Origin of the sequence: Dolomitihabitans soli (genome assembly GCF_022213955.1) — a bacterium.
GTDB classification, from domain to species: Bacteria; Actinomycetota; Actinomycetes; order Streptosporangiales; family Streptosporangiaceae; genus Streptosporangium_A; species Streptosporangium_A soli.
Genome location: NZ_JAKNTW010000031.1, coordinates 57,672 through 114,728 on the forward strand (window position 1 = coordinate 57,672; position 57,057 = coordinate 114,728).

The 57,057-nt window shown below is 69.6% G+C and carries 51 protein-coding genes (2 of these 51 running past the window's edge); 25 read left to right on the top strand and 26 right to left on the bottom strand.

Annotated features, from left to right (window positions below):
* The 6 genes from MBA17_RS39260 to MBA17_RS39285 all read left to right on the top strand — a co-directional run.
* A protein-coding gene (locus MBA17_RS39260; RefSeq protein WP_238502878.1) for an amidohydrolase family protein crosses the window boundary here: on the top strand, window positions 1-168 show its 3' end. 711 nt of this gene lie to the left of the window's left edge; only the last 168 of its 879 coding nucleotides appear in the window; its start codon lies beyond the left edge, outside the window; the stop codon is at window positions 166-168.
* Between the two features lie 10 nt (window positions 169-178).
* Entirely contained in the window at window positions 179-1,681 is a 1,503-nt protein-coding gene (locus tag MBA17_RS39265; RefSeq protein WP_238502782.1) for an acyl-CoA synthetase, read from the top strand.
* Between the two features lie 28 nt (window positions 1,682-1,709).
* The gene (locus tag MBA17_RS39270; RefSeq protein WP_238502783.1) at window positions 1,710-2,165 is read left to right on the top strand and encodes a MaoC family dehydratase; all 456 of its coding nucleotides are present in this window, start codon (window positions 1,710-1,712) and stop codon (window positions 2,163-2,165) included.
* Window positions 2,166-2,338: 173 nt separating this feature from the next.
* On the top strand, window positions 2,339-3,841 hold the full coding sequence (locus MBA17_RS39275; RefSeq protein ID WP_238502784.1) for a HEAT repeat domain-containing protein: 1,503 nt from the start codon (window positions 2,339-2,341) through the stop codon (window positions 3,839-3,841).
* A gap of 288 nt (window positions 3,842-4,129) precedes the next feature.
* A complete protein-coding gene (locus MBA17_RS39280; RefSeq protein ID WP_238502785.1) occupies window positions 4,130-4,360 on the top strand; it encodes a DUF6289 family protein in 231 nt (76 codons plus the stop codon).
* Window positions 4,361-4,535: 175 nt separating this feature from the next.
* Window positions 4,536-5,102, top strand: coding sequence for an NADAR family protein (locus MBA17_RS39285; protein ID WP_238502786.1), 567 nt, complete (start codon window positions 4,536-4,538; stop codon window positions 5,100-5,102).
* Between the two features lie 197 nt (window positions 5,103-5,299).
* Here the strand turns inward: MBA17_RS39285 and MBA17_RS39290 are convergent, their stop codons facing one another.
* The 11 genes from MBA17_RS39290 to MBA17_RS39340 form a co-directional block, all read right to left on the bottom strand.
* Window positions 5,300-6,142: an SCO6745 family protein gene (locus MBA17_RS39290; RefSeq protein ID WP_238502787.1), complete on the bottom strand. Its 843-nt coding sequence runs from the start codon at window positions 6,140-6,142 to the stop codon at window positions 5,300-5,302.
* A gap of 61 nt (window positions 6,143-6,203) precedes the next feature.
* Window positions 6,204-6,551 (bottom strand): rhodanese-like domain-containing protein, encoded by a 348-nt coding sequence (locus MBA17_RS39295; protein WP_238502788.1) that lies wholly within the window; start codon window positions 6,549-6,551, stop codon window positions 6,204-6,206.
* On the bottom strand, window positions 6,532-7,734 hold the full coding sequence (locus MBA17_RS39300) for an ROK family transcriptional regulator (RefSeq protein ID WP_238502789.1): 1,203 nt from the start codon (window positions 7,732-7,734) through the stop codon (window positions 6,532-6,534). The genes MBA17_RS39295 and MBA17_RS39300 overlap by 20 nt, the downstream gene beginning before the upstream one ends.
* Window positions 7,735-7,753: 19 nt before the next feature.
* Window positions 7,754-9,568, bottom strand: a complete 1,815-nt coding sequence (locus MBA17_RS39305; protein ID WP_238502791.1) for a glycoside hydrolase family 9 protein — start codon at window positions 9,566-9,568, stop codon at window positions 7,754-7,756.
* The gene (locus MBA17_RS39310; protein WP_238502792.1) at window positions 9,556-10,533 is read right to left on the bottom strand and encodes an N-acetylglucosamine kinase; all 978 of its coding nucleotides are present in this window, start codon (window positions 10,531-10,533) and stop codon (window positions 9,556-9,558) included. The genes MBA17_RS39305 and MBA17_RS39310 overlap by 13 nt, the downstream gene beginning before the upstream one ends.
* On the bottom strand, window positions 10,530-11,792 hold the full coding sequence (locus tag MBA17_RS39315) for a 6-phospho-beta-glucosidase (RefSeq protein WP_238502793.1): 1,263 nt from the start codon (window positions 11,790-11,792) through the stop codon (window positions 10,530-10,532). Before MBA17_RS39315 ends, MBA17_RS39310 begins: the two co-directional genes overlap by 4 nt.
* On the bottom strand, window positions 11,789-12,616 hold the full coding sequence (locus MBA17_RS39320; protein ID WP_238502794.1) for a carbohydrate ABC transporter permease: 828 nt from the start codon (window positions 12,614-12,616) through the stop codon (window positions 11,789-11,791). The genes MBA17_RS39315 and MBA17_RS39320 overlap by 4 nt, the downstream gene beginning before the upstream one ends.
* A complete protein-coding gene (locus MBA17_RS39325) occupies window positions 12,613-13,557 on the bottom strand; it encodes a carbohydrate ABC transporter permease (protein ID WP_238502795.1) in 945 nt (314 codons plus the stop codon). Before MBA17_RS39325 ends, MBA17_RS39320 begins: the two co-directional genes overlap by 4 nt.
* A complete protein-coding gene (locus MBA17_RS39330) occupies window positions 13,557-14,912 on the bottom strand; it encodes an extracellular solute-binding protein (protein WP_238502796.1) in 1,356 nt (451 codons plus the stop codon). The genes MBA17_RS39325 and MBA17_RS39330 overlap by 1 nt, the downstream gene beginning before the upstream one ends.
* A gap of 204 nt (window positions 14,913-15,116) precedes the next feature.
* Window positions 15,117-15,350 carry a hypothetical protein gene (locus MBA17_RS39335; RefSeq protein ID WP_238502797.1) on the bottom strand — a complete coding sequence of 78 codons (234 nt, stop codon included), beginning with the start codon at window positions 15,348-15,350 and terminating at the stop codon, window positions 15,117-15,119.
* Between the two features lie 244 nt (window positions 15,351-15,594).
* Window positions 15,595-17,493, bottom strand: coding sequence for a cellulase family glycosylhydrolase (locus tag MBA17_RS39340; RefSeq protein WP_238502798.1), 1,899 nt, complete (start codon window positions 17,491-17,493; stop codon window positions 15,595-15,597).
* Between the two features lie 532 nt (window positions 17,494-18,025).
* Between MBA17_RS39340 and MBA17_RS39345 the strand changes: the two genes are divergently transcribed.
* The gene (locus MBA17_RS39345; protein ID WP_238502799.1) at window positions 18,026-20,422 is read left to right on the top strand and encodes a right-handed parallel beta-helix repeat-containing protein; all 2,397 of its coding nucleotides are present in this window, start codon (window positions 18,026-18,028) and stop codon (window positions 20,420-20,422) included.
* A gap of 302 nt (window positions 20,423-20,724) precedes the next feature.
* Here MBA17_RS39345 and MBA17_RS39350 read toward each other — a convergent pair whose 3' ends face one another.
* Entirely contained in the window at window positions 20,725-22,302 is a 1,578-nt protein-coding gene (locus MBA17_RS39350; protein WP_238502800.1) for a PQQ-dependent sugar dehydrogenase, read from the bottom strand.
* Between the two features lie 624 nt (window positions 22,303-22,926).
* Here MBA17_RS39350 and MBA17_RS39355 point away from each other — a divergent pair.
* From MBA17_RS39355 to MBA17_RS39365, 3 genes are all read left to right on the top strand, one after another.
* Window positions 22,927-23,772 (top strand): alpha/beta fold hydrolase, encoded by an 846-nt coding sequence (locus MBA17_RS39355; protein WP_238502801.1) that lies wholly within the window; start codon window positions 22,927-22,929, stop codon window positions 23,770-23,772.
* An 8-nt stretch (window positions 23,773-23,780) separates the two neighbouring features.
* The gene (locus tag MBA17_RS39360; protein ID WP_238502802.1) at window positions 23,781-24,386 is read left to right on the top strand and encodes a TetR/AcrR family transcriptional regulator; all 606 of its coding nucleotides are present in this window, start codon (window positions 23,781-23,783) and stop codon (window positions 24,384-24,386) included.
* A 214-nt stretch (window positions 24,387-24,600) separates the two neighbouring features.
* Complete coding sequence (locus MBA17_RS39365; RefSeq protein WP_238502803.1) at window positions 24,601-25,749, top strand: FAD-dependent monooxygenase; 1,149 nt, start codon at window positions 24,601-24,603, stop codon at window positions 25,747-25,749.
* Between the two features lie 45 nt (window positions 25,750-25,794).
* On the opposite strand, the gene MBA17_RS39370 is transcribed toward MBA17_RS39365, so the two are convergent.
* From MBA17_RS39370 to MBA17_RS39380, 3 genes are all read right to left on the bottom strand, one after another.
* A complete protein-coding gene (locus MBA17_RS39370) occupies window positions 25,795-26,421 on the bottom strand; it encodes a TetR/AcrR family transcriptional regulator (protein WP_238502805.1) in 627 nt (208 codons plus the stop codon).
* Between the two features lie 126 nt (window positions 26,422-26,547).
* Entirely contained in the window at window positions 26,548-26,877 is a 330-nt protein-coding gene (locus tag MBA17_RS39375; RefSeq protein ID WP_238502807.1) for a branched-chain amino acid transporter permease, read from the bottom strand.
* Between the two features lie 9 nt (window positions 26,878-26,886).
* Window positions 26,887-27,714 carry an AzlC family ABC transporter permease gene (locus tag MBA17_RS39380; RefSeq protein WP_238502809.1) on the bottom strand — a complete coding sequence of 276 codons (828 nt, stop codon included), beginning with the start codon at window positions 27,712-27,714 and terminating at the stop codon, window positions 26,887-26,889.
* A gap of 62 nt (window positions 27,715-27,776) precedes the next feature.
* Here MBA17_RS39380 and MBA17_RS39385 point away from each other — a divergent pair, with 62 nt between their 5' ends.
* Window positions 27,777-28,229, top strand: a complete 453-nt coding sequence (locus MBA17_RS39385; RefSeq protein ID WP_455432941.1) for an Lrp/AsnC family transcriptional regulator — start codon at window positions 27,777-27,779, stop codon at window positions 28,227-28,229.
* A gap of 336 nt (window positions 28,230-28,565) precedes the next feature.
* Here the strand turns inward: MBA17_RS39385 and MBA17_RS39390 are convergent, their stop codons facing one another.
* Window positions 28,566-29,738 carry a glycerophosphodiester phosphodiesterase gene (locus MBA17_RS39390; protein WP_238502812.1) on the bottom strand — a complete coding sequence of 391 codons (1,173 nt, stop codon included), beginning with the start codon at window positions 29,736-29,738 and terminating at the stop codon, window positions 28,566-28,568.
* A 151-nt stretch (window positions 29,739-29,889) separates the two neighbouring features.
* Between MBA17_RS39390 and MBA17_RS49945 the strand changes: the two genes are divergently transcribed.
* Window positions 29,890-30,018, top strand: a complete 129-nt coding sequence (locus tag MBA17_RS49945) for a hypothetical protein (protein ID WP_274386655.1) — start codon at window positions 29,890-29,892, stop codon at window positions 30,016-30,018.
* Between the two features lie 42 nt (window positions 30,019-30,060).
* On the opposite strand, the gene MBA17_RS39395 is transcribed toward MBA17_RS49945, so the two are convergent.
* The 3 genes from MBA17_RS39395 to MBA17_RS39405 form a co-directional block, all read right to left on the bottom strand.
* Entirely contained in the window at window positions 30,061-30,738 is a 678-nt protein-coding gene (locus MBA17_RS39395; RefSeq protein ID WP_238502813.1) for an alpha/beta fold hydrolase, read from the bottom strand.
* A 131-nt stretch (window positions 30,739-30,869) separates the two neighbouring features.
* A complete protein-coding gene (locus MBA17_RS39400; protein ID WP_238502814.1) occupies window positions 30,870-31,715 on the bottom strand; it encodes a class I SAM-dependent methyltransferase in 846 nt (281 codons plus the stop codon).
* An 8-nt stretch (window positions 31,716-31,723) separates the two neighbouring features.
* A complete protein-coding gene (locus MBA17_RS39405) occupies window positions 31,724-33,730 on the bottom strand; it encodes a PQQ-binding-like beta-propeller repeat protein (RefSeq protein WP_238502815.1) in 2,007 nt (668 codons plus the stop codon).
* 412 nt (window positions 33,731-34,142) lie between these two features.
* Between MBA17_RS39405 and MBA17_RS39410 the strand changes: the two genes are divergently transcribed.
* Window positions 34,143-36,140, top strand: a complete 1,998-nt coding sequence (locus MBA17_RS39410) for a fibronectin type III domain-containing protein (protein ID WP_238502816.1) — start codon at window positions 34,143-34,145, stop codon at window positions 36,138-36,140.
* Window positions 36,141-36,444: 304 nt separating this feature from the next.
* On the opposite strand, the gene MBA17_RS39415 is transcribed toward MBA17_RS39410, so the two are convergent.
* Complete coding sequence (locus tag MBA17_RS39415) at window positions 36,445-36,930, bottom strand: FBP domain-containing protein (RefSeq protein WP_238502817.1); 486 nt, start codon at window positions 36,928-36,930, stop codon at window positions 36,445-36,447.
* Window positions 36,931-37,010: 80 nt separating this feature from the next.
* On the opposite strand from MBA17_RS39415, the gene MBA17_RS39420 reads away from it, so the two are divergent.
* The 3 genes from MBA17_RS39420 to MBA17_RS50745 all read left to right on the top strand — a co-directional run bounded on the left by MBA17_RS39420 (window position 37,011) and on the right by MBA17_RS50745 (window position 40,198).
* Window positions 37,011-37,595 (top strand): TetR/AcrR family transcriptional regulator, encoded by a 585-nt coding sequence (locus tag MBA17_RS39420; protein ID WP_238502818.1) that lies wholly within the window; start codon window positions 37,011-37,013, stop codon window positions 37,593-37,595.
* A gap of 322 nt (window positions 37,596-37,917) precedes the next feature.
* Complete coding sequence (locus MBA17_RS39425; RefSeq protein ID WP_238502819.1) at window positions 37,918-38,313, top strand: hypothetical protein; 396 nt, start codon at window positions 37,918-37,920, stop codon at window positions 38,311-38,313.
* A 283-nt stretch (window positions 38,314-38,596) separates the two neighbouring features.
* Entirely contained in the window at window positions 38,597-40,198 is a 1,602-nt protein-coding gene (locus MBA17_RS50745) for an FAD-dependent oxidoreductase (protein WP_455432943.1), read from the top strand.
* Window positions 40,199-40,322: 124 nt separating this feature from the next.
* Here the strand turns inward: MBA17_RS50745 and MBA17_RS39440 are convergent, their stop codons facing one another.
* Entirely contained in the window at window positions 40,323-41,363 is a 1,041-nt protein-coding gene (locus MBA17_RS39440) for a pectate lyase family protein (RefSeq protein WP_238502820.1), read from the bottom strand.
* 761 nt (window positions 41,364-42,124) lie between these two features.
* Here MBA17_RS39440 and MBA17_RS39445 point away from each other — a divergent pair.
* The 6 genes from MBA17_RS39445 to MBA17_RS39470 all read left to right on the top strand — a co-directional run bounded on the left by MBA17_RS39445 (window position 42,125) and on the right by MBA17_RS39470 (window position 48,987).
* Window positions 42,125-43,399: an ABC transporter substrate-binding protein gene (locus tag MBA17_RS39445; RefSeq protein ID WP_238502821.1), complete on the top strand. Its 1,275-nt coding sequence runs from the start codon at window positions 42,125-42,127 to the stop codon at window positions 43,397-43,399.
* On the top strand, window positions 43,396-44,370 hold the full coding sequence (locus MBA17_RS39450; protein WP_455432942.1) for a carbohydrate ABC transporter permease: 975 nt from the start codon (window positions 43,396-43,398) through the stop codon (window positions 44,368-44,370). The genes MBA17_RS39445 and MBA17_RS39450 overlap by 4 nt, the downstream gene beginning before the upstream one ends.
* A 120-nt stretch (window positions 44,371-44,490) precedes the next feature.
* Complete coding sequence (locus MBA17_RS39455) at window positions 44,491-45,261, top strand: carbohydrate ABC transporter permease (RefSeq protein WP_238502881.1); 771 nt, start codon at window positions 44,491-44,493, stop codon at window positions 45,259-45,261.
* Window positions 45,262-45,282: 21 nt separating this feature from the next.
* Window positions 45,283-46,677, top strand: a complete 1,395-nt coding sequence (locus tag MBA17_RS39460) for a Gfo/Idh/MocA family oxidoreductase (RefSeq protein ID WP_238502822.1) — start codon at window positions 45,283-45,285, stop codon at window positions 46,675-46,677.
* Between the two features lie 151 nt (window positions 46,678-46,828).
* Window positions 46,829-47,728 (top strand): DUF6807 domain-containing protein, encoded by a 900-nt coding sequence (locus MBA17_RS39465; protein ID WP_238502823.1) that lies wholly within the window; start codon window positions 46,829-46,831, stop codon window positions 47,726-47,728.
* Window positions 47,725-48,987, top strand: a complete 1,263-nt coding sequence (locus MBA17_RS39470) for an ROK family protein (protein ID WP_238502825.1) — start codon at window positions 47,725-47,727, stop codon at window positions 48,985-48,987. The genes MBA17_RS39465 and MBA17_RS39470 overlap by 4 nt, the downstream gene beginning before the upstream one ends.
* A 17-nt stretch (window positions 48,988-49,004) precedes the next feature.
* Here the strand turns inward: MBA17_RS39470 and MBA17_RS39475 are convergent, their stop codons facing one another.
* On the bottom strand, window positions 49,005-49,955 hold the full coding sequence (locus tag MBA17_RS39475) for a helix-turn-helix transcriptional regulator (protein WP_238502827.1): 951 nt from the start codon (window positions 49,953-49,955) through the stop codon (window positions 49,005-49,007).
* An 89-nt stretch (window positions 49,956-50,044) separates the two neighbouring features.
* Here MBA17_RS39475 and MBA17_RS39480 point away from each other — a divergent pair, with 89 nt between their 5' ends.
* From MBA17_RS39480 to MBA17_RS39490, 3 genes are all read left to right on the top strand, one after another.
* Window positions 50,045-50,449 carry a VOC family protein gene (locus MBA17_RS39480; protein WP_238502829.1) on the top strand — a complete coding sequence of 135 codons (405 nt, stop codon included), beginning with the start codon at window positions 50,045-50,047 and terminating at the stop codon, window positions 50,447-50,449.
* A 360-nt stretch (window positions 50,450-50,809) separates the two neighbouring features.
* Complete coding sequence (locus MBA17_RS39485) at window positions 50,810-51,418, top strand: hypothetical protein (protein ID WP_238502831.1); 609 nt, start codon at window positions 50,810-50,812, stop codon at window positions 51,416-51,418.
* 213 nt (window positions 51,419-51,631) lie between these two features.
* Complete coding sequence (locus MBA17_RS39490; RefSeq protein ID WP_238502833.1) at window positions 51,632-53,164, top strand: glycosyl hydrolase family 18 protein; 1,533 nt, start codon at window positions 51,632-51,634, stop codon at window positions 53,162-53,164.
* 82 nt (window positions 53,165-53,246) lie between these two features.
* On the opposite strand, the gene MBA17_RS39495 is transcribed toward MBA17_RS39490, so the two are convergent.
* The 4 genes in view from MBA17_RS39495 to MBA17_RS39510 are tightly spaced (each overlapping or abutting the next) and all read right to left on the bottom strand, a layout consistent with a single transcriptional unit that may run on beyond the window.
* Window positions 53,247-54,623: an alkaline phosphatase family protein gene (locus MBA17_RS39495; protein WP_238502835.1), complete on the bottom strand. Its 1,377-nt coding sequence runs from the start codon at window positions 54,621-54,623 to the stop codon at window positions 53,247-53,249.
* The gene (gene eboE, locus MBA17_RS39500) at window positions 54,620-55,747 is read right to left on the bottom strand and encodes a metabolite traffic protein EboE (protein WP_238502837.1); all 1,128 of its coding nucleotides are present in this window, start codon (window positions 55,745-55,747) and stop codon (window positions 54,620-54,622) included. The genes MBA17_RS39495 and eboE overlap by 4 nt, the downstream gene beginning before the upstream one ends.
* On the bottom strand, window positions 55,747-56,598 hold the full coding sequence (locus tag MBA17_RS39505; protein WP_238502839.1) for a TatD family hydrolase: 852 nt from the start codon (window positions 56,596-56,598) through the stop codon (window positions 55,747-55,749). Before MBA17_RS39505 ends, eboE begins: the two co-directional genes overlap by 1 nt.
* On the bottom strand, window positions 56,598-57,057 hold the 3' portion of the coding sequence (locus tag MBA17_RS39510) for an EboA domain-containing protein (protein ID WP_238502841.1). It continues 113 nt past the right edge of the window; only the last 460 of its 573 coding nucleotides appear in the window; its start codon lies off the right edge, out of view — the gene reads right to left on this strand; its stop codon occupies window positions 56,598-56,600. Before MBA17_RS39510 ends, MBA17_RS39505 begins: the two co-directional genes overlap by 1 nt.

Sequence of the window (57,057 nt, forward strand, 5' to 3'; positions counted from 1 at the left end):
AACACCCTGCTGAAGGACAAGGTCCTCTTCGGCTCCGACTACCCCGTCCTGACCCCCGACCGGTGGCTCGCCGACTTCGCGAAGCTGCCGATCAAGGACGAGGTGCGGCCGAAGATCCTCAAGGAGAACGCCGCCCGGCTCTTGGGGCTCACCACATCCGGCTCGTGAAGGGCAACCGATGCGCAACGAGGGACTGGGGTCGTGGCCCGCACGCCGAGCCCGCAAGACCCCGCACCGTACCGCCTTGCTCCACCACGGCACAGAGACCACCTACGCCGCGCTGCACGAGCGCACCACCCGGCTCGCCCACGTCCTGCGTGCGGCGAACATCCGGCGCGGCGACCGGGTCGCCTATCTCGGCGCGAACCACCCGTCCTACCTGGAGACCCTGTTCGCCGCGATGGCACTCGGCGCGATCTTCGTCCCGCTGAACACCCGGCTCGCCGGACCCGAGATCGCCTACCAGCTCAAGGACTCGGGCCCCAAGGCACTGATCCACGCACCCTCGCACTCCGCCATGGTCGAGGGAGTGCGCGGCGAGACGGACGTGCCGACCCACATCGTCGTCGGCCCTGACTACGAGAACATGCTCGCCGCCGCCTCCGCCGAGCCGATCGACGAGCCGATCGGGCTCGACGACATCTGCATCATCATGTACACCTCCGGCACGACAGGGCGTCCCAAAGGGGCGATGCTCACCCACGGCAACCTCACCTGGAACGCCGTGAACGTGATGATCGACCACGACCTGATCGCCGACGACGTCGCTCTGGTCTCCGCCCCCCTCTTCCACACCGCCGGGCTGAACATGCTGACCCTGCCGGTGCTGCTCAAAGGCGGCAGCTGTGTCCTGGTCGAGGCGTTCGACCCCGGCGGCACCTTCGACCTGGTCCAAGAGCACCGGGTCACGTTCATGTTCGGGGTGCCGGCGATGTTCGAGCAGGTGGCCCGCCACCCGCGCTGGGCGGGCGCCGACCTGTCCTCGCTGCGCATCCTCACCTGCGGCGGCGCGCCCGTGCCACCGTCTCTCATCGCGACCTACCAGTCGCGAGGGCTGACCTTCCTGCAGGGGTACGGCATGACCGAGGCGTCGCCGGGCGTTCTGTTCCTCGACGCCGAGCACGCCGTCGGAAAGGCGGGATCGGCGGGAGTGCCGCACTTCTTCAGCGACGTGCGGGTCGCCCTGCCCGACCTCAGCCCGGCCGGGGTGGGGGAGACCGGCGAGGTGCTGGTGCGCGGCCCGCATGTGATGCCCGGGTACTGGGGGCTGCCGGAGGAGAGCGCCGCGGCGTTCGCCGACGGCTGGTTCCGCAGCGGAGACGCCGCCCGCATCGACGAGGACGGTTACGTGACCGTCGTCGACCGGCTCAAAGACATGATCATCTCAGGTGGGGAGAACATCTACCCGGCCGAGGTGGAGAACGCCCTGCTCGCCCACCCCGACATCGTGGAGTGCGCCGTCATCGGCGTGCCCGACGAGAGATGGGGGGAGGTCGGCCACGCGGTGGTGGTGGTCCGCGAGGGCGCCTCGCCCGACCTCGACGACGTGCTGTCCTCGCTCGCGGGGCGCCTCGCCAAGTACAAGATCCCGAAGTCCGTCGTGGCGGCGGACCGCCTGCCCCGGACGGCCTCGGGCAAGCTCCTCAAGACCCAGGTGCGCAGTCTGTACGGCACCCCCTGACACCTCTCGGAATAGGAGACACCCCCATATGGGTATCACCGTCAACGGTCTTGCCGAGCTCGGCAAGCTGGCCGGTGCCGACCTCGGCACCAGTGACTGGATCGACGTCACCCAGGAACGCGTCAACACCTTCGCCGACGCCACCGGTGACCACCAGTGGATCCACGTGGACGTGGCGAAGGCCAAGGAAGGGCCGTTCGGTGTGCCCATCGCGCACGGGTATCTGACGCTCGCCCTGTTCATCCCGCTGTTCACCGAACTGCTGGAAGTCGAGGGCGTCACCACCAAGGTCAACTACGGTCTGAACAAGGTGCGTTTCCCCGCCCCGGTGCCGGTGGGTTCCCGGATCCGGCTGGCCGCAAGGCTCGCCGCCGTCGACGAGGTGCCTGGAGGCGCGCAGATCACGGTCGACGGCACGATCGAGATCGAGGGCGGCGCCAAGCCCGCCGCCGTCCTGCAGAGCGTGTCGCGCTTCTACGCGTGAAACCGCCCGTCTGGAGCCTTCCTGCCTGCGCCAGGGCTGCCGCCTGCCGATCCCCCTGAAACCGCGCTGATCTGCTGCCGGATATCCAGTCGAAAGCGCCGTTCGTCGCATGGAACGATGTGCGGATGACGGGCGTTCGGGAATGGTTTCGGCAGTTCATTGGACATGAGGACATGTCCGGTGACCCGGTCGTGGACTCGATCGAGCGGCTGGTGCTCACAAGCGCCGAAGGCCGCCGCGCCGCCTTCGACGACCTCGCCAGCGCCTTGTTCGGTGTCGTTTCCGATGTCCGACTGGCCGAGCGGGCCCTCGATGTTCTGACCGCAGCCGGGCCGACGGTCTGGATCGAGCTCGATTCGGCGCTGCGGCCCTGGCTGTACGGCCACCGCGACCCCCGCATCACGCCGGCGCCCGCCGTACGGAGGATGAGCAACCCGCTCGCGGTCGCGCTGGCCGCCTGCAGCCGGGATGGCCGCCAGCGCGAGGAAGGGATCCGGCATCCGCTCATGGCCACGGACGTGCGGCTGCTTCCTGTGCTGGTCGTCCGCACCGTGGACTGGGCCGCAGCCGTGCAGCGCCAGGCTCTGCGAGTCCTGTCGGAGGTGCTTTCCCGCTCCGACGCGGCGGTGCTGCAGGCCGTCGTCCCGGTGGCGGTGCGGCTCGGAGACCGGCGACGCGGAAATCCCGCCACCGAACTGGTCCGCCAAGCCCTTCTGCGAGCCGACGACGACACGCTGAGCGCTGTACGGCGTTGTGAGGACCTGCGCGGGCGGCGGTTCGCCTTCGAGGTTTCGCTGCGCGCCGAGCGGATGGATCGGCGGCAGCTCGCCGCGGCGGCGCGCCACGAGTCCGACATCATCTCCCGCACCCGATGCGCCGAGGCGCTGGCCGCACAGGCAGTCACCGGCAACCAGCCCGAGCTGATGGAGGAACTCCTGGACGCGGGTTCGGCGCGGGTCCGTGTCGAAGCGTTGACCACCCTGGTACGGTTCGGTCGTACCGACTTCGGGCCGCGTTACCTGGGCGATCACGCATCCATGGTGCGGCTGACCGCGCAGTGGTCGGTCCGCCGGGCGGGTGGCGACCCGGCCGAGCTCTACCGGCGGCTCCTGGCGGCCCCCGCAGACCGGGGTTCGCGCGGACTGCTGGCCGGGCTCGGCGACTGCGGCACGCGCGCCGACGCAGAACTGGTCCTTCCCTACCTCAGGGATCCGCGACCACGTGTCCGGGCGGAAGCCGTACATACGCTGCGCCGTCTGGGCGCGCAGATCGACGTCGCCGACCTGCTGGAGGATCCCGCGCCGGTGGTGGTCCGCAACGTGCTCACCACCCTGCGGGCCGCGGGACCGAACGTGCTGGTCGAGCGGCTCTGGGCGCTGCTCGGCGACGACCATCCCCGCCACGTACGGCAGGCCGCTCACCGGCTGCTCGCCGACCGGGACGCCTGGACCCGGGTCAGGGCAGATCTTCTCCTGGCTGTGGACCCTGATGAGGCTCTGAGCCTGCGGGCTCGCACCGATCTGAGCAGCTGGTGCGCACATGACTCGTCGAGCATCTATTCGGCCTGTCCGGCCGGGCTTCGGGACGAGCTGGAGGACCTGTTGTCCACGGCGGAGGAGAGGGTGGGCGTGGCCAACGCCCGCCTGCTGCGTTGGCTGATCAGGACCAGCGGATGACCGAGTTCGCGGGCGTCTTCCAGAGTCCTGATGGGCCCCCGGGTGAGCCGTCCGTCGGAACGCTGAGGAGGTCCTCGCCAGCGGTAACGGCTACGCCAAGGTGACGAAGACGCGCTACAAGTGCACTCAGGCCGCGGTCACCGACCGTTACCTACGAGCTCGGCAGCGCATCGTTCGGCCTGACAGGCGTTTTAACCCCTTGAATACCGATATTGACATTATTGATCTGTTCGCTTCGGCGATCGATCATCGAGAGCAGTAGCGCTCCTCGCCTCGGGAAGGATCTTCATGATTCGCCGCGCATCGCTGGCCGTCCTGCTCGCTCTCGGCACCCTCACCGTTATCAGCTCGCCCGCGCACGCCCGCGCCTGCAGGATCGACTTCCACTGCGAAACGTACTACTACACCGACTCCGACCGCACCACGCTGGTGGGGGTCAAGTACGAGAACTGTGTCGGGGATGAGACGTGGGTGGGCAGGCGCGGGTCCTATCCGGTGTTCAACGAGAACCCCTGCTGAGCGTCCGCTCAGCAGAACAACGATAGTGGCCCCATGATCACGAAGGTGATCATCCCGAGCGCCGACAAGGTGCCATCCGGGCGGCGACGGTGGCTTCGATCAGGTGCCACGGTGAGGTCCTGCCCGCCGACATAACCCGTTGGTCACGTCAGGTCGCCTGTGGCACGGTGGCGGGGTGGTCAACAAGCTTCCGCACACCGTGAACGAGGCGATCGCTGCCGAGCAGGCGGGTCAGGTCCTGCGCTGTCTGTTCTTCTGGGGCCACCGGCCCGCCCGCGACGGGAGCGTCGGCCCGGGGTGCCTGTCGCAGTGGTGGCCGGTGTCCTTCACCGAGGACGGGCACGTCTTCGCCTCCGCCGAGCACTACATGATGGCCCACAAGGCGTGGTTGTTCGACGACCACGACATCGCCGCCCAGATCCTCGAAGCAGGCCATCCGGGAGAAGCCAAGAAGCTCGGCCGGGCCGTCCGGAACTTCGACGCAACCCTCTGGAACGCCCACCGCTTCGACATCGTGGTCCGCGGCACCCTCGCCAAATTCGGCCAGCACCCCGACCTGAAGCAGTACCTGCTCACCACCCGCAACCGGGTCCTGGTCGAGGCCAGCCCACGGGACCGGATCTGGGGCATCGGCCTGACCGCCACCGACGAGCGCGCCGCCTCCCCGGCGACCTGGCAGGGGCTGAACCTGCTCGGCTTCGCGCTGATGGCCGCCCGGGACGCGCCGGAACCGGGCACCTGAGCGTCTCCGCTGGTCGCGGAGCGCGTCACGTGCCGTTCGCGGGCACCCGAGCGATCAGTCCACGAGCATGCGGCTGCCCGGCGCGTGGCCGCAGCAGTGCGACCGCCTCGTCGGCTGCCCCGCGTTCGGCCGGGGTTTCCGCAGGGGCCACATCGCCAGTAACCCATGACCGGTTTGCCGGGGCGGCGGTTTCCGGACTACGCCGAGGGCAGCCGGAGCAGGCCGGCATCGACGACGCCGCGGCCGAACTCGCGGGCGAGCTTGGCCAGGCGGTCACAGCCGCCTTCGCCGAGGGCTTCGTAGGCGGGCAGGGCGAGCAGATCGGTGTGGCTCTCGATCCGCTCGCGCAGGGCAGTGCCCTCGGCGGTCAGGGTGAGTCCCTCGCCGAGCAGGCCGCGGGAGCGGAGCCGGTCCTCGGCGGTCAGCCAGTCGCGCTCCGGCCAGCTTCTGCTCGCCTTGAGGAATCTCACGGGGACCTCGCCGGTGGCCGCGTGCAGGACCAGCGCCTCGGGCGGCGTGATCCCCTCGCTCAGGAGCAGTCCGACGTGGCCGTCTCCGCGGAACTCCCGTAGCAGGGTCTGGGCATGCCAGAGCACCAGAAGCGGATCATCCGGCCAGGGCAGTGCGGCGTGGGCGGCGAACAACGGGCGGCCATGAAGGTGATCGCAAGCCGCCTCGGCCGCGTGCCTGGCAAGCGTGGCCGTCTCCGTCAGATCGGGGTGCTCGTGCAGCTTCGCACGTCGCAGCGCCGCGTCGGCCGCCTCCAGCCGTGCGGCCAGGACCTCCTCCGGTGTGGTGATCTCCCAGGCTGCCGGGATCACCTGCCGCACCAGCGCGGGGGCGAAGTTGTAGAAGGTGGCGATGACCAACTCGGCCGAGGCCCGGCCGAACGGGGCGGCGCGCGAGGCGAAGTATCCCGACATGCGCGCGGTGAGGCCGAGCGCCGCGAATCGCTCCGACGCCTCGGGCACGAAATAGATCATCCCGTGCACCGGCTCCAGACGCCTCCAGGCTTGCCGGGCGGCTTGCACACTGACCATGGGGCCTCCTCAGGATATCCAATACCGACCGGTCGGTTTCTGAAAGCTACGCGTAACCGTGTCAACGACGCAAGAGCCCGGCACCCGGTGTACGGCCGGCCGCGCGAGGGGGAGGGTCGGTCCTTGGGGATGATCCAGCCGACTCCACCCACAATCCGATGGAACCCTTCCGGTCCGAACGCAAGCTCCGATACAACCCGCCGGTCCCCAAGCAGAGGCCGCGGGCGATGGCCGACGAGCAGCATTCGCCGCGGCAGTACACGACGATCTTGCAGCCCTCGGGCAGCTCGTTGATCCGGTCGGCCGGTTCGGCGACCGGGATGCAGAAGGCTCCGGGGATGTGGCCGGCCGGGTATTCCTCCACCGGACGCACAACCGATCTCACTCGTTTAGGAGCGGCTGACGGCATTGTAGAAGACCTCTTCGCGCACGGTGGTGAGCGCGAGGTCCATCGCACCGGCGAGAACCGGATTTCCCTCAAGGGCTGATAGCCGGACCTGAGGATGGGAGTGCAGGAGCGCGTGCAGTTCCCGCTCGACGAGGTCTCGCAAGTGCTCGCCGCCCGCCGCCATCAGCCCGCCGGTGAGCACGATGAGTCCGGGGTCGACGACTGAGGCGATGGCTGCTAGGCCGACGGCGAGCCGGGAGGCCACCAGCCGTAGCCCGGCGCCCGCCTCCTCGGCCGTCCGGCCGGCACCATGCCGGGCGAGGTCGACTGCGGATGTCATGGCCTGCCGGAAGTCAGGAGCTTCCACTCCATAGGTGCGCAGCAGGTCGCGGACCGCCGGGCCACCCACCAGGGCTTGGTAGCCGTGATGAGCGAACCGGCCGCCGTCGCGGGCGGTGGCGGCGCCGGGGATGGGCATGTAGCCGACCTCGCCGGCGCCGCCGAAGAAGCCGCGGTGCAGCCGCCCGCCGATCACCAGGGCGGAGCCCAGCCCTTCGTCGGCCCACAGCAGCACGAAGTCGGGGCAGCCGGCCGTCGCACCGTGCGCCTGCTCGGCGAGGGCGACGAGGTTGACGTCGTTCTCCACGTCGACGGTGACGCCGAGCCCGCTGGACAGCGTGGGCAGCAGGTCGGGAATGTGCCAACCGGGCAGTTCCTCATCTGTCGCGTAGCACAGGACGCCAGTGGTGGGGTCTACGGCGCCCTGCACACCTATCACAATCCGGCGCAGGGGCCCGGGTGGATCGGCTCCCGCGATGGCGGTCCTGAGCCGTTCGATTAGGGGGGCGGGTGCCCTATAGGGGACGGCGATCGTGTGCTCGCCTCTGATTGCCCCGGTGATATCGGCCACTCGGACGCCGATCCGGTCCTGGGTGACGTCGAGGGCGGCAACGTAGGCGGAGTCCGGGTTGATTCGATAGGTCTCGGCCGTGCGCCCGGGCTGGCCCGCCCGGACGCCGTCGCTGATCACCAGGCCGGCCTCCTGCAGCCGGGCCAGGAGCTGGAAGGCCGTCGGCTTGGACAGGCCGGTCAGTTCGCCGATCTCGGGCCGGGTCAGGGGGCCTTGCTCGAGCAGGACCCGCAGAGCTTTGCCGTTGTTGATGGCGCGCATCAGGCTAGGTGTCCCGTTAGGGGCGGTCTTCACTTCGCCTCCCGTGTCGGCGTCACGTTGACGACAACGTGAGAGCGTACAGGGCGATCGCCGCGAAATCGTCGGCCGGCTCGGACGCCTGCCAGGAGCGTACGTCGTCGACGAAGCGGCTGCCGTGCCCGGTGAACTCCGCGTAGCGGTCCACGCCGTCGGGCGGGCAGGGCGGCATCTCCTCGAAGTGCCCGCCGAGGCCGCCCTCGAACAGGCTCGCGCTGTTGGGCCCGTTGACGACCGCGCCGATGGCCGGTTTGCCGGTGATGTTGGCGATCTGGTGGTGCGGGCAGCCGATGGAGTTCTCGCCCGCCCCGGCGACGAAGGACACGCCCCACGGGTTCGCGCCGAGTGCCCAGTTGCGCTGCTGGGTGCCGAAGACGTCGTAGGCGCGGTCGCGGGTCACCGACCGGTAGAGGCGCGCGGTGGCGGCCAGGCCGAACGCGTGCGGCACGGAGTCGAACGTGTCGTAGCGCGCTCCGGCCCGGAACGGGTCCGTGGCGGCCCGGCTCGCGCCGAGGTCGAGCTGGGCCTTGAGCCCGGCGATCAGGTCGGCCTCGGTGACGGCGAGCCCGCCGGTCCTGGCGGCGCGCATGGCCTTGAGGAGGTCGGCGTGGGCCAGGGCGCTCACGTCGTACAGGTTGAGCGTGTCGCCCTGCTCCTCGTCGAGGTAGCCGCGCGCCCAGCCGGCCGCCTCCGCCAGCCACTGCCCGGCGCGCGGGTCGCGCAGGCGTTGCGCGGCCAGGGCGAGTTCGGCGCCGCCGAGCTGCATGTCGTCGCGCCAGACGCTCTCGGGGTAGAAGGCGTGCGGCAGGGAGGTGACCAGTTCGCCCACGTCCGTGGTCTTGGCCATGGCGTAGATGGAGGCGGCTTGGTCGAGTAGTTTCCTGGCGCGCCGGTGGGACGGTTCGAGCTGGGCGGCCAGGGCGAAGGCGGCGGCGGTGCGCCCGGCCAGGTTGGGGCTGATCGGCTCGCCGGGGGCGGCGGCGCGGAAGACCGGGCGGTTGCGGATGAACTGGTGGCCTTCGGCGTCGTCGCCGTCGTCGGCCTCGGGCAGCCGCCAGATGTCGTGGTCGCCGACGAAGGCGCCTTCGACGTTGCCGACGCCGATGCCGACCTGGATGTAGAGGGTCTTCGACTCCTCGTCCCACATCTTGTCCAGATATTTCAGGCCGTGGGCTGCTTCCTTCCGCAGGGCGTGGTTCGGCGCCCTGCCGTCCCGCTGCGCGGCCCACAGCAGCGTGTCCACGTACGCGAGGATGTGGGTGAACTTGAGATAGTCGCCCGCGTCGAACCAGCCGCCCTCGACGTCGACCGGACCGCCGACCTTCGTCAGTTCGCCCTTGATCTGGTCGGTGTCCGGGCCGGTGAACTCCGGCCACTCGTAGACGGACGCGGCCCGGTCGTTGAGGTGGCTCGGCTTGCGCGTCGCGTCGGCGCCGTCGCGCTGCAGGCCGAAGAAGCCCAGCATGTCGGCCGCCGGGGTACGCGTCGGCGCGATCGCGAACTCGGCCGACGTCGCCCCGCCGGCCTTGATCCGGTAGCGGCCGGGGGTGCGCAGCCGGGTCAGGTCGAGGTCGTGGACGTGCGGGTAGCGGCTGTTCCAGACACCCCGGTCGGGCCCGGCCCGCCCGGTGAGCACGACCCGGCCGCGCCGGTCGACCACGGTGAAGCGCCCGGCCCGGCCGCTCGTCATCAGGTACGCGTGCTTGGTCTCGCCCGGCCAGTAGCCGACCTGGTCCACCCGGACGAGCCCGGGGGCCGCGCCGGCGTGGGCCGGCGCGTTCATGGTCGCCAGCAGCGCCAGCGCGAGCGTGGCAGGGATCAACCTTCGCATCTGCTCCTCCTGAAGTGTTCACGTACTCGGGTCCGCGCGGTCTCGGCCGCGTCGAGCAGGTCCAGTCCGGCCAGGGCGGCGCCCGCGACCGGGGGGAGGGCGCTGACCACGACGCGCGCGTCCGGCGCGCTCGCGCCGATCGCGGCCTCGATCAGGCCGTGCATGTACGGGTCCCGCGCGGTCAGCACGCTCCCGCCGAGCACCACCTCGGCGGGCGTGCCGAGCAGGCCGAGCCGCTTCAGGCACACCGTGGCCATCACGGCGACCTCCTCGGCCTGCCGCGCGACCACGCCCCTGGCCACGGCGTCGCCGTCGCCGGCGACGGCGAACAGGCCCGGCACCAGCTCGTGCAGCCGGGCCGGGTCCAGTTCGCCGAAGTGCAGGGCGAGCACCACCTCCGTGACGCTCGCCGTGCCGAAGTGCGTGACGACCAGGTCGGCCAGCGCCGTGGCCGGGCCGCGCCCGTCCTCCATCCGGGCGGCGTGCCACAGCGCCCAGTCGGCCAGGTCCTCGCCGCCGCCCCAGTCGCCGCTGCGCCTGCCGAGCGCGGGGAAGCGCGCCACCTCGCCGGACGGCGACACGCCGGCGGCGTTCATGCCGGCCCCGCACACCACGACGACGCCCCACGGCCGGGAGGCGCCGGCGCGCAGCACGGCGAAGGTGTCGTTGGCCACCGACACCTCGCCCGCGCAGCCGCGCGCCGCGAACTCCGCGCGCAGCGCCTCCTCCTCGGCGGGGAAGTCGGCCCCGGCCAGGTAGGCGGCCATCACGTCGGCGTACGGCGCGGCCATGCCGTCGCGCAGCGCCCTGGCCCCCCGCTCCACCACGTCGGCGGCGGCGACGACTCCTGCGCTCTGCGGCACGAACGGGCCGGTCCGGCCGGTGGCGAGCACCGTGCCGTCCTCGGCGACCAGCGCGAGGTCGGTCTTGCTGTTGCCGCCGTCCACCGCCAGGATCGTCCTCACTGCGTGCCCGCCCAGGGCAGGTGCGGGCGGTTGGCCTCCACCAGCAGCCCGGTCAGCTCGCGGGCCAGGTGCTCCTGGCCGATGAGCGGGTGGGCGAGCAGCGCGTCGGCGACGCGGTCGCGCCCCCCGTGCAGCGCGGCGTCGAGCGCGAGCGTCTCGTACGCCGACACGTGCGCGACGAGCCCGGCGTACAGCGGCTCGACGGGAGGCACGGGCAGCGGCACGGCCCCCGAGGCGGTGATCCTGGCCGGCACCTCGACCACCGCCTCGTCCGGCAGGAACGGCAGGACGCCGCCGTTGCGCACGTTGACGACCTGGGTGTCGCCGCGGTCGCCGAGCAGCGAGGCGATGAGCGCCACGGCGGCCTCGGAGTAGAACGCGCCGCCCCGCTGCTCCAGCAGCTCCGGCTTGGCCGTCACGGCCGGGTCGGCGTACATCTCCAGCAGCTTCTCCTCCATCGCCGCCACCCGCGACGCCCGCGACGGCTCCGTGCGCTGCTCGGCCACCACCAGGTCGTGGGCGTAGAAGTAGCGCAGGTAGTACGACGGCACCGCGCCGAGCCTGGTGATCAGCTCGGCCGGCAGCCCGACCTCGGCGGCGAGTTCCTGGCCGCGTTTCGTGATCAGGTCCGGGAGCACGTCCACGCCGTCCAGGTGGACCGACCGTACCCAGGTGAGGTGGTTGAGCCCGGCGTGCCCGAGCGACACCCGCGACGGCGCGACGCCGAGCAGGACGGCGAAGCGGCGCTGGAAGCCGATCGCCACGTTGCACAGCCCGATCGCCCGGTGCCCGGCGTCCAGCAGCGCCCGGGTGACGATGCCGACCGGGTTGGTGAAGTCGACGATCCACGCCTCCGGCGCGTGCTCGGCGATCACCTCGGCGAGGTCCAGCACCACCGGCACCGTGCGCAGCGCCTTGGCCAGGCCCCCGGCGCCCGTGGTCTCCTGACCGACGCAGCCGCAGCGCGGCGGCAGCGTCTCGTCCACCTCGCGGGCGGCCTGCCCGCCCACCCGGAGCTGCAGCAGGACGACCGCCGCCCCGGCGACGCCTTCGCGCACGTCGCCGGTGGCGGTCACGGTGGCCGGGTGCCCGGCCGCGCGCAGCATCCGGCGGGCCATGCCCGCCACCAGGTCCAGCCGCTCCGCGGCCGGGTCCACCAGGGCGAGCTCCGTCAGCGGCAGTTCCTCTCTCAACCGCGCGAACCCGTCGACCAGCTCAGGCGTGTACGTCGAGCCGCCCCCGACCACGGCGAGTTTCAACCCTTTACTCCCGTCAATGTCACGCCCTCGATGAAGACCCGCTGGGCGAAGAGGAAAACGATGATCACCGGCGCCGTCACCAGCAGGGTGGCGGCCATGGTGAGGTTCCACTGCACGCTGTGGAAGGCTTTGAAGGTGGCCAGCCCCAGCGACAGGGTCCAGCCCTCCTGGTCGACCCCGGCGTACAGCAGCGGCCCGTAGTAGTCGTTCCAGCAGTAGAAGAACGAGAACAGCGCCACCGCCGCGATCGCCGGGCGGGCCATCGGCAGGATCACGGTGAACAGGATCCGCACGTCCGAGCAGCCGTCCACCCTGGCCGCGTCGGTGTAGTCGCGCGGGATCGTGATGAGGAACTGGCGCAGAAGGAAGATCGAGAAGGCGTCGCCGAAGAGCATCGGCAGGATCAGCGGCCACAGCGAGTCCGTCAGGTCCAGCCGCGCCCACACCAGGTAGATCGGCACCGCGACGACCTGCGGCGGCAGCATCATCGCGCTGATCACCACGAGGAACGCCAGCTTGCGCCCGCGGAAGCGGAACCGGGCCAGCGCGTACGCCGCCGGGACCGACGACACAAGCATGAACAGCGTCGCCAGGGACGCGTACACGAAGGTGTTGACCGTCCAGGTGAGCAGCTCGGAGCGGGCGAAGACGTCGCCGAAGTTGGCCCAGTTCCACTGCTCGGGCCACAACCGGCTGGTGAGCGCCTGCTCGTCGGTCATGAGCGCGGTCAGCGCCACGAGCACGACGGGGCCGAGGAACATCAGCGCGAGCGCGATCGCCAGGGCGTGCTGCGCGATCCACATCAGGCCGCGCCTGCGCGTCACGACACCACCTCCGCCCGGCTGAACTGGCGCAGCAGCACCAGCGTGAACAGCATCGCCACCACGAACAGCAGCAGCGCGTGCACGGAGGCCAGCCCCATCGACCAGTCGCGGAACCCGGTGTGAAACAGGTGCTGCGGCAGCGTGAGCAGCGAGCCGTCCGGATAGCCGGGGGTGAATGTGGTGCCCGCCGAGTCGGTCGCGCCGGAGGCCACCCGGGAGGCGATCATCGCCTGGGTGAAGTACTGCACGGCGTAGATCACCCCCGTGACCGCCGAGAACATCAGCACCGGGGAGATGACGGGCAGCGTGACGCTGCGGAACTGCCGCCAGGCGCCCGCGCCGTCGATCGCGGCGGCCTCGTACAGGTGCTTGGGCACGTCCAGCAGCGCCGCCAGGAAGATCATGATGGCGTTGCCGGCGCCCCACAGGGCGAGCAGCGTAAGGCTGGGCTTGGCCCACGCGGCGCTGCCGAACCAGTCGGGGCCGGTGATCCCGAACCGCGCCAGCAGCTGGTTGACCGGACCGGTCGCCGGGTTGAGCAGGTAGACGAAGGCGACCGTGCCGGCCACCATCGGCACCAGCGACGGCAGGTAGAAGATCGTCCGCAGGAGGCCGCCGCCGCTCTTCAGCTTGGTCAGCAACTGCGCCACGCCGAGCGCGAACAGCACCTGGGCCGGGACCATGAACACCACGAGCCAGAGGGTGTTGAGAGCCGACTGCAGCACGCGGGCGTCGGAGAAGGCGTAACGGTAGTTGTCCAGGCCGATGAACTCCAACGTGAACAGGTCATAGCGGTGGAAGGAGAAGTACACCGTGGACAGCAGCGGGTAGACGAAGAAGACCGCCACGCCGACGATCCACGGCGACAGCCACAGCAGGGCGCGTCCGCCCTCGCCGCGCCACCGGCGCGGCGCCGGCGCGACCCGGGGGGAGACCATCATCAGCCCCCGGCGAGCTTCAGCTTGTCGTTGATCCGCTTGTCCACCCCGGCCAGCCCGGCGTCGAGGTCCTCGACCGCGCCCTTCTCCCACTGGATGAGGAAGGTGGAGAAGGCGTCCTGGTTGAGGACGCTGTTGACGTTCGGCGGCAGCGTCGAGGTCTTCGGGTGGGCGAAGATGTCGAGGAACGTGGCGAAATTGTCGTCCCTGGCCAGGTCCGGGTGTTCCATCGCGGCCTGGGTGGTGGGCACGTTGCGCAGCGCGTTCGACAGCGTCACCAGCGACTCGGTGTCGGTGGTGAGGTGCTTGACCAGCTCCCAGGCGTGCCGCGGGTGCTCGGCGCCTCTCGGCACGCCGATCACGGTCCCGGCGGTGAAGCCGCTGCCGTACAGCTCGGGCTGGTCGTCGGCGACGGGCAGCGGGGCGGTGCCGTAGTCCAGCTCCTTGGCCACCGGGTCGTTGGCGATCATGGCGTTGCGCCACTCGCCGTCGAGCACCATAGCGATCTTGCCCCTGAAGAACGGGTGCTCGGCGCCCCACTCGTCACCCAGGCCCTTGCGGAACTTCTCCAGCTTGTCGTAGCCGTACCAGTCGACCAGCTCCTTCTGCCAGCGCAGGAGCTGCTTCCACGCCGGGTCGGAACCGATCGCCGAGGTGCCGTCGTCGTTGTACCACCTCGCGCCGACCATGGGGCCGAGGTGGCTGGGGGAGTTCTCGTAGTACTGGAAGCTCGGGACGAACCCGGCGACCTCGATGTTGCCGTCGGCGTCGCGGACCGTGAGCTTCTTGGTCAGCTCGGTCAGCTCGCTCAGCGTCTTGGGCGGCTGCTCGCCCTTCATCAGCGCCTTGTTGTAATACAGCCCGTACGCGTCGGCCAGCAGCGGCATCGTGCACCGCTTGCCCTCGAACTCGGTGTAGGCCCGGGACGCGGCCGGCAGCACGGTCAGGTCGATGCCGTCCTGCTCGATGACCGGGGTCAGATCCTGGAACGCGCCGGACTTGCACCACTGGGCGACGTTGTCCGTGGTGAACGAGGCCGCCACGTCGGGCGCCTTACCGCCGCGGATCGCCTGGGTGATCTGGTCGTCCTGGATGCCCTTCTTCGTGGTGACCTTGATCTGCGGGAACTTCTTCGTGAAGCCCGCGACCGCCTCCTCGAACGCCTTCGTCTCGACGTCGGTGGAGAAGCCGTGCCACAACTCCAGCGTGGCGGCGGGCAGCGCGGCGGCGGCCGGGCCGGTGCCGCTTGTCGTGGCCTTGGGCTGGGCGCCGAGCGACGGCGGCGCCTCCTTGCCCGCGGTGCATGCGGTCAGCGACAGGGCCAGTAACCCGGCCGCCGCGAGAGAGACGAAGCGCACGAGGATTCTCCTTAAGACCAGGGCGAGATGGGGGGCGCACGGGTCACCACGCACGCAAAGTTAGTAAGTATTCCTAACTTTTAGTGGAACATAGGTCGCGCTGCTGCGGCGGTCAAGGGACGAAATCAAGTCGTGACCCGGAAATCGGGCGTCTCTGGCCCTGGGGCTAACGGGATCTGCGCACGGTACCGGTAACGTTCCTAACTAACGATCGGCGTCGTACAGCGTGCGGTCCACGCCGGCCGGCCCGGCCAAGATGATCACCAAGTCGTACGGTGCACCGCGCCAGATACCGACGGCCATCACTGACCACAGCGCACTGTCGGTGCCGTCGAGGAACTGGGAGGGTGCCAGGCCGACCCAGCCGAGCACGCTGTTGACGGCTCCTTCCCGAGCTGGGTGATAGAGGATGCGCCAGACCTCGGTGACTACTGCCAAGGCCACCACGAACTGGAGGTGATCGCCGCCGTCGGCAAGGACGCCGCCAGAGCGACCGCGAGTGCGAAGATCCTCGCGCGTGCAATTCGCTTCACGAACGACTCCGATCTTTCCGGCGCGCTATGGGCGCGTCGTACTGTGCGGCCCCCACGCGGAAACCCGGAACCCGGTTTCCGCGTGGGGGGCCGCGAGGGCGCGTCCATCGCAGGACGCACCCTCGCGCGTTCTCAGGTGGACTCCTCGATCAGAAGTCGTCGGCGGTGCGGATCCGGTCGCGGACCCACACGCCGGCATCCTTGAGCCTGCTCGTGCCGGCGAACGGCCCGCTCGGGCAGGTCCCCGAGTCGAAGACCGCGCCAGTGCGGGAGTCGTCGGAGTAGTTCCAGTTGACCCAGCTGATCTTCTTCTGTGCCATCAGGTCGATGTACTGCTGGGATCGGCTGAAGTTGTTGCCGCCGTCGCCGGAGGCAGTCTGGGTGCCGAACTCGGTGACGAACATCGGCAGCAGGTCGGCCGCGCGCGACAGCGTGTTCAGGTATTCGGTGCCGTGCGAGGCGGCGTAGAAATGGAAGGTGTACATCAGGTTCGTCCCGCTGACCGGGTTGGCGCGGATGGTGTCGGTCTGGTCGCCCGGACCCGACACCCCCAGCGACGACCAGGCAGGCGTGCCGACCAGGATCGGCGCGTCAGGGTCACGCTGGCGGATCACCGGGACGAGCTGGTTGGCGTAGTTCCGGATGACCGACCAGGTGACGGAGTCGCCGTTGGGCTCGTTGGCGATCTCGTACAGCACGTTCGACTTGCTGTTGTGCCGCTGGGCGATCTCAGTGAAGAACGTCTTGGCCCGAGACAGGTTGTAGGTCGGGTCGCCGGGAGTCAGCATGTGCCAGTCCACGATCGCGTACATGCCACGCGCGGTTGCCATCTCGATCAGCTGATGCACCCGATCGGTGAACCGGCGGGGGTCGGTCTCGTAGCCACCCTCCTGGATGTACATCGAGATCCGGAACACGTCGGCCTTCCAGTCGACGGCCAGCGCGTCGAGTGAAGCGGCATTCAGGCACTGGTCGTACCACTGGATCCCGTGACTGCTCATGCCGCGCAGCTGGATCTGCTTGCCGTCCTCGTTGCAGAGCTTGGTCCCGCACACCCTCAGCTGGCCGTTGGCCTCGACGGGTGTGCCATTGCCGCCGCTGTCGGTTGTGGTGCGGGCGGTGGTGGGTGTGCTGGCGGGTGAGCGGTTGCCGGCGGCGTCGATGGCGCGGACGGTGTAGGTGTAGGAGGTGTCGGCGTTCAGGCCGGTGTCGGTGTGGCTGGTCCCGGTCGCGGTGGCGATTCGGGTTCCGCCTCGGTAGACCTCGTAGCCGGTGACGCCGACATTGTCGGTGGCGGTGTTCCAGGCCAGTGAGATGCTGCTGGCGGTGGTGCCGGTGGCGCGCAGGTTGGCCGGCGTGGAGGGTGGGGTGGTGTCGTCTTCGCCGTTGTTGGGGTGGCCGTAGACGTCGAGCTCGTGAAGGGAGTAGCCGTAGTCGGTGCCGCGGGCGGTGCCGTACATGCGGATGTGGCGGCCGGTGCCGGTGACGGTGAGGTCGTCGATGTCACCGTCGGCTGTGGTGGTGGTGTGGATAGGGGTCCAGCTCGTGCCGTTGGTGGACACCTCGATGCGGTAGGCCTGCCCGTAGGCGACCTCCCAGTTCAGCCGCACACGCGAGATCGTGTGCGTGGCGCCCAGGTCGATCTGGATCCACTGCGGATCGCTGCCCTCGGCCGAGGCCCAGCGGCTGCTGGTGTTCCCGTCCACCGCCAAAGCGGCCTCAAAACCCGGCCCCTCGACAGAGGAAGCGGTGGCCGGCTTCCCTCTGGAGACGAGCTGATCCTCCTGGGCACCGTCGTCAGCTGCGGAACGGGCGGTGGTGGGTGTGCCGGCGGCGTCGATGGCGCGGACGGTGTAGGAGGCGTTCAGGCCGGTGTCGGTGTGGCTGGTCCCGGTCGCGGTGGCGATTCGGGTTCCGCCTCGGTAGACCTCGTAGCCGGTGACGCCGACATTGTCGGTGGCGGCCGTTGTGACGGTCTCGGCCTGAACGGTCCCGGCATGGCTGGCTGCAGCGCTTACCGGCTGCACGGCCAGCGTGAGTGCAGTCACGCCGGCCGCCACGAGCAAGCGGCGACGTCCAGGACGGTTGGGCACAGGAGGTGGTTCGTGCACCACAGGTAGCATTGACGCTCCTGACATGGGGGATGTGAGCGAGAAACCGCGCGGTAAACGCCTTCCGCCCGGCTAGTCAATCGTTAGGATAGTTTCCTAACTTAACGCGGAGCGTAGGTGGGCCGGCACGGGTCTGCAAGACCCAAAATCGAGAAGCGTCCGAAGATGAGGCATGCCCCCAGGTCGACGTAGTTTCGGTTTAGTGCGGCAGGGCGTGGCTCTGGCACCTAGGGCATGACGGTGCCCGCTCGTAGGTTAGGAACCGTTACTAAACCGCGGCTGTCGTGACCAGTTCCGTGGGCAGGTGCTGCGACTCGGTGTCGTGACCTTCCGCCAGGAGGAGTTCGCATCTCTCCCGTATGCCGCGGACTTCTTCTCGTGGCATCAACACTCTTTACGGTTCACCGCAATTCGTGTTGTGATCTGTCGTGTTTCTACCGTTCAATCGATTGACGAGGGATGCGGGAGTATGCCGAGAAGAGTGCTGGGCGTCCTGATGGCGGCGGTGCTGGCAATGGCCGCCACCGGGGCGCCGACGGCAGCGGGTGCCACGCCCCGGAAGAACATCGTGTACGTGTCACCGGACGGCAAGGCCGGCGCCACCGGCACGCGGACGGACCCGTTGGCGACGGTCGAACAGGCCCGCGACATGCTGGCAGGCCGGACCAGCGAGCGCGATCCGGGCACCGTCTACATCCGGGAAGGCGTTTACCAGACGTCTGAGACGATCGCGCTCAGCGGCAAGGAGAACTCGTATGTCACCTACGCCGCGTACCCGGGCGAGCAGGTCGAGTTCGCCGGGGTCACCACGCTCGCGCCGGACAGGTTCCGCAAGCTGAGCGAAGTTCCCGAGGGGGAGGCGAAATGGTCGTCGAGGTCCCGCGTCCCCGCCTCGGCGTACGCCGACGTCCACGTCTACGATCTGGGGGCCGAAGGCATCCCCGCCGGGCAGCTCAACAAGAACGGGTTCAACTGGAAACCGCAGCCGTTCGCACCCGAGTTGATCACCGACGACGCGGCCCAGACGCTGGCGCAGTATCCGAACGGCCAGGAGAAGCTGGACCGCGCCGCCCTCGGCGTCAAGGAGGCTCCCAAGGGTGCCCGCGACTACTTCTCGGACAAGACCGCCGACGGCACCACCCTGCCCTATGAAGACATGCTCAAGTTGCCCGGCCCCGTCTACACCGTCGTCGCCCCCGCCGTCGCGGACCGCTACACCACCTGGTCCAAGCCCGTCGGCACGCCGGAGGAGGACATCGACAACACGGCGTACGAGACCGACGGCTGGCTGGCCGGCTACTTCGGCAACAACTACGCCAACGATCGCGTGCGCATCGACTCCATCGGCAAGGACCAGCTCGACCTGAGCACCCGTTATCCCACGATGTACATCGCCACGGACAAGTGGACGTCGTTCGTGGCCCAGAACGTGCTGAGCGAGCTGGACGCCGAGGGGGAGTACTACATCGACCGCTGGCAGGGCAACAACACCCTCTATTACTACCCGCCCGGCGGGACGGTCGCAGGAAAGGAGATCAGCCTCACGTCCTTCGACGCGCCCTTCTTCGAACTGGAGAACGTCAGGGGAGTGACCCTCAAAGGACTCAAGCTGAACGGGACCACGGGCACCGGTGTGCGACTGCTCGACGCTGAGTCGTGCACCGTCGACGGCGTGGAGATCCTCAACGTCAGCATGGACGCGATCGCGATCGGCGAGGCGAACGACGCGATCACCGCGATCGCCGAATACCGCACGAGCAGGGGCGGCCACCGTAACAAGGTGATCAACAGCAGGCTGCACGACCTGGGCGGCGGCGGAGTCTTCGCGGCCGGCGGCGACCGCGACTCGCTGGAGCGCGGCGACCATGTGGTCGAGCACAACGAGATCTACGACTTCTCGAAGCTCGCCACCTACACCCCGGCGGGCTACATGTACGGGGTCGGCAACACCTTCAGGTACAACTACGTCCATGACGCGCCCCACATGGCCGTCCAGATCATGGGCAACGACATGGAGATCAGCCACAACAGATTCGAGAACCTCGTGACCTACGCCTCCGACCAGGGCGTGATCTACGCGGGCCGCGACTACACGTATCTGAACAACGTGATCTCGTACAACCTCTTCAAGGACGTCGGAGAGGACGGCAACCAGGCCGTCTACATGGACGACGGGGTGTCGGGCATGGTGATCCACCACAATTTCATCGACAACGCCCAGCACGGTCTGTTCTACCAGTCGGGGCACAGCAACGTCGCGACGGACAACGTGTTCAAGGACGTGACCTACATCGGGCACGACAAGCTGTACCACGAGGAAGGCCGGCGATTGCCGGTGGCCAACTCGAAGGTCGTGGTCGAGCGCTTCAACGACATGTTGAAAGTGGGCGACGGCACCGGCTTCACCAACACCCGGAAGAACGTCGAGAAGTGGTACCAGCGCTACGGGAAGCAGTATCCGAACATCCGGGACTGGTACCTCCCGGCCGACTCGAAGGGTGAGATCTGCACCTCGATCGGAACCACGGAATGCACGGAGTCGTACGTGTGGAACGACCCCGACTCCTTGTACGTGCCGTCCCACAACGTGCTGACGCGTTCGGTGAGCATCGCCTCGGGTGACTTCGCCTACACCGACGACGCCGACGGGCTGAGCGTCAAGACGTTCAACCCCGGCTTCGACTCCCACAACGTCAAGAAGAGCGCCGCCGCCGACTTCGCCTTCGATCCCGCCACGGGAAAGTTCGACGCGAAGACCACCCCGCTGAACTCGGCCGACGGCTTCGGCCGGAAGTGGGTCGAGGAATGGAACGCGAAATTCACCCTGGAGGGAATCGGACCGCGCGGTTCGGACACGCGACCCTGATCACCGCTCGGCCCTGTTGATCGGGGTGCGGGGTGGCAGCCCGACCGCGGACGGTCAAGTTGATGGAGAAGGCGCCGGGAGGTGCGATTCACCCGACTGCGGCCGGACGGTGGGAGCCGGGTAACGGGAGACCGTTATGCACGGATCTGCGGGAGCCCGGGGGTGTGATTCCCCCGGGCCTCCCGTCCTGCTTCTCACGGAGCATCTTGTTCTCGCGGCGCGGGTGCCGGGTGCGGGCAGCGCGCGCCTGCCGTCAAGGACCTTGCCGCCGAGTTGCGCCGCCCCGCCCGGTGGGGTGCCGGTCAGCTGCCGGCGGCACAGGTGTCTCCGTTGAGGGAGAACCGGGTCGGCAGGGACGCGTCACCCGTGTGGTTGGCCAGGTAGCCCATGGTGACGCTGCGGCCAGGGGCGATGGAGCCGTTGTACGCGGCGTTGACCGCGGTGACGATGTCACCGCCCTGGGTGAGGTCGGTGTTCCAGTCCGAAATGATGGTCTGGCCCCGGGACATGGAGAAGGTCAGCGTCCAGCCGTTGATCGGTGTGGTGCCGGTGTTGGTGATGGTGAGGTCGACGGTCATGCCGGTGCCCCAGGTCTGCGTGATGTGCTTGATCCGGCAGGTCGGCGCGGCCCGCTCGAACGACACGCGGTGCAGTCCGCCGGGAAGGTCGTTGACGACGTAGAACTCGCCCTCCGGGGTGCTGCCGAACGCGGTGACCTGCGTGGGCATTTCGCCGATCTCGGCCCGGAGGTAACCGCCTCCGCCGTCCTCGCGCAGCGCCCACACGGTGGAGGAGCAGTAGTCGGTGGCGATGTAGGTGCCCCCGACCAGGTCGGCGAACTCCTCGCCGCGGTACACCTCGCCGCCGATGACCGCGCAGCCGCCGGTGTACGGGGAGTAGGTGAAGACCGGTTTGGTGTACACGGCGCCGGACCGGCACTGGGTCTGGTCGAACACCTCCAGACCCTCGTAGCAGGACCAGCCGAGGTTGGCGCCCGCCTGCTGTCCGGTCTTGATGTGGTTGATCTCCTCCCACCTGCCCTGGCCGACGTCGCCGATCCACATCGAGCCGTCCGCGTGGTCGATGGAGAAGCGCCAGGGGTTGCGCCCGCCGTACATCCAGATCTCCTCGCGGGCGCCCGCGACGCCGACGAACGGGTTGTTCCTGGGAACGCAGTAGGCCAGGTTTCCGCAGCTTCGGTTCACGTCGACGCGCAGGATCTTGCCCAGTAGGGTGTCGAGGCGCTGCCCGGTGTCGAGGGGGTCTCCGGAGCCGCCGCCATCGCCGATGCTCATGTACAGGTAGCCGTCGGTGCCGAAGGCGAGCTGGCCGCCGTTGTGGTTGTTGTACTCGGCGTGCTCCTGGGAGAGCAGCGGCTCGAGGCTCGCGCTGTCCAGCCTGTATCGGGCCAGGGTCACCGCGCCGTCCGGCAGCGCGGTGTACGCCAGGTACAGGTCCTGGCTCTGGGCGAAGTCGGGCGCGAGGGCGATGCCGAGCAGGCCCCGCTCGTTGCCGGATTCGTCCACTGACGCCGTGATGTCGATGATCGGGGTCGGCGCGAGACCGGTGTCCGGGTGGTAGACCCGTACGGTGCCGCGCTTCTCGATGATGAACAGCCGGTCTGTCCCGTCGTCGGGTGCGGCGATGGCGGTGGGGCGGCGCAATCCGAAGGCGACCTGGGTGGTGGTCGCGTTGATCTCTTCCAGCGGCACCCTGGAGGCATCCTGTCGCCCCGCGCCGCTGTCCGCGACGGACGAAGACGCGGCCGCGACGGATGAGGGTGTCGTCGCGGCGGCCGGTGGGGTGAGGGCGGTCAGCGGGGCGAGCAGTGACAGGGACAAGGTGAGCAACGCGGGGGCGGTCCAGCGTCTTCCTGGCATTCGGGCTCCAGAGGCGGGGCTTCGTCGGGGTCCGGAGGACAGCGGTTCCCCGGGACCGGAGCGCGTCCGGGCTCGCGACACGCCCGGCCCGGTCACATCCCGCCCCGAAGCGAGCGGAGTACGACGCCGACCAGGCAGGTCCGTGCTCTGACGTGCCCGACCGGACGGTATCCGCTTGCCCGCCGTCACAACCAGGCCGCGACCGCGACTTCCGTCCTGAGCGGCGACCCCAGGCCGTTGCGGCCATTTTCTTCCCCTCTGACCAGGGGCGATACGTAAGCCCTTCGGCGAGGCCCGCCACCGGCCCAATGAAACGTACATCGTCATGGACCCGGCTGACCGCAGGCTGGGCAGGCGTGGAGGGGTTGGCGCCAAGCCGCGAACCTCGCGCCACATCCGGCACGGTCATCGCCCCGGAACCGAGAGCGTAAGGCCCGGCCTGCCGCCGAACGAGGACGCCGACATGGGCCTCGTCTTCCAGCTCCACCGCGCCTGACCGCCCCCGGACGGTGGTGGGGCTCCCCCCACCATCGTCCAGGGGGCGTCCTTCATGGTGTCCTCCGCCGGGCGCGGCCAGACTGATCAAGAAAGTTGGCCAAGCGCCCAATTGACTGGAGGACCCCCATGCGTGTTCAGGTGAACGGCACCTCGCTGTACGTGGACGTCGAAGGCGCCGCCCTGGAGCCCGACGGCGGTGCGATGCGCGAGAAGCCGACCCTCCTGCTGCTGCACGGCGGCCCCGGCCACGACCACTCGATCTTCAAGCCCGCCTACGGTCAGCTCGCCGACCTGGTCCAGATCGTCTACGTCGACCAGCGCGGCAACGGCCGCAGCCAGAACTCCGACCCGGACACCTGGAACCTCGACCAGTGGGGCGACGACGTGCGCGCTCTCTGCGACACTCTCGGCATCGTCAAGCCGATCGTCCTGGGCTGGTCCTGGGGCGGGGCCGTGGCCATGAGCTACGCCTCACGCCACCCCGACCACCCGGCCAAGCTGATCCTGCAGAGCACCGTCGCCCGCTGGGACCTGGACCGGATCGTCGAAGGCTTCCGCGCCGAGGCCGGTGAGGAGGCCGCCACGGCCGCCAAGGCGTTCCTCACGGAGGGAACCCCGGAGACGTTCGCCGCCTTCGGACAGCTCTGCGCCCCCGCGTACAGCCCCGACCCGGACTTCCCGGCGGAATCCGACATCCAGGCCATGGCCCGCATCATCCCGAACCCCGGGCTCACCATGAGCTTCATGTCCACCGCCCGGTTCGATCTGACCGCGCGCCTGGCGTCCATCCGGTGCCCGGCGCTCGTCGCGGCCGGTACCCGCGACCCCATCACGCCGCTGTCCACGGCGCAGGAGATCGTGGACGGCCTGCCCGGGGCGCACCTGGAGGTGTTCGAACGCTCCGGCCACTTCATCCCCGACACCGAGGGCGAGCGGTTCTTCTCCCTGCTGCGCTCCTTCATCACCGGCTGACCGGCGCCATGACGTACCTGCCGGTCGGCGAGCGGCGACGCGCCATCATCGACGCCGCCATCGAGGTGATCGCGGAGGAGGGACTCGCCCGCGCCACCACCCGCCGCATCGCCGAACGGGCCGGCACGCCGCGCGCGACCATCCACTACTGCTTCCGCGACAAGAATGAGCTGATCCTTCTCATCGTGGCCCAGGCCCGCTCCACCATGCACGTCGCCTTCGCCCGGTTGTCACCCGGCGCCGGATTCGAGGCGACGGTCCGGGCCGTCGTCGCCGCCTACTGGCAGTGGATCCGCGACGCCCCCGGCCTGCACCTGGCGCTCCTGGAGCTGACCCTGTGGGTGATCCGCAACCGGGAGAACGTGGTGCCCGGCGGTGACGTGTGGGCCACGGTGAATGCTCCACTCGGCGGCGATCTCATCGAGGACGCCCTCTCCGCCGCCGCCCGGGCCGACGACCTCCACCCCGCCGTCCCCGTATCCGACCTGGCCCGCTTCCTCATCCACCGCATGGACGGCCTCGTACTCGAACGCGCCGAAACTCGTGACGAGGCAGTCTGCGAGCGTCAGACGCACCTACTCGCCAACGCCCTCCTCGCCCTCGCCACCCCGTGACCCAGAGCTGGACGGCGTCTTCCGGGCAAAGCCTCCGGATGTCGCTCGGCGGCGTCGTCCACGAGTCCTCGCATACCGCTTGAACTGGATGGAGGGGGTTCCGGCAAGCGCACGATCTCAAGGCTCGGCGACGGGCCGAAATCGGGGGCGGTAAACGGCCGTGCTATACCAATAGCCGTATTAGTACGATCGTAGTGAATTGGTGAGGAGTCCTATGAGGGTCGCAGTAGTCGGTGCCGGGCTCGGGGGAGTGGCGGCCGCGGTAGGACTCCATCGCCTGGGTCACGAGGTGACGCTCTTCGAAAGGGGCGCCGAGCTTCGGGAGGCGGGCACCGGGATCGCGGTCATGCCCAACGGGATCCGGGCACTGGACGGGCTGGGCCTGGCCGAAGGCTTTCGCGGCTACGTCATGTCCGCCGCCAGCGCGGGATTGCGGGACTGGCGCGGACGGGCGCTGCTGGTAACCGACGCGGCCCAGGCTCAGCGGGAGGTCGGGGCGCTGGCCATCATCGACCGGGCGGAACTGCACCGGGCGCTGCGCGCCCCGCTGCCGGTCGAACTGGTGCGCACCGCGACACCGGTCGAGCGCTTGGAACCCGACCCCACCGGGGTCACCGTGATCAGCGACGGCACCCCCGTCGCGAGGGCCGACGCCGTGATCGCGGCCGACGGCATCGGCAGCAGGCTGCGCGGGCAGCTCTTCCCCCGGCACCCCGGGCTGCGGCGGACCGGCCGGGTGGACCTGCGCGGCATGCTGCCCAATCCTCCCGGCCTGGATCCGGCAGACCTGCTGGCCAGCCAGTTGGTCGACCGCCGCAGCGGGGCGATGTTCGGCCTGTTCCCCGTCGGCGGGAACCACCTGTACTGGTTCACCGACTCCGCACTCCACGGCCCGCCGCCCGGGGCGGATGAGGCGCGCCGGCAGATGCTGTCCCTGATGGCCGACTGGCACCCCCTCGTCACGACGTTGATCGAGGCCACCCCGCTCGCCGACATCTACGTCGACCCGATCGCCCGCCTGGCCGAACCGCTGCCTTCGTTCGCGGCCGGAAGGATCGCGCTCCTCGGCGACGCCGCGCACGCCATGACCCCCGACCTGGGCCAGGGCTCCAGCCAGGCCTTCGAGGACGCCGCCGCGGTGACCCGGCACCTGACCGACGCCGAGCCTGCGGATGTCGTCCGGTGCTTTCACCGCTACGACGCGGAGCGTCGGCCCCGTGCCAACCGCATCATGCAGGCGGCGTCCCGGCAATCGTGGCTTACCTCGCAGACGGGCGCGACCGCGTGGCTGCGTGACGCGCTGCTGCGGGCGATACCGTCCCGGCTCGCCACTCGGCGGCTCGCCGCGCTCTGGCATGCCTGATCTGGCATGCCTGATCTGGTGTGGCGATCTCATCGTCGGCGACGGTCAGGCACCGGACAGCGCGCCCCGCACGATGGCATCGGCGATGCTTCGGACGGCATCTTCGCTGATGTGCTGGGGCGGTGTGGATATCAGGACGAACAGCGCACCACCGTACAGAGTGATCAGGATGGGGATCTTCTCGGCGGGGATGGGGAGACCGCGCTGGGTGTGGTAATCGGCGGTGAGTAGCGTCGAAGCATCCCGCAAGCCGGCCAGCGCCGAGGCCAGCGCCGGCCGTCGTACCGCTTCCAGCTGGAGTTCGAAGATCGCGAGGTAGCGGTTTCGGAGAGTGGTCGCCGCTTCGAACAATGATTCGGTCAGAAGGTCGACGACGTGTCCGATGATGTCCGCCGGGACGCTCGCCGTACGCGCCGCGGTGCTCTGCTGGTGCTGATCGGCCTGGTCCATGTCGGCCTGGTCCATGTCGGCATGGTGCAGCTCGACGATGCGCTGCGCGGCGGCCACCAGCAGCGCCTCCCGGCTGCGGAAGTAGTTCGAGGCTGTTCCCTGCGGGAGCCCGGCGGCGTTCTCGACCGCACGGTGGGTCAAGCCGTGTACGCCAGAGGTCGCCAGCAGATCTATGGCGGTATCGGTCAAGGCTCGGCGACGGGCCGGATTGGTGGGCGGCACGCGACCATGATATAGAACTATCTGTACTAGGACGATCGTAGTGCCTCGCCCGGCGTGGCCCCGCTGTTCTGGAGGCATGTGCGCACCAACGGCGAGGGAGCAGATGCCGGCCGGTCGCGGAGGTCCTCAGCTCGGCCAGAAGGTCGACAGCGCCACATGGAGGGCGGTCGCGCCCAGGACGCTGACGACGGCGTTGCGGGTTTTCAGGTGCAGCCCGATCGCGGCCGCCAGGGCCAGGGCCGTGGGTGCGACGGCGGGCAAGGCCGTGAGGCGGACGTCGCGCAGGGTGTACAGGGTGAGGATCAGCATGATGCCGACGGGCATCTGCCCGGCGAGGTACTGCAGGACGGCAGAGCGGCGCAGCGGAGTCGACACGACGAAGGGCAGGGCGCGCAAGCCCCAGGTGATGACGGCGCTGACGGCCACGGCGGCGGCCAGATAGAGCGGGCTGGACATGGTGGGGTTCTATCTTTCCTGGGTCGGTGCGGTCGGTGCGGTCGGTGCGGTCGGTGTGACCCGTGCGGCCCGTGGGGTCGGTGTTGCGGCCCGTGTGGCCGGAGTGAGCACGGGACGATCGCCGTGGCCGTCGGGGACGGGCGCGGCGGTGCGGTGGCGCAGGGCGTAGCGGGTCAGCAGGCTCGCGGTGAACACGGCCATCGCGATCGGCAGCACCTGCCCGGGAGCCAGGAGCGCGGCCAGGGCGAAGCTGGCCACGGCCAGCAGAGGGGCGGGCAGGTCCCGCCGGGCGCGCCAGGCGTCGATCGTCAGGACCACGAACAGGGCGGTCAGCGCGAAGTCCAGCCCGCGCAGGGTGAACGGGATCAGCGAGCCGGCGAGTGCGCCGACGGTGGCCCCACTGACCCAGTAGCCCTGGCACAGCACCTGCATCCACAGGATGCGGGCGCTGCTCCAGGAGCGGGCGCGTCCGCCGGTGGTCAGGGCGTAGGCCTCGTCGGTGAGGGCGAAGGTGGCGTAGACGCGGCCCAGCGGCCGTACCTGATCCAGGGGGAAGGACAGGGCGTAGAAGACGTGCCGGAGGTTGACCAGTAGCGCCGTCACCGCGATCTGTCCCAGCGGTGTCACGGCGGCGGCCAGGCCCAGCAGCAGGAATTCCAGCGATCCGGCGTAGATCACGGCGGTGAACACCGGTGCCCACCACCAGGCCAGGCCGGTGTGCACGACCAGAACACCGAAGCTGATCCCCAAGGGGAACAGGCTCAGCCCCACGGAGGCGGTGTCGTTTGCGGCCGCGGCGAAGTCCCGCGACACGCCCCTGCCTTGCTTTCTACTCATTGAAGCAATTTTAGTGCGAATGTCGCATAATATGGTTTCAAATATTGTCAGGAGCGAGGCTCGTGAGTAATTCTATAGCCCTTGATCGCGTCGATCGTGAAATATTGTTTCATCTGGCTCAGGACGGACGTCTGTCGAACGTGGAGTTGGCCCGCCGCGTGGGACTGACGCCGCCGCCGTGCCTGCGCCGGGTCAAGCGCCTGGAGGACGCCGGCGTCATCGCCGGCTACCGGGCGCAGATCTCGCCCGCGGCCCTGGGCCGCTCCCTGGAAGTGGTCGTCTCAGCGGAGATCGCGGTCAACGACCTGCAGACCGTCGAGGACTTCGAAGCCCGGGTCGCGGCGCTGGATGAGGTCGTGGAGTTCCGGCGCATGTTCGGGCGCCCTGACTACTACATCCGCGTGGCGGTCGCCGACCAGATCGCGTACGAGAAGTTCCTCACCCAGCAGATCCTGCCGCTGCCCGGGGTCTCCCGGGTCGACTCCCACCTGACCATGAAACGTATCAAGGACTGATCCGGCGGATCCGGGCGCCCGCTCCCACCGGCCTTCCCTGACGGGCGTGATGACAGCTCATCCGCGGCGGTCGCCTCATGAGCTCGGCGGCGACCGCACCTGGGACGAGACGGAAACGTACGTCAGCCCCCGCTCTCCGAAGACGATCACGCGTCATCGGTGAGCGGGCTAAACCGGCTCAGCGTACGTTTCCGTTCCGTCACACTCCGAGGGCCGGGTTCAAGAGGGCTTTCCGCTGGGGGTCGTCGCGGTCTTCCCGCCGCCGTCTGGCTCCTCATGCATCGGGCAGACCCGGGCCCGGCCCTCCGTCACCCCGCCGAGCGGAATCAGAGCCCTCTAGTGACGGCCTTCCTCGGCCACGCCGTTCTCCAGGGGAGACGGCTGCACCAGGCCGTGGCCGCGCGGACGGTCACGCTCGCTCCTCGCCAGCGCGGCGGTGTCCGGGTAGTCGGTCACGAAGGCGTCCACTCCCAGTTCGAGGTGTGCCCGGTATTCGGCCAGCGCGTCACCGTGATCGGTCGGTACCGCGCCGCGCCGCAGCCCGAGCGGCAGGTACTGGTTCTCACTGCGGAAGGTGTACACCCCGATCTTCAACCCGGCCTTGTGCGCGTCGGCGACCAACGTGGTCGGCGTACCCGCGGAGCCGTCCGGGTTCAGCGGGATGGCCGATGACTTGTCCGGCCCGATCCACTTGGCGTACTTTGCGATCTTCGCAAGACCCTCGGGCTTCATCATGTCGGCATACGTCGTGGGATCCCCGCCCGCCTTCAGGTCGTACGGCTGGCCTGTGGTCCCCAGCGCCTGCCATAGCGGGACCTGCAGTTCCTGAGCCACTCGCTTCAGGCTCGACGGCTCGAACGACTGCACCACGACCGGTCCGTCAGGCCGGTTCAGCCCGTTGCGCTTGACCGTCTCGATCAGCGGCTCCTCCAGCGGCAGCCCGATGGACCTGAAGTAGGTCGGGTGCTTGGTCTCGGGGAACACGCCGACCGCCTGCCCGCGCTGCCGGGACAGCCGCTTGGCCAGGTCGAGCACCTCCTGGAACGTCATCACCTCGTAGTAGCCGTTGTAGACGGTGTTGCGCTGCCGGATCGCGGGCAGCCGCTCCACCGCGCGCAACGTCTTGAGCTCGGCCAGTGTGAAGTCCTCGGTGAACCACCCGGTCACGTTCCGCCCGTCGACGACCTTGGTGGTCTTGCGCGCGGCGAACTCGGGACGCAGGGACACGTCGGTGGTGCCGGAGATCTCGTTCTCGTGCCTGACGACCAGCACGTGGTCCTTGGTCGGCACCAGATCGGGCTCGATCCAGTCGGCGCCCATGGCCACGGCCAACTCGTAGCCGCCCGCGGTGTGTTCCGGGCGGTGCGCTGCGGCGCCGCGGTGGCCGATGACGACGGCCTGGCCGCGGACGCCCTTGTCCGCCGCCTCCGGCTGGGGTTCGGCGCCGGCGGTGCCGGTGCCCGCGACGGTGGCGACTACGGCGAGCGCCAACGCAGTGATCTTTCGCAAGTGAGACTCCCTGCGGCACCAGCACCGGAGACTCTCACCGGTCGATCACCGCGGCGATTATGGTAATGACCGAAATCCACCAACGGCTACACAGCAGTGAAATTTTCGGTGATTTGTTGAAGTAGCGGACATATGGGGCGGCTGAACGGAGATGGGGCCGCCGGTTCGGATGTGGTGGGCGCACTTCGCCTACACCGACCTGGAGCCCGTCTTCGAAGAGTGCCTGCGTGACCTGGTCGCCATCCTCGCCCTGGACCACTCTGACCAGCCGACCGCCTGAGACGTCGCCACGTCGCGCATGATCTTCGGCCGGCTGATGAGATCACCGTCCGAGGTAGGCGACCAACCGGTCTGCGAGTTCGTCCGGTCGGCTCAGGGCGAGGAGGTGGCCGCCGGGCATCTCGTCGATGTCGTGGATGCCCAGCCGTTCCCTGGCGATTCGACGCTGGAACTCCAGCGGGAAGAAACGGTCGTCGCGACCCTGCAGGAAACGGATCGGCACGTCCGGCCAGGCTGTCAACGGCCAGGGCCGGCTGAAGAGGGTGTCGAGCGCCGCGCCTTCGCCGACGAACGCCTGCTCCGTCACGTCCGGTGGAACGTCGTGGAAGAAGTCCGTTCGCAGGTCGAATTCGGGCGACCGGCCGTCCCGCTCGGCTTGCCGAACGCGAGCCTCGCTCTGACCGGTGTTGGCCCACCAGTCGCCGGGCGACTCGCCGGGCGTGGGAACCATCGGGTTGAGCAGCACCAGCAACTCCATCGGCAGCCGCTCGCAGACGAGCGGTGCGGTGTAGGCGCCCAGCGAATGGCCGACCAGAACCAGGTCGGTCCGGTCACGGAGCGCTTCGACGGCGGCGTCGGCGTACTCGGTCAGTCCTGCGGTGCCCGCCAGCGGGAGGTCGACTGCCACGGCGTCGTGGCCACGGCTGCGCAGGGCGGGCACGAGCAGATGCCAGAACCAGGCCCGGCCGTCGGCGCCTGGGATGAGTCCGAACGTCGTCATGGTCACCAGTCTCTCTCCGGACCGCGCGGGCCCAGTCGAGCAGGCTAGCCGACTACTCCGACATTCCCTGCGGTCATGGGAAACGGGCCGCCATGTCCTTAGCCGTGCGCTGTTTCGTCGCGAAGTCGCCGTCAGCGCGCACCGCGCGGCTTGCGCCAGGTCATCATCTCGGTCGCCGGAAGACGCTCCGCGAAGCGGTTGCCGGGTGCGGCCTGCCGCAGCACCGCGCGCAGGTCCCGCTCGAAGTCCTCCAGCCTGTCGCCGAAAAGATGAGGGGCGGAGTCGGACCGGGAGAACGTCCACGCCACGATGTCGTCCGCGGTGCGGTCGACCACCTCCCCGGCCGCCACGACATGTCGTTCGAAGTCGTCGAATCCGGCCCGCGCCAGGACCAGGTCCTCCCGGTTCGGCGTGCCGTTGACGGGCGTTCCCCGCCCCGCGCGGCGTACCGCGCCGAGGTACCGCCGCACCAGGTCGCCGATCTGCGCGTACGGGGGAGCGGGCAGCGGCGGTGGCGCCGGCTCGGCCGGCGGATCCTTTAGGTCGCTTATATGGACGAACGCGCCGCCCGGCTCCAGCATCTCCAGCACGGTCGCGGCGACACGATCCCGATCCGTCCAGTGGAAGGACTGGGCGAACACCACGACCCGGAACTCACCCAGACCGGCCGGCAGGTCCTCGGCGCGGGCGGCCACCCAACGCGCGTTGGTGACCCCGCGACGCCTGGCCTGTCGCTCGGCCTCGGCCAGCATGTCCTCATCCGGGTCGACGCCGATCGCCTCGGTGAAGAACCGCGTCAGGGCCAGCGTCACGGTGCCCGGCCCGCAGCCGACGTCGAGGAGCCGGCCCCGGCCGTCCAGGCCGAGGGCCGTGGCCAGCGTCTCGGCGAAGCCCGGAGCGTACGGCAGCCGGCCGCGCTGGTAGTGGGCGGCGCTTCCCTGGAACAGGGTGCGGTCCCACTGCCAACCATCTGGCATGTCAATCCTTATGGGGAGGTGGCGGTTGCGGGCGGGCAGCCCGGGTCCAGCCTGATTCTGGCCAGGTCCCTGTCCACCAGGGCCCAGGCGTGCCAGGAGCCGGGCTCGAACTGGAGCTGCGGGTTGGTGTGCCATTCGTCCCCCAGACCGGTGGCCAGCAGTCTGGCCCCGCCCTCGACGTCGGCGCCCAGCTCGTAGGCGTTCCCGCCGCCTCGGAACACGGAGGTGAAGACCTTGCCCCGGTGCACGGTCAGCTCGCCGTACCCGGACAGCATGCCCTGCCGCACGACCTGCCGCGTCGCCAGGTCCATGGCCATCCAGGCTCCGGAGTTGCGCTTGTAGGAGGCGTACAACAGGCCATCGTGCACCTTGATGTCCTGGAACGTACGGTGACCCGGCAGCGGGTCCACCTCCCACAGTTTCTTGCGGGTCTTCACGTCGAAGGCGGCGACCGAGGCGGACGTCCTGGTGGGCGTGACGCCGCCGCCGCCGAGCACGTCACCGCCCAGGTAGACGATGCCGCTCCGGCTGTCGAGCGACAGGCTCATCAGGCTCTGGTCGGTGATGACGTCCACGTACACGTCCATCTCGCCGGTGTCGGGGTCCACCACGGACAGCGCGCCCTTGAGTTTGGCCGACAGCGGGGCGGTGGCGACCAGGAGCTTGTCGGTACGCGGGTCGTACTCGATGTCCCACGGCCGCTGCTGGTCGTGGCCGAGGTAGCCGAGGGTGCGCACCTCGTCGGTGTGGATGTCGACGGAGACGATCCCACCGGTGGGATACATGGCGGCGTAGATCTTGTCGCCGCGCCGTACCATGGCCTTGGGCTCGCCCGGCACCCGGATCCTACGCTTCGCCCCGGTGCGCAGGTCACGGACCTCCATCGCGAAGTGACCGCCGACGTAGACGGCGCGATTGGGGACGAGCAGGATGCTCTGCGGCCGCTCGGCGCCCTGCGGCAGTCCGGCGTCGATCAGGTCGACGAACTCCGACGTGCCGGCGCGCGAATCCAGCCACCAGACGCCGCCGCTGCCCGCGAAGGCCAGCAGGGTGTTCTCATCCACGACGTGCAGCAGCCTGGTCTCGTCTCCCTGCGACGGCGGGTCGATGACCTTGGTCAGGGTGGTGTCGCCGGTCCGATAACGGTAGACGGTGCCGTCGGGGCGGGAGGCGGCGTAGACGGTGCCGTCGCTCGTAGGCGTGAGGGCGTCCAGGAGGCCCGAGTCCACGCGGACGCGCCGCAGATCCGTGCCGTCCTTGCGCACGTCGATCAGTTCGCCGCCGCTGGCGGCCAGCACCCGGTCGCCGTTGACCGCGACCACCCCGATGCTGGTGCCGCCTGCGGCCAGTTCCCGGACGGCGCCGCTCACGCGGTCGACGCGCATGAGGCGGCCCTTCTCCAGCAGGCCCGCGTAGGCGTATTCGGCGTCGGCCGCGACCGCACGCACATAGTGTTCGCCCGGGACGAGCACGTCGAACCTGCGGACGGCGCCCGTGCTCGGCACGTACTCCCACAACCGGCCGTCAGGGGAGGTGCCCGCGTAGAGCGTGCCGTCCGGGGCCGCCGCCAGGCTCCACACGAAGCCGCCGTTCGTGCCGAAGGAGTACAGGTGCCGCACTTCGCCGGTGGCGATGTCGAAGCTGTAGAGGTCGGGAACCGGATAGGTGCCGACATACACCTTGCCGCCGGATACCGCGACGGCCCACCCGCCCTCGGACTCCCCATCGGTCGGGACGTCGGGCAGGGTGGCGCTCCTGATGACCTTGCGGGTCTTCAGGTCGAACTCGGCGAGCAGGGGCGGCTTCGGGCCACGGGTCACGACATAGGCGCGGCCTTCGTGCACGGCGGCGCCGACGACGGCTCCGGTAACCGACGCCGGGCCGTACGTGCGCACCGCCGGTCCCGTGCAGCGCTCCGGCGCGGCGGCGGTGGCGGGCGGCGTCGCGATGAGCGCGGGTAGCAATCCCGCCACCACGGCGAGCAGGACTCGGAGCATGCCAGACCTCGCGTTCATTTGTGCTTGGTTATGGCCCAGACCGTAATCTTATGAGCACCCATGCGTCAACGGATACCCCGCGTACGCACGTATTTCAGCTAGTTTCCGAAACTTTCTGGAACGGCAATGACGTAGTTGCAGTTCAGTCGCATGTCAGGAAGTCGCTCTCCGAAACATTTCGAGCTGTTGATTGACATATTTCGAACCGATTTCCAGAATGATCGCTATCATCCCCCTGGAAGGGAGAGCCCCAGTGATCATCAGCTTGGGTCGCTCTACGATCCGTTCGAGGGTCGTCGCGCTTGCGGTAGCGGTGACGCTCTCGGTCGCCGGAGCGGCGACGGTAGCGCCCACGGAGGCCGCTGCGGCTGCCGGAGTTGAGAACGAGGGTGCCGACTGTGTGGTGCCCGCCCTGCCCGACGCAGGCTCCTTGCCTACCGACGCAAGGCTCCCCGATCCCTTCAGGAAGCTGGACGGCACGCGCATCTCCGCCAAGTCCGAGTGGCGGTGCCGACGGGAAGAGACCAAGAGGCTGGCGGAGAAGTTCGTCTACGGCGAGAAGCCCGGAAAGCCGACCGGCGTCACGGGCACGGTCTCGGGAAGCAGCATCACGGTGAACGTGAACCACAACGGCAGGAGCTCCAGCTTCTCGGCGAGCGTCTCACTGCCGAGTGGTTCCGGACCCTTCCCCGCCGTCGTCGTCCTGGGCGGATTCGGCGCGGACACGGCCGCCATCAGAGCGGCCGGTGCCGCCGTCATCAGCTACGACCCCTACGCGGTCGGGCGAGAGGGCACGCCGCGAAACAACAAACAAGGCGCGTTCTACAGCATCTACGGCTCCTCCAGCAGCACAGGGCTGCTCCTCGCCTGGAGCTGGGGGGTGAGCCGGATCATCGACGTCATCGAGCAGTCGAACGGCAGCATTCTCAAAGCGGACGCGACCGGCGTCACGGGCTGCTCGCGGTTCGGCAAGGGAGCCTTCGTGGCCGGTGCGTTCGATCAGCGCATCGCTTTGACCATGCCGATCGAGTCGGGCAGCGCCGGTGCTCCCATCTTCCGCGGGATCCCCGGGGAGGGCGCCCAGAGTCTGAGCAGCGCCTACGGCGAGCAGCCGTGGCTGGGCGACGCGTTCGGCTCCTTCACGAGCAGCCCGACCAGGCTGCCGGTGGACACACACCAAATGGTGGCCATGGTCGCGCCGCGTGGACTGTTCATCATGGACAACCCCCACATTGCGAATCTTGGTCCCAGGTCCGCGAGCGTGGCCGCCCTGGGCGGAGCGGAGGTCTACAAGGCGCTCGGCGCGGGGGAGAACATCACCTACTGGTCCGACATCCAGGACGGCAGCCACTGCGCCAACAGGTCCGAATGGAGGACCCCGTTGCAGCAGAACATCCAGAAGTTCCTGCTGAAGACGGGCAACGCCGCCGGCGCGATCAGGATCTCGTCCAGGGCGCAGGGCAATCTGTCCGAGTGGAGAGACTGGCAGACCCCGACCCTCAGCGACTCCGGCGACACCACCCCGCCGAGCACGCCGGGCACCCCGGCGGCGTCCGACGTGACCGCCACCAGCGCCACGCTTACCTGGGCCGCATCCACCGACCAGGGCGGTTCCGGCCTGGCCGGCTACAACGTCCACCGCGAACAGGGCGCCACCGACCCGCAACTCGGCCAGTCCACCACCAACTCGATCACCCTCACCGGGCTGACCGCGAACACCCAGTACCAGGTGTACGTGCGGGCGCGTGACGGCGCGGGCAACCTGTCCGGCAACTCGCAGCCGGTCACGTTCACCACGACCACCGGCGGTGGCGACACCTCGCCGCCGACGGCCCCGGCCGGCTTGGCGGCCTCGGGAACCACGGCCACGGGCACGACCCTGAGCTGGACGGCCTCGACGGACGACAACGGCGTCGCCGGCTACGACATCCTGCGCGCGCCCGGCGCGAGCGGTGGCACGTTCACCCAGGTCGGCACCTCGACCACGACCTCGTACGGCGACACGGGCCTGACCCCGAGCACCACCTACCGCTACCAGGTCAGGGCACGGGACGCCGCGGGCAACACCTCGCCGGTCTCGAACACCGCGGAGGCCACCACCCAGCCCGGCACGTCCACCGGAACCTGCACGGCCGTTCCGACCGTGCAGACCCAGTGGGCCACCGGGTACGTCATCCAGCCGCTGACCATCACCAACACCGGAACCTCGACGATCACCGGATGGACGGTCTCCCTCACGCTGCCGGCCGGGCACACGCTGACCGGCTCGTGGAACAGCGCCGTCACCGTCAGCGGGCAGACCGTGACCATCAAGAACGTCGGCCACAACGGCACCCTCGCCCCCGGAGCCGCCACCGCCAGCGTCGGTTTCCAGGCGACCCGCCCGAACGGCAACACGGCACTCCCGTCCGGATACACCTGCGCCTGACAGCCGGCACTCCCCGGCCCACCCACCGCTCCCCAGCGTGGGTGGGCGCCCCTACTGGGACTGCGCGCCCCGCACGATCATCCTCCTCCCAGTACGCGCTCGTCCGGCCGCCGCCGGGGAGTAGGAGAATCTCGTGCGTCCTGGTAGCCCCCTTGAGCGCCGCGGTGATCTGCGCCAAGGTCGGCGTGGCCGGCAGTGCCAGGGCATCGGGAGAGGTCGTCAGAACCTCAAACGCAGTCGGCCGTGGCTCGTGCGTTCCAGCTCCGCGCCCCGCGTACGAGGCCGGACGTGGCAGCGATGCTGATCATTGGGTCACCTTCTGGAGGAACTCGGTCACGTTGACCGCAGTCCTGTCGATCTTTTCTTCGAGCGTGAGGGACTCGGGCATCAGCCCACCGGGTCCGACGTCCTTCTTGCCGCGCAGGTAGAGGGAGCAGGCCAGGTCGGTGCAGATGTAGGCGCCCACCGAGTTGCCGCTGCCACCGGGACGGCGGGCGGTCATCAGCGACACGCCGTCGCCGGTGTGCGTGGTCAGGCAGAGCGAGCACATGCTGCGCCGTACGTGTCCGGCATGCGGGTTGGCCCGTCGCAGCGCCACCCCGACCAGCTTGTCGTCGCGCTCGGCGACCAGGTAGGCGCGACCCGGCGACGAAAGGTCCTGCCAGCCCAGGAAGTCCAGGTCGTCCCATGGCCGGGTGTCCAGGTCCCTGGGTACGGCAAGGCGTTTGACCTCGCCCTTGGTGCAGTTGACGAACGAGGCGCGGATCTCGCGCTCGACAATTGATCTCATAGTTATAAAACTAGCTAGATGAGTCTAGGACGGCAATTGATATATATAATCCTAGAGGTCCTAGGCAGGAAGGATGGCGCATGGCACGTGCTGGAGTGACGATCGCCCGGCTGGCCGAGGCGGCGGCAGAACTGGCCGACGAGGTGGGGCTGGAGAACGTGACGGTCTCGGAGCTGGCGCGCAGGTTCGGCGTGAAGGACGCCAGCCTGTACTCGCACCTCGCGAACGCGCACGAGCTGCGGGTTCGGGTGGCCGTGCTGGCCCTGGCCGAGCTCGCCGACCGGGTCGCGGCGGCGCTGGCGGGGCGGGCGGGCAAGGACGCGCTGGTCGCCTTCGCCAACGCCTACCGCGACTACGCCAAAGAGCATCCGGGCAGGTTCACGGCAATGCAGGTCGAACTCGACCCGGAGACCGCGAAGGCGAGCGCGGCGCGACGGCACTCGGACATGACGCGGGCGATCCTGCGCGGCTACTCGCTGGTGGAGCCCGATCAGACCGATGCGGTCCGTTTGCTGGGCAGTACGATCCACGGGTTCGTGAGCCTGGAACAGGCAGGCGGCTTCCGCCATCATCCACGCGGCGCGGACGAATCCTGGGGCCGGGTGCTCGACACGCTCGACGTCGCGCTCCGCAACTGGCCGACGCATGCCGCTGATCCGACATGAGCCGCACACCCTGACACGCGGTCGCGACAACGGCCGATCACGCGGCCCCCTGCCGAAGAGAGGCTCCGGGCCGTCAACCAGGCGCGACCCCAATACCTGGTTGACCGACCGTTACGAAACGCGGATGGACGAAGAGGCGGAGATGCTGCGCACACCGCCGAGAGCTGCTGACCGGCTTGGAGAATGGGCCGCCATCGCCAAGCGGGACTGGAGCGACTGCCCGCCATGCTACGGTCCGGTCATGATTCAAGAGCGATCAACAGGACCGACCGGCTTCGGGTAGCGCGCCAGGAGATACCTGGCGGTGCTACCAGGGGGCCCCATGTCCCGCACTGCCCATCACATTTTCCTCTCCCGCTTTCGCTTCGACACCGGCGGAAGGTCGGGCAATCCTTGGCGATCGGTCAAGATCGTCGATCTGCGTTACAGCGCCGCATGCCTCCGGGAGGCGCAACGGGCCGGTGACCGACCACGCCCGATCCCCGTCCACCGCAAGGTCGACGTCTATTCCTGGGCCAGGGCCGATCCCCGTGACCGGTCGGTATCGCAATGGGCCAGGCACCAGGAGCGCCAGGCACGCCAACGCCTACGGCTGACACTCGAAGCGATCCGCCGGAGCGTCGGCGCCACGATCGACGGCCGGCTCGCCGTCGAGGCAGCCGATGATCTCGAAGTCCATCCTGCGCGGCACCGGCGCGACGCCATCTGGCTGTACTGACAGAGGGACACCACGTGCTCCGCCCTGGTGGGCCTGGGCGGGCCGGTGGTGCCCGGCACGCTGCGCGACCCCGCACGTTCAGGCGTGCCCCGGATAGGCGAGCCGGTCCTGGCCGACCCGGTTGACAGTGCCGCAGGGCGACGATGAAGGGCTGGATCCGGCGGGGCCGGCCGACTTCTTGAAGTCCCGCCGCCTGCTTTGCCATTCCAGCAAAGAAATTTGTCAGATTTACCGTGCTCGGCAGACAGTGGGGGCCTTCAGGAGAACCACAGGAGGGCACGTGATGGACGCGAAGTACGACGTGGTCGTCGTGGGCGGCGGGGCCGCGGGGCTGAGCGGGGCGCTGACCCTGGGCCGGGCGCGCCGTTCGGTACTGGTGATCGACGCGGGACGGCCGCGCAACGCGCCGGCCGACGGGGTCCACACCTACCTCGCCCGCGAGGGCACGCCGCCCGCCGAGTTGCTCGCCGCCGGGCGGGCTGAGGTGGCCGGGTACGGCGGCGAGATCGTCACCGGCGAGGTCACCGGGGCTGAGCGCCTGGAGGACGGGACCTTCCGCGTGGCGCTCGACGACGGGGCCACGATCCTGGCCGACCGGTTGCTGGTGACCACCGGCCTGACCGATGAGCTGCCCGAGGTGCCCGGCCTGGCGGAGCGGTGGGGGCGCGAGGTGCTGCACTGCCCGTACTGCCATGGCTGGGAAGTGCGCGACCAGGCGATCGGTGTGCTGGGCAGCGGGCCGTTCGCGGTCCACCAGGCGCTGATGTGGCGGCAGTGGAGCGAGGACGTCACCCTCTTCCTGCACACCGCACCCCGCCTCGGCGGCGAAGAGCGCGAACGGCTCGCCGCCCGCGGAGTCACCGTGGTCGAGGGGCCTGTCGCCGGCCTGGAGGTCAGCGGCGACCGCCTGACCGGGGTGGCGCTGGCGGACGGCCGGGTGGTCGGCTGCCGCGCCCTCGCGGTCACCCCCCGCTTCACCGCCCGCGCCGGCGTCCTGGCCGGTCTGGGTCTGGAGGCGGAGGAGCAGGAGAAGGACGGGCACGTGATCGGCACCCGGGTGGCCGCCGACCCGTCAGGGGCGACGCGAGTGCCCGGGGTGTGGGTGGCCGGGAACGTGGCGAACGTGACCGAGCAGGTCATCGGCGCGGCGGCGGCGGGTGTGCGCGCCGCCGTGGCCATCAACGCGGACCTGATGGAGGTGGAGATCCGCCGCGCGGTCGCCGCCCGCCGCGCCGCCGCCCAGCCCCATGGCCAGGACGGGGCGACCTCCAACGAGGAGATCTGGAACGCCCGCTACAGCGAGAGCGAGCGGATCTGGAGCGGTGACCCGAACGCCATGCTGGTGCGGGCGGTCTCCGGCCTGGAGCCGGGCCGCGCTCTCGACCTGGGCTGCGGCGAGGGGGGCGACGCGATCTGGCTTGCCCGGCAGGACTGGTGGGTGACCGCCACCGACATCTCCGGCGTCGCACTCGAACGCGCGGCGAAGCTCGCGGCGGACGCCGAGGTCGGCGAGCGCGTCGACTGGCAGCGGCATGACCTGGCGCGTTCCTTCCCCGAAGGAACCTTCGACCTCGTCACGGCCTCCTTCCTGTACTCCATGCACGAGATGCCGCGCGAGACGATCCTGCGAACCGCCGCGGCGGCCGTCGCCCCGGGTGGTGTGCTGCTGATCCTCGGGCACGCGGGCAGGCCGTCCTGGGAGCGCGACGACCACCACGTCCTGGACCTCCCGACCCCGCGGGAGGTGCTCGACGCGCTCGAACTCCCCGCCGGTCAATGGGAGGTGCAACTCTGCGAGGAGTACGAGCGCGTTCAGAACGACCCCGACGGAAGGCCAGGAGTCCGCACGGACAACGTGGTGAAGGTGCGGCGCAAGCTCACCTGACGGGGACGGCCGAGAAAGGGGCCGGATCCCGGCGCTGAGCGCGCGACTTCACGTTGTTCCTTTCTCGGCCCGGGGGTGGATCTATCGATGGAGATCCGGTCGGGTCGCCGATTCGGCTGTCGGGTCAGTTGCCGATGTTTGCCTGCGGGCCGGCGTAGGTCCGTAGGAGGTTCGGTACGTCGGCCGCCGGGTCGAGGGTGTAGGAGTAGAAGCTCCTGGGGTTGAACGCGGTGCCCTTCTCCTTCACCTTGCCGCTGCCCCAGGTGCTGTTGACCACGATGTTGCCGCGCTGCACCAGCTCGCCGGCTTCGACGTAGTAGGGGTCCTTCACGGTGTCGTAGTAGCTGTTCTCGATGACCGCCTTCGTCTTGCCGCGCACGAAGTTGCCGTACCCGCTGATGTTCTGCAGGTAGTTGTTGTACATGTGCAGGTTGGCGATGTTGTCCGCGCTGGGGTTGCGCGAGTTGGTGTTCTGGAACCAGTTGTGGTGGATCGTGATCTGCGACGTGACGTTGTCGGTCCAGCCGATGCCGAAGGTCTTGTTGTTCTCGACGAAGTGATTCCACGAGACGGTGAGGTTCGTGGTGTCCTTGCGGCTGTCCAGGAGACCGTCGTTCATCCTGGTCAGCCGGTTGTGGTCGATCCAGATGTGATCGGCGGTGTCGATCTGGACGGCGTCGTAGTCGTAGGAGTCGTCGCCGGGGTCGTCGTCGGGCATGCGGGTGTCGCGGATGGTCAGGTTGCGGATGATCACATTGCTGACGCCGGCCTTGAGGAAGAAGCCGCCGCCGACGATCTCGCCGCCGGTGCCGACGCCGACGACGGTCTTGTTCGAACCGACGCGCAGCTCCGTGCCCTTCGGGCTGATGTTGATCCGGCCCGCGACCTTGATGATGTACGGCTCGGCGGCCGTCACGTATCTGTTGAGGTCGGCCTGTGTGGTGACCGTGACGGTCTGGCCACCCGCGCCGCCGGTGGTGGCGCCGTGGCCGTTGCCGGGCAGGGCGGCGAAGCCGTCAGGAGTGGACGGCCAGGATCGCGCTGCGGTGGCGACCCCACCGGCGGGCGACGCGACCGTGGCGACGGCGACGGAGGCGAGCAACGGCAGGGTCGCCGCCGCGGCCAGTGCGGTGACTCTGCTGCGCGTGGGCCTGAATGTCTTCACGACGTTCTGTTCCTTCCTGTGGGGGCAACCTGGGGATCCGTCAGGTTGGTCGATCCGGAACTCGGCGTGACAGGGTTGCGGCCCGCCGAGCGCCGCAGGTCCCTCCGGAAGGCGTCCTGGGGTTCGGAGCGGACGCCGACGTGTTGGGGCAGGGGACAGGGACCAGCGGAGACGGTGGCGGAGACGCGGTGCCGTGCAGGTGCGGTCGGCCCGGGAGCCGACGCGTCATCGCAGTCGGCGGCCAGGGCGCCGCACCCGGGTTGTGAGGGCGTGAATCCCGGCGATGCCCTCGCGTGATCGGGATGCGCCCTCACTGTAGGTAGCGGCCTAATTAGAGTCAATGGCTTTCGGTTATCTATTTGTTTCATGGGTTGACGTAAAGCGAAACCCCGTCGTAACGTGACCTTCAACCTCAGACGTTGCACTGCCACCGCAGGTCAACGTCAGGGGAGACGCGCATGGTCGCTGCGTGTGCGGTGCCCGGCTCAATCTCCCAGTCGGCTTACGCGCGAAGGTCACACCGTCGTGACCTGACTCCCACCGCTGCGCTCGCAGTCCGGGTGACCCGACCGTCACCCGGCGCGCTGCCGCAGACGGCAGCGGACCGTACAGCTCCTGGCCTGTCCCGCCCCCGGCAGGGTGCGGCCCCTCCACCCCCCACCGTCGGCTCGCCGGCGTTCTCGCGAAGGGATTGCGTCCAGATGACCGATGGACCCGCTCGAATTGCCCGGACGGCGTTGAGCCGCAGGGACCTGGTGAAAATGGCCGGGTTAACTGGCCTTGGCCTGGGTCTGGCCGCGTGTGGCCGTGGATTCGGCGGGGGCGGCGACGGATCCGGGGGCGGAGCCGTACAGCTGAACATGGTCTGGTGGGGCGACGCCGCCCGGGCGCAGAAGACGCAGGCGGCGCTGGACATCTTCAAGAAGGAGAACCCCGGCGTCACGGTCAAGACCGAGTATCAGGACAGCGGCCCGTACAAGGACAAGCTGGCGACCCGCTTCGCCGCGGGCGATCCGCCGGATCTGATGATGATGCGCATGGACAGCCTGCGCGAGTACGCCGACCGGGGAGCGCTGCTCGACCTCAACGCGCACAGCGGAGCCGTCGACCTCTCCGGGCTGAGCGAGGGCGCCCGGTCGCTCTCGACCGTCGGGAACAAGAGCTTCGGCATCCCCTCCGGCCTGAACACCATCGGCTTCGTCGTCAACAAGACCATGACCGAGAAGTACGGCGTGCAGGTTCCGGACGGCGACACCTGGGGCTGGGAGGACCTGGCCGCATTCGCGCGAGAGATCTCCAAGGCCGGCGGCGGGAAGGTCTACGGCACCGGATTCGACGCCGACACCATGGCCAACGTCATCACGTTCACCCGCCAGCGGGGTGAGGAGTTCTTCACCACGGACGGCAAGCTGGGCGTCAGCGAGGCCACGATCATCGCCTGGTTCGAGATGATCGGGGCGATGCGGGAGGAGGGCGGCTACCCGCCGGCCGGGTTCTTCGAGAACGTGGGCTCCTCGGCCGAGCAGTCGTACCTGGCCAAGGGCATGGTCGCGTCGCAGATCATTCCCACCAACAACTTCCTGGCCTACAACGCCGCGGCCGGCGGCAACCTGGCCCTGCTCCGGATGCCCGGCGAGACCACCGGGAAGAGGCGCGGGCAGTCGATCGACACCCCGGCGCTGTGGTCGATCGCGGCCGAGTCCAAGCATTCCGCCGAGGCGCTGAAGCTGCTCGACTTCCTCATCAACGATCCGGACGCCTCCAGGGCGACCGGCACGACCCGGGGCGTGCCGGCCAACACGAAGGTGGCCGCCGAGATCAAGTCGGCCCTGCCGCCCGACGATCAGGTCGCCACCGAGTATCTCGTCCAACTGCAGAAGGAGGAACTGCCGCGCGCCTACGCCTATCCGCCGGGCGCCAGCGGCATCGCCTCCAACCTGGAGTCGATCGCCGCCGAGGTCGAGTTCAAGCGGCAGACCCCGCAGCAGGCCGCCAAGGCGATCCTTGACGCGGGCAGGAAGGCGCTCGGCGGGTGACGTACGTGAGCAGGCCGCCGGGAGCGGATGGCGCGCCGGTCCTGGACCCGCCGATCCCGAGCACGCCGGCACACCCGGCCCGGCATGCCGAGCCGGGCCGCGGGCGGTCCAAGCCGCACCAGGACCGGGCCGGCTATCTGTTCCTGCTGCCCTGGTTCATCGGGATGCTGTTCACCGTCATCCCGTTCTTCGCCTCGCTGTATCTGGCGTTCACCGACTACAACCTCCTCAACGCGCCGAAGTGGATCGGGCTGGACAACTTCGCGGAGATGCTCCGCGACCCGCTGCTGCACCAGTCGCTGAAGGTCACCTTCGTCTACACGTTCGTGTCGGTGCCGCTGTCCCTGGTCGCGGCGCTGGGAGTGGCGATGCTCCTCAACCGCGGCGTCCGGGGCCTGCCGGTCTACCGGGCGATCTTCTACCTGCCGTCGCTGCTCGGCGGCAGCGTCGCCGTCGTCCTGCTGTGGCGTTACATCTTCGGCCTCGACGGCGTCGTGAACGGATTCCTCGGCTGGTTCGGCATCGAGGGGCCCGGCTGGACATCCGACCCGGGTTACTCCCTCACCACGCTGATCGTCCTGCACGTCTGGACCTTCGGCTCGCCCATGGTGATCTTCCTGGCCGGGCTGCGCCAGATCCCGGTCATCTACTACGAGGCCGCCGCCATCGACGGCGCGTCGCCGTGGCGGCGCTTTTGTTCCATCACCCTGCCGCTGCTGAGCCCGATCATCTTCTTCAACCTGATCCAGTCCCTGATCTCGTCCTTTCAGACCTTCACCCAGGGCTACGTCATGAGCGGCGGCCCGGCGAACTCCACGCTGTTCTACAACCTGTACCTCTACCAGCGAGGATTCTCCCAGTTCGACATGGGCTACGCCTCGGCCATGGCCTGGATGCTGCTGGTGATCATCGCGGCGTTCACCGCGATCAACTTTCTGGCCGCGAAGTACTGGGTCTTCTACGACAACTGAGGTCACGCCATGCCGATCGCCAACCCGGCCCCGCCCGAGGAATCCTTCGTCGAGCGCGTGGGCAAGACCCGCCGGTCCCGGTACACCAAGCACGTGCTGCTCTGCCTGGTCGGAGCGGTCATGATGTATCCACTGCTCTGGATGGTCTCCAGCTCGGTCAAGCCCAACGAGCTGATCTTCACCGACCTGTCGTTGTGGCCGGCCAAGTGGGACCTGGGCAACTACATCGACGGCTGGACCGCGCTGGAGCAGCCGTTCACCGTTTACCTGGTCAACTCGTTCGTGATCGTCGTGTTGAGCATCGTCGGGAACCTGGTGTCCTGCTCGCTGGCGGCGTACGGCTTCGCCCGGTTGCGGTTCACCGGCCGCAAGCTGTTCTTCACCCTGATGCTCGGCACCATGATGCTGCCCGGTCACGTGCTGCTCGTGCCGCAGTACATCGTCTTCGCCAAGCTGGGCTGGCTCAACACCTACTACCCGCTGCTGGTGCCCAACTTCCTGGCCACCAACGCGTTCTACATCTTCCTGATGGTGCAGTTCATGCGCGCCCTGCCCAAGGAGCTCGACGACGCCGCCCGCATCGACGGCTGCGGGCCGTTCCGCACCTTCTGGAAAGTGATCATGCCGTTGTGCCTGCCCGCGTTCGCCACCACGGCGATCTTCACGTTCATCTCGGTGTGGAACGAGTTCTTCGGGCCGCTGATCTATCTGACCGACTCCGAGCTGTACACGGTGCCGCTGGCTCTGCGGCAGTTCATCGACTCGGAAGGCCAGTCGCAGTGGGGGCAGATGTTCGCCATGTCGTTCCTGTCTCTCGCCCCGGTCATCGGGTTCTTCATCGCCGGCCAGAAATACCTGGTCAAGGGCATCGCCACCACCGGCTTGAAATAGCTCTCGGAGGACTTCCCGCTCATGTCACAGCACCAGGGAACGGCCGGGCGCCGGTACGCGTTCGTCGGCACCGGTTCGCGCGCCCGCATGTATCTGGAGGCGCTCCTCGGTCCGTACGCCGACCTCGGGCACCCGGTGGCGTTCTGCGACACCAATGAGGTGCGCATGTCGTACTACGACCACCTGGTCGCCGAGGCCCGGCCGGATCTGCGGATCTCGCACCACCAGGACGGCGAGTTCGGCCAGATGCTCGCGCGGGAGCGGCCCGACGTGGTCGTCGTCACCTCACCGGACGCCACGCACGCCGAGTACGTCAGCCGAGCGCTGCGCCACGGTGCGGACGTGGTGGTGGAGAAACCGCTGACCGTCGACGTCGCCGGGCTGCGGCAGATCCAGGACGCGCTCGCCGTGAGTACGGCGGAGCTGACCGTCACCTTCAACTACCGCTACTCACCGCGGAACACCCTGGTCCGGCGGCTCATCGCCGACGGCGCCATCGGCGAGGTCACCTCGGTGGCGTTCGAGTGGTGCCTGGACACCGTGCACGGCGCCGACTACTTCCGCCGGTGGCATCGTGACAAAGCCGTCTCCGGCGGCCTGCTGGTGCACAAGGCGACCCACCACTTCGACCTGGTCAACTGGTGGCTGGCCGACACGCCCACCGTCGTGTTCGCCCGCGGCGGCCTGCGGTTCTACGGGGCGGACAACGCCCGCAGGCGCGGACTGGGACCCCGCCCGGAGCGCAGCAGGGACGCCGTCGGAGCAGCGGACCCGTTCGCGCTCGACATCATCGCCGACGACCGGCTGCGCCGGCTCTACCACGACGGCGAACACCTGGACGGCTACAGCCGCGACCGCGACGTCTTCTCCGACGGCATCACGATCGAGGACAACCTCAACGTCGTGGTCGGCTACCGTCGCGGCGCGTCGATGTCGTACACCCTGCACGCGCACAGCCCGTGGGAGGGGTACCGCGTCGCGATCAACGGAACCGAGGGGCGCATCGAACTCGACGTCGTCGAGCGTGCGCACGTCGAGCCCACCGCGACCGGTGTGACGATCGGTACCGCCACCGCCGCTCGCACCGCGTCCCCCATCGCGGACCCCGGCGCCGTCACGGGCGGCCACGGCGACGGGCAGGGACAACCGCGTTCGCGGGGGACGCGGCTGCTTCTGCAACGCCATTGGGAGCCCGCCCGGCTGGTGCCGATCCCCACCGCCCAGGGCGGGCACGGCGGGGGCGACGTGATGCTGCTCGACGACGTGTTCCGCGGCCCCACCGGGGACCCGCTGCGCCGGCAGGCCGGGTTCGCCGACGGCGTCGCGAGCGTCATGGTCGGCATCGCGGGCAACGAGTCGCTGCGCACCGGGAAGGCCGTGTGCCTCGACGACCTCGGGGTGTCGCCGGCCCCGTGACCGATCGCCGCTGAGCAGCGCCGCCAGCACGTGGAACGCCCGCTGATCTCGAACCTGGGGACATCGAGAATTGTCGTACGCTCAACAGGGACAGCGTCCTGGGGGAGAGACCTTCGGCCTCATCGAGGCGGAGAGAGGCGGCGATACGATCATGCGTGCTCCCGGCGCACATCCGGTGCTCGCCGACCAGCCACCCGGCGTCGCCGTACTCCGTCTGCGGGGACACGACGTCGCCCGGTACGTATGGGAGCCCGACCTGCCCCTGTCCACGTCCCCGCGGCCCTACCTGCATCCCGTGCGCACGCTGGCCGGGGTCACCGTCACCGACGCCGCACCCGACTCGCATCCCCACCAGTTCGGGATCAGCGTCGCGTTCCCCGAGCTCGACGGGCGCAACTTCTGGGGCGGACGCAGCTTCGTCGCGGGTCATGGCCCGGCCTGGCTCGACAACCACGGCACGCAACGCCACCAACGGTGGACGCGCCGCACGAACACCGAGCGGGCCCACGCCATCCGGTGGATCGGCGCCCAGGAGGCGACGCTGTTGCAGGAGCGACGCTCGATCACCTGGCGGTGGGTGAACGAGACCGCCTGGTCGCTCGGCATCCGGACCCGCCTCACCAACGTCGCCGAGCGGCCGCTGACGTTCCGCAGCCCGGCCGCGCTGGGCCGGGTCGGCGCCGGTTACGGCGGCATCTTCTGGCGCGGGCCCGCCGTCTCCGGAGCAGCCCGGGTCCTCAGCCCGGCCGGTGCGGACCTCCACCACGTCCACGGTCGCACCGCCGACTGGATCGCCATCACCGGCGCCGACCGCGACGACCGTCCCTGGACGACGCTCTTCACACCCGCGGACGAGGCCACCGCGCAGGACAGGTGGTTCGTCCGCGCCCGCGACTACCTCGGCGTCTGCTCGTCGTTGACCTGGGACGAGCCGTTCGTGCTCGCTCCGGGCGAGAGCATCGACAGGCACGTCGTCGCGGTGCTGGCCGACGGCGCGCTGTCCGCCGCGACCGCCGCCGAACTCGCCGCCACCGCCCGGTCGGCGACATGACCGGAATCATCCGGCCGAGCCGTCCCCGGCAACCCGAAAGACCCGTCCGGCAGGAGAACCTGCGCAGCCTCAACCTCGAACTGGTCTTCCGCAACATCCTCGCCGCCGGACACCCGGTCTCCCGCACCGAGCTGGCCACGATCACCGGTCTGACTCGCCCCACCATCACGCGTATCGCCGAGGAACTCCTGGCCGGGCAGCTCATCACCGAGACGGGCCTGACCCACAACGGGCGCGCGGGCCGGCCCCGGGTCGGCCTGACCCTGTCCGAGAAGGGGCCGGCCGGGCTGGGGCTCGACATCCGCGCCGACGCCCTGGCGGCCTGCGTCGTCGACCTCACCGGCACCGTCCGCCACCTGGCGTTCACCCCTTCGACGTACGCCGGACGGGGTGCCCCCGACGTGCTGACCCGCCTGGCACACATGGCCCATGCCGCGATGGAGGCGATGACCGCGGACGGCCTCACCGTCGTCACCGCCACCCTCGCCGTCCCCGGGCCCGTGCACGCCGGCATCGTGCAGTCCGCGCCTGAGCTCGGCTGGCGCAACGTCGACGCCGGGGCACTGCTGCGCAGCGCCATGGACCACCTCGACCTGGCGATCACCGTCGACAACCAGGCGAACCTCGCCGCGCTCGGCGAGCTCTACGCCAGCGACAACACGCTCGACAGCTTCGTCTACGTCTCCGGCGGGCTGGGCATCGGCGCCGGCATCGTCCTGGACGGGCAGCTCATGCGCGGCGCCCGCGGCTGGAGCGGCGAGCTCGGGCACGTCACGGTGTACCCCGACGGCAAGCCCTGCCCGTGCGGCTCACGCGGCTGCCTGCAAACCTACGCCAGCCTCCCGGCGATCCTCAGCGACGAGCCCGCGCCCGCCGGCAGCACCCCCGACGCCGCCATCACCGGCCGGGCCGAGGCCGGAAGCCCCACCACGATCGCCGCACTCGACACCGCGGGCACCACGCTGGGCATCGCCCTGGCCGACATGCTCAACATCCTCGACATCGACACCGTTCTGCTGGGCGGGAGCTTCTCCCTCCTGGCGTCCTGGCTCACCGCGAACGCCAGAGCGGAGATCGACCAGCGCGTCCTCAGCGCCGCATGGGCGCCCATCACGATCCGCCCGGCCCTGCTCGGCCCGGACGCCGCCGTCATCGGCGCCGCCCTGACGTCCATCGACCAGATCAGGCAGCACCCGACCGACTGGCTGGCCCGCCAGCCGTCCCGATCACGACACGCCGCCCCGGCTTCGCCGGCCTGAGCGCCGAACACCCGGCGTCAGTGCCCGCCGAAGTATCGGTGGACGAGTTCGGCGCCGATGCGGGCGAGTTCGTGCTGGACCGAGGGTGGTTCGATGACTTCGATCATCGTGCCCCAGCCGGCCAGGTGGCGGGCGATGTCCAGCGGGGTCGGGGCGGCGAGACGGACCCGGACGCGCCCTTCGCCGGCCTCGCCGTCGGGGTGGCAATGCCGGCCGAACTGGTTGCGCAGGACCGGCACGAACCGCTCCTCGATGAGCACGGTCGCCCAGACGCGGGAACGGCGCCGCTCGATCTCGGTGACGATCTCCTGCCAGGCGGCGGCGAGGGTGAAGTCGTCGGGGCGTTCGGCGGGTTGGTCGGTCGGTTCGGCCTGGGTGATCCGGTCGACGCGGAAGGTTCGCCGTCCTCGGTCGGTTCCGGCGAGGAGGTACCAGATGTCGTCCTTGTCGATCAGGCCCCACGGGTCGACCAGCCGCTCTGTCCGTTCCCCGGCGCGGCCGGAGTAGGTCAGGCGGACCTTGCGACGGCGGATCACGGCGGTCTGCAGCAGGTCGACCGTCGCGGGCCGGGGACGGTCGCGCTCGCCCCACCGGGTGGGGTCGATCATCGTCGCGTCGGTGGCGGCCTCGGCGTCGGCCCGGAAGGTCCGGGGGAGGGCCCGTACGAGCTTGCGGAGCGCCGCTTTGGCCTCGGCCGAGACCGCCGCGGCGGGGCCTACGAGCAGGAACAGCGCTTTGGCCTCGACCGCGGTCAGGCCGCTGAGGTCGGTACGGGCGCCGCCGACGAGAGACCAGCCGCCACCGCGTCCCGGCTGCGGATAGACCGGGACGCCCGCCGTGGACAGCGCCTCCAGATCCCGGCGGGCGGTGGCGACGGACACCTCGAGTTCGGCGGCCAGTTCGGCCGCGGTCACCCGGCCGCGGACCTGCATCAGCAGCAGGACGGCCACGAGACGGTCAGCGCGCATGGCCCTGATTTTGCGGAAAAGTGCTCACAAGATGAGCACTTTAGATCGGAGTATGGAAGATGTCACCCACTGAGAGCGAAGGAATCATCATGCTGCGAGGCCTCACCACCGTCGTCCTCTTCGCCGCCGACGTCACCGCCGCCGCCCGCTGGTACACCGAACTGCTCGGCGTCGAGCCGTACTTCGTCCGCCCCGTCGACGGGCCGCCCGCCTACATCGAGTTCCGCATCGGCGACTACCAGCACGAGCTCGGCCTGCTCGACAGCCGTTTCGCCCCCCACCCCCGGCCGGAGGCGGCCGGCGGCGTGGTGACCTACTGGCACGTGGACGATGTCGAGACCGCCTTCGAGCGGCTGCTGACCATGGGCGCCACGGCACACGACAAGCCGATCGAGCGCGGCCCCGGCTTCGTCACCGCCTCCGTGATCGACCCCTTCGGCAACATTCTCGGCGTCATGTACAACCAGCATTACCTCGATGTCCTGGGCCGGTGACGCCGCGGCCGTGGCAGTCGCGCACGGCGGGCGGGCGGGCCGAGGCCGCGCCGGGGCCGGGGGCGGTGTTCAGGGTGTGGTTGCCGCGCTGAAGGTGAGCGGGCGAGTGAGGTCGGCCCGCAGGACGAGGTCCACGAACGCGTCGCCGGCCTCGGTGTTCACCCGGGGCACGTTCAGCGCAGCCGCGGCGCTCTGACGACCCGCGATCTTCGGTGCCGCCTTGCCACCCTGCGTTCCGCAGCCTGTGGCGGGTGGCGCGGAGCCGGGTGAAACGTCTTGACGACCTTCTGGCCGCTTGACGAGAATCGATGCCCGTCCATCTGTGAACGCCCTCCCAGGACTGAGGAGAGGGGTCAGCGCATGCCGCTCGCCATAGATCGAGACCAGCAGCTCATTCTCGCCCACCGGGAGAACTTCTTCGGAAAGCCGACCGGTCCCAGCACCGTTTCCTGGGATTACACGGGCCAGGCGCACCAGGTCAGACGTCCCGAGGATGGGCACCCCGCCAGGCAGTGGCAGGTCGGCTGCGGGGTGTGCGGCAAGCGCCTGGAGTTCACCGTGCACAGCGTCCAGGCCACCCGCCGCCGTCAGGCGGTCCGGCGTGCCTGGGCGTGGGCGGGACTCGCCGTCCTGGTGGGCAGCGTGGCGGGCTGCTTCGTGATCGGCGGTGACGCCCTGCCGTTCCTCATCGCGGCCGCCGTGGTCGGAGCCGCGATCGGCTGGTACGTCGGCGTGGCGGCAGCCGACCAGATGGGCGTCACCGGACACGGCGCGGGCATGCCGATCGTCGCCAAGCACGCGGTGACACTGGTCGAGTCCCGGCCCGCGGACCGGCCGGAACTCGTCTGCGAGAAGTGCGGCCACCAGGAGGAGACCCCCTTCGGAAGCCACTACCGGAAGGGCTGGCTGGACAAGCAGCACCAGGCGGCCAAGGAGCGGATGGACGCCCACACCTGCCGCGGGTCCTGACCGCGCGTGGGGTGATCGAGGACGGGCGAGGTCGGCGCGGGGATAACACAATGGTCGTTGTTTCTCTTATGGCACCGATCGTGGACAATGTCCTGCTTTCTTTCGATAATTCGTTAAATCTGCTGCTCGCGAGCTCTATCGCCGCCGCCACGTAAACCCTCCGCCACTGCCCGGTGGACCTCGCGCACCCGGGCGACAGAAGGGTCACCCCCCATGAAACGAACCCCACGCCTGCTGGTGCCGGCAGTAGCCCTACTGCTGGCGGCCCTGGGCGTCCTCGTCATGCAGACGTCGGCCAACGCCGCCAACCTCCTCGCCAATCCGGGCCTTGAGACGGGAACCCTCTCGCCGTGGTCCTGCGCCGGTGGGCTGGGGTCGGTGGTCGACTCCCCGGCCCACTCCGGGACGAAGGCCCTCGCCGGCGCGGCGAGCGGCTCCGACACCGCCCAGTGCACCCAGTCGGTGACCGTACGGCCGAGCACCGCCTACACGCTGACCGCCTGGGTCCGCGGCTCCTACGTCTACCTCGGCGTGACCGGCGGCGCGTCCCGCTGGACCTCGTCGGCGACGACGTACACCCAGCTCACCGTCCCCTTCACCACCGCGGCCGGTCAGACCACCGCCGTGGTCTACCTGCACGGCTGGTACGGGCAGGGCACCTACTACGCCGATGACATCAGCTTCGACGGGCCCGGAAACCCCCCGACCCCGACCCCGACCGTGACCCCGACCGTGACCCCGACCGTGACCGTGACCCCGACCGTGACGCCCACGCCCACGCCGACGGAAAGCACCTGCGCGGTGAAGTCGCGGCCGGCGGGCAAGGTCCTCCAGGGCTACTGGGAGAACTGGGACGGCGCGGTGAACGGCGTGCACCCGCCGCTCGGCTGGATTCCGATCACCGACTCCCGCATCCGGGCCCACGGCTACAACGTGATCAACGCGGCGTTCCCCGTCATCCGCTCCGACGGCACCGTCCTGTGGGAGGACGGCATGGACGCCACCGTGAAGGTCGCCACCCCGGCCGAGATGTGCCAGGCCAAGGCCGCCGGCATGACGATCCTGATGTCCATCGGCGGGGCGACCGCCGGCATCGACCTCAGCTCCAGCGCCGTCGCCGACCGCTTCGTCGCGACCGTGGTGCCGATTCTCAAGCGGTACAACTTCGACGGCATCGACATCGACATCGAGACCGGCCTCGTCGGCAACGGCACCATCACCCAGCTGTCCCCGTCCCAGGCCAACCTCATCCGCATCATCGACGGCGTGCTCGCCCAGATGCCCGCCAACTTCGGCCTGACCATGGCCCCCGAGACGGCGTACGTGACCGGCGGCAGCGTCGTCTACGGCTCGATCTGGGGCGCGTACCTGCCGATCGTCAAGAAGTACGCCGACAACGGCCGCCTCTGGTGGCTGAACATGCAGTACTACAACGGCAGCATGTACGGCTGCTCCGGCGACTCCTACGCCGCGGGCACGGTCCAGGGATTCACCGCCCAGACCACCTGCCTGAACAACGGCCTCGTCATCCAGGGCACCACGATCAAGGTCCCCTACGACAAGCAGGTCCCCGGCCTGCCCGCCCAGCCCGGAGCCGGCGGCGGCCACATGTCGCCCGGCCTGGTGTCCCAGAGCTGGAACGGCTTCGGCGGCAGCCTCAAGGGTTTGATGACCTGGTCCATCAACTGGGATGGATCGAAGGGCTGGACCTTCGGCGACAACGTCAGGGCACTGCAAGGCCGCTAGCCGTACGCCTGGGCACTGCAAGGCCGCCGGCCGTACGCCCGGGGTCGCTCCCTGATCGACGGGAGCGGCCCCGGGCGGATGCTCAGCGGAGTGACAGGCGGAGCAGCAGGTCCTTGACCTCGGTGGCCGCGACGCGCTCTCGGGCCTGGGAGGGGTCGGAGCACAGCAGGACGGGGGCATCGCGATCGTCGGCCGGGAGCCGCCCGTGTGATCCCCGTACGGCTCGCGCGCCCCGGTCGAGGCCCACGACGTTCATCGTGTAGCGCAGGCCGAGCTTCTTGCGCAGCAGGGCGACGGCGGCGCGGCGTTTGGCGGCGGCGGGATCGGCGGGATCGAAGAGCAGCTCGGCGGGGTCGTAGCCGGGCTTGCGATGGATCTCCACCATCCGCGCGAAGTCCGGCGCGCGGACGTCGTCGAACCAGTAGTAGTAGGTGAACCACGCCTCGGGATCGGCGAGCAGGACCAGCTCGCCGGCGCGCGGGTGGTCCAGGCCGTGCGCGGCCTTGCCCTCCTCGCCGAGCACCTCCGCCACGCCGGGCAGCGTCGCGCAGAGCCTGGCCACGGCCGCCACCTCGGCCGGGTCGCGCACGTAGACGTGCGCCACCTGGTGGTCGGCGACGGCGAACGCGCGGGACGTCCACGGGTCGAGATACTCCATCCCCGCCTGCGTGTGGATCCGGAGCAGTCCCTCGGCGCGCAGCATCCGGTTGACGTCGACGGGGCGCGACACCTCCGTGATGCCGTACTCCGACAGGACGAGGACCGTGTGCCCGCGCGCCGCCGCCGTGTCGAGCAGCGGCGTCAGCACCACGTCCAGGGCGGCGGCGGCGGAGGCCGAGCGCGGGTCCGCCGGGCCGTACCTCTGCAGGTCGTAGTCGAGGTGCGGGACGTAGACCAGGGTCAGGTCCGGCTCGTGGTGGGTCAGCAGCCTGCGGGCGGCCCGGCAGATCCAGGTGGAGGAGGAGATGCCCGCGCCGGGGCCCCAGTAGCTGAAGAGCGGGAAGGTGCCCAGTGCTTCGGTCAGCTCGTCGTGGAGCTGCGGCGGATCGGTGTAGCAGTCGGGATCCTTGCGGCCGTCGGCGTGGTAGACGGGCCGGGGCGTCACGTTCCAGTCGACCTCCGCGCCCATGGCGTACCACCAGCACACGTTGGCCACCGTGTAGCCGGGGCGCGCCCGCCTGGCGGACTCCCACACCTTCTCCCCGCCGACCAGCGCGTTGTGCTGGCGCCACAGCAGCACCTCGCCGAGCTCGCGGAAGTACCAGCCGTTGCCCACGACGCCGTGCCCCGAGGGGAGCTCGCCGGTGAGGAAGGTGGACTGGACCGAGCAGGTGACGGCGGGCAGTACGGTGCCCAGCGACGCCTGGAAGCCGCCGTCGGCGACCCGGCGCAACCGGGGCATGTGTTCCAGCAGGCGCGGGGTCAGCCCCACCACGTCCAGTACGAGCAGCGATGTCATGCGCCGACTCCCAGGTCGCGCAGCTCGGTGCGGGCGAAGTCCAGTTCGGCGGCGATGCCGTCGGCGAGTTCGCCGGCCGTCTGCGGGCGGAGGGCGGGGGGCAGCACGCCCCAGGTGTAGGTCTCGACGTCGAGGTGGTCGCACGCCGCCTCGGGGCCGCCGAACAGCTTCGCGAGCGCCTCGCGCAGCACCGGCACCGTGGTGGCCAGCGGCGGATCGGGTCTGACGTGCAGCGGCACGTGGTAGTGCACCCGCCACGGCCCGCTCATCTCCCGCTCCAGCGCCTCGTCGAGGTCGTCGGCCGCTCCGCCGTCCGGGTTGCGCGTCTGGTGCAGGAAACGCGGTTCGACGTAGTCGCGTACGGCGTGCGGTTCCTTGGTCTCCAGGGCGGCGGAGAGCTGAACCTTCACAATGGGCAGACCGGCCCGGCGCAGGGTGCGCAGGGCGTCCGCCGGGCGCTCCCACGCGCACGCCAGATGGGCGAGGTCCAGGCAGACGCCGAGCCATTCGGTGTCGGCCCGGGCGAGCGCGGCGGCGGCGTGCGCGGTGGTCTCCACGACGCAGCCTGGTTCCGGTTCGAAGCCCACCCGGATGACGCGTCCCGTGGCGGCGGCGAGGCCGGCGAGTCCCGTGGCCAGGTCGTCGAGCGCGCGGTCGGCGAGCCGCGCCCGCGCGTCGTCCCACGGGTCCCGCCACGCGAGCGGCAGCGTGGAGATCGACCCTCTCGCCGCGTCGTCGGGGAGCAGGACGGCGAGCACCCGCGCCAGGTTCAGGGTGTAGGTGAGCCGGTCCGCCTCCGTCCAGTCCGGCCGGTAGACCGCGTGCTTGACGACCGGCTGCTGGAACGACGCGTAGGGGAAGCCGTTCAGCGTGACGACCTCCAGGCCCCTGACGTCCAGTTCGCGGCGGAGCCGGGCGCAGGCCGCGTGGTCGCCGGCGAGCGCGGCGGCCACCGGCGCGGCCAGCCAGAGCCCGAGCCCCAGTACGGCGCTGCCGGTCCGCTCTCTGATCGGCAGCGCGTAGGCGTCGAGCTGCCCGATGATCCCGTCGAGGTCCTCGGCGGGATGCACGTTGGTGCAGTAGCTCAGGTGGAGGACCCGGCCTCCGGGGTGGCGCAGCCTCATCAGGAACCGCCCCGCAGGATCGAGCTCCCCGCGAACGTGGGACTCACCTCGGCGATCTCGGACAGGTCGAGCCGCCCCGACTGGCCGTAGAACTCTACCGGGTTGCGCCACATCACCCGGTCGACGTCGTCGGGACTGAAACCGGCGTCGAGCATCGCGTCCGCGGTGACCCGGGTCAGCAGCGGGTCGGAGACGCCCCAGTCTGCCGCGGAGTTGACCAGCATGCGGTCCAGACCGTGCTCGCGCAGGATCGCCACCATCCGCGGCGGCGACATCTTGGTCTCGGGATAGATGGAGAACCCCGCCCAGCAGCCGGATTCACGGACGAGCCCGACGGTCAGCTCGTTGAGATGGTCGATGAGGACCATGCCAGGCGGAATGCCGGATTCGGCGACCACGTCGAGGCTACGCCGGGTTCCGCGCGCCTTGTCCCTGTGCGGCGTGTGCACCAGCGCGGGCAGTCGGTGCTCCACGGCCAGCGCGAGCTGCGCGGCGAACGCGGTGTCCTCGTCGGCGGTCATCGAGTCGTAGCCGATCTCGCCGACCGCGACCACGCCGTCCTTGGCCAGGTAGCGGGGCAGCAGGCCGAGCACCGGACGGCAGCGGGGATCGCCCGCCTCCTTGGGGTTCAGCGCGATCGTCGCGTGGTGGCGGATGCCGTACTGGCTCGCCCGGAACGGCTCCCAGCCGATCAGCGCGTCGAAGTAGTCGGTGAACGAGCCGGGGTTGGTGCGCGGCTGACCCTGCCAGAAGGCCGGCTCCACGACCGCGCGCACTCCCGCGGCGGCCATCCGCCGGTAGTCGTCGGTCGTCCGCGAACTCATGTGGATGTGCGGGTCGAAGATACGCATCAAACCTCCCGGGTGAGACTGCGCAGCAGGGTGATCGCGTCGTCCGGCATCGTGCGCCCGGCGGCGGCGCGTTCGTCGGCCAGGGCGCCGAGCATGGTCGCGAGCTCGGCGTCGGCCCGTTCCGCGAGATCGTGCACCAGCGCCAGCCGTACGCCCATGAACACGCACTTGAGCACGCCCTGCCGCCACGCGGGCTGATCGAGGTGCCGCGCGCACGGGCCGAGGGCGGCGGCGACGAGGCGCGTGTCGTTGGTCCGGATCGCGTCCAGGAGGAGGGGCACGGCGGCGGCCCCGATCCCCAGCATCGGCAGCGCCTTGAGCACGGCGCGCTTCTCCCCGGCGTCCCCGTGACCGTAGAGCTCCCCGGCCTCCTCGGCGCGGCGGCCGGGCGGGAGCGCCGCGAGCAGCAGGGCCCGCGCGGCCTCGTCGGCGTGCCACCCGGGGGCGTCCGCGAGCGGG

What these genes read in the sequence shown, in the direction of transcription:
- MBA17_RS39415 (WP_238502817.1), bottom strand. Translation starts at nt 36,930, where the DNA reads ATGAGATCAATTGTCGAGCGCGAGATCCGCGCCTCGTTCGTCAACTGC.
- MBA17_RS39475 (WP_238502827.1), bottom strand. Translation starts at nt 49,955, where the DNA reads ATGCGCGCTGACCGTCTCGTGGCCGTCCTGCTGCTGATGCAGGTCCGC.
- MBA17_RS39360 (WP_238502802.1), top strand. Translation starts at nt 23,781, where the DNA reads ATGACGTACCTGCCGGTCGGCGAGCGGCGACGCGCCATCATCGACGCC.
- eboE (WP_238502837.1), bottom strand. Translation starts at nt 55,747, where the DNA reads ATGAGGCTGCGCCACCCCGGAGGCCGGGTCCTCCACCTGAGCTACTGC.
- MBA17_RS39280 (WP_238502785.1), top strand. Translation starts at nt 4,130, where the DNA reads ATGATTCGCCGCGCATCGCTGGCCGTCCTGCTCGCTCTCGGCACCCTC.
- MBA17_RS39445 (WP_238502821.1), top strand. Translation starts at nt 42,125, where the DNA reads ATGGCCGGGTTAACTGGCCTTGGCCTGGGTCTGGCCGCGTGTGGCCGT.
- MBA17_RS39345 (WP_238502799.1), top strand. Translation starts at nt 18,026, where the DNA reads ATGCCGAGAAGAGTGCTGGGCGTCCTGATGGCGGCGGTGCTGGCAATG.
- MBA17_RS39470 (WP_238502825.1), top strand. Translation starts at nt 47,725, where the DNA reads ATGACCGGAATCATCCGGCCGAGCCGTCCCCGGCAACCCGAAAGACCC.
- MBA17_RS39365 (WP_238502803.1), top strand. Translation starts at nt 24,601, where the DNA reads ATGAGGGTCGCAGTAGTCGGTGCCGGGCTCGGGGGAGTGGCGGCCGCG.
- MBA17_RS39425 (WP_238502819.1), top strand. Translation starts at nt 37,918, where the DNA reads ATGTCCCGCACTGCCCATCACATTTTCCTCTCCCGCTTTCGCTTCGAC.
- MBA17_RS49945 (WP_274386655.1), top strand. Translation starts at nt 29,890, where the DNA reads ATGGGGCCGCCGGTTCGGATGTGGTGGGCGCACTTCGCCTACACCGAC.
- MBA17_RS39290 (WP_238502787.1), bottom strand. Translation starts at nt 6,142, where the DNA reads ATGGTCAGTGTGCAAGCCGCCCGGCAAGCCTGGAGGCGTCTGGAGCCG.
- MBA17_RS39355 (WP_238502801.1), top strand. Translation starts at nt 22,927, where the DNA reads ATGCGTGTTCAGGTGAACGGCACCTCGCTGTACGTGGACGTCGAAGGC.
- MBA17_RS50745 (WP_455432943.1), top strand. Translation starts at nt 38,597, where the DNA reads ATGGACGCGAAGTACGACGTGGTCGTCGTGGGCGGCGGGGCCGCGGGG.
- MBA17_RS39495 (WP_238502835.1), bottom strand. Translation starts at nt 54,623, where the DNA reads ATGACATCGCTGCTCGTACTGGACGTGGTGGGGCTGACCCCGCGCCTG.
- MBA17_RS39305 (WP_238502791.1), bottom strand. Translation starts at nt 9,568, where the DNA reads ATGCGAAGGTTGATCCCTGCCACGCTCGCGCTGGCGCTGCTGGCGACC.
- MBA17_RS39505 (WP_238502839.1), bottom strand. Translation starts at nt 56,598, where the DNA reads ATGCGTATCTTCGACCCGCACATCCACATGAGTTCGCGGACGACCGAC.
- MBA17_RS39270 (WP_238502783.1), top strand. Translation starts at nt 1,710, where the DNA reads ATGGGTATCACCGTCAACGGTCTTGCCGAGCTCGGCAAGCTGGCCGGT.
- MBA17_RS39350 (WP_238502800.1), bottom strand. Translation starts at nt 22,302, where the DNA reads ATGCCAGGAAGACGCTGGACCGCCCCCGCGTTGCTCACCTTGTCCCTG.
- MBA17_RS39455 (WP_238502881.1), top strand. Translation starts at nt 44,491, where the DNA reads ATGATGTATCCACTGCTCTGGATGGTCTCCAGCTCGGTCAAGCCCAAC.
- MBA17_RS39275 (WP_238502784.1), top strand. Translation starts at nt 2,339, where the DNA reads ATGTCCGGTGACCCGGTCGTGGACTCGATCGAGCGGCTGGTGCTCACA.
- MBA17_RS39405 (WP_238502815.1), bottom strand. Translation starts at nt 33,730, where the DNA reads ATGAACGCGAGGTCTGGCATGCTCCGAGTCCTGCTCGCCGTGGTGGCG.
- MBA17_RS39420 (WP_238502818.1), top strand. Translation starts at nt 37,011, where the DNA reads ATGGCACGTGCTGGAGTGACGATCGCCCGGCTGGCCGAGGCGGCGGCA.
- MBA17_RS39375 (WP_238502807.1), bottom strand. Translation starts at nt 26,877, where the DNA reads ATGTCCAGCCCGCTCTATCTGGCCGCCGCCGTGGCCGTCAGCGCCGTC.
- MBA17_RS39325 (WP_238502795.1), bottom strand. Translation starts at nt 13,557, where the DNA reads ATGATGGTCTCCCCCCGGGTCGCGCCGGCGCCGCGCCGGTGGCGCGGC.
- MBA17_RS39485 (WP_238502831.1), top strand. Translation starts at nt 50,810, where the DNA reads ATGCCGCTCGCCATAGATCGAGACCAGCAGCTCATTCTCGCCCACCGG.
- MBA17_RS39400 (WP_238502814.1), bottom strand. Translation starts at nt 31,715, where the DNA reads ATGCCAGATGGTTGGCAGTGGGACCGCACCCTGTTCCAGGGAAGCGCC.
- MBA17_RS39380 (WP_238502809.1), bottom strand. Translation starts at nt 27,714, where the DNA reads ATGAGTAGAAAGCAAGGCAGGGGCGTGTCGCGGGACTTCGCCGCGGCC.
- MBA17_RS39480 (WP_238502829.1), top strand. Translation starts at nt 50,045, where the DNA reads ATGCTGCGAGGCCTCACCACCGTCGTCCTCTTCGCCGCCGACGTCACC.
- MBA17_RS39265 (WP_238502782.1), top strand. Translation starts at nt 179, where the DNA reads ATGCGCAACGAGGGACTGGGGTCGTGGCCCGCACGCCGAGCCCGCAAG.
- MBA17_RS39295 (WP_238502788.1), bottom strand. Translation starts at nt 6,551, where the DNA reads ATGCCGTCAGCCGCTCCTAAACGAGTGAGATCGGTTGTGCGTCCGGTG.
- MBA17_RS39465 (WP_238502823.1), top strand. Translation starts at nt 46,829, where the DNA reads ATGCGTGCTCCCGGCGCACATCCGGTGCTCGCCGACCAGCCACCCGGC.
- MBA17_RS39490 (WP_238502833.1), top strand. Translation starts at nt 51,632, where the DNA reads ATGAAACGAACCCCACGCCTGCTGGTGCCGGCAGTAGCCCTACTGCTG.
- MBA17_RS39395 (WP_238502813.1), bottom strand. Translation starts at nt 30,738, where the DNA reads ATGACGACGTTCGGACTCATCCCAGGCGCCGACGGCCGGGCCTGGTTC.
- MBA17_RS39460 (WP_238502822.1), top strand. Translation starts at nt 45,283, where the DNA reads ATGTCACAGCACCAGGGAACGGCCGGGCGCCGGTACGCGTTCGTCGGC.